Consider the following 57671-nt stretch of genomic DNA (forward strand, 5'->3'; position numbering starts at 1 on the left):
AGTTGAGAAAGCGTCATTGAAAAATGTAGGATGTATGATGTAGGGTATATGATGTATTTTTTTCGCAGCGCATATCCTATATCATACACCCTACATCATATATCCAAACAAATCTAAAACCCATCGAACCAAATGAAAGACTCCGTGTTCTATTTTTGTTAAGCTAATCCTCACTACTCATGAATAAACGTCGACTTTTCCTGCTCCTTCTTTTGCTTACTGGGCCGTTTTGTAACGCCCAATCAAAAAAAACACCGAATCCACCCGCACCAGGTTTCGACATAGTCGGTTCAGACCCACGGGCGGTACAAATCGCCGATGAGGTGATGGCAGCCATGGGCGGACGGGCAGCCTGGGACGAAACTCAACTCATCAGCTGGAATTTTGACGGGGTTCGAAAACTCATCTGGGATAAATGGTCGGGGGATGTTCGGGTCGATAATCTGCACGATGATCAGACGGTTTTACTGAATATCAATAATGATATGGGGCGGGTTTTCCGACGTGGCGAAGAATTAATGGTAGCCGATTCGGTAACGAAATATGTTAAACAAGGCAAACGAAACTGGATTAATGATTCCTATTGGCTGTTCATGCCCTTTAAACTTAAAGACGCAGGGGTAACACTTAAGTATCTTGGTTCAGAGCCTACCCAAACGGGAAAAGCTTCGGATGTGCTACAAGTAACCTTTAAACCTGGCAGCAACACGCCCGGTGCCCGGTATAAAGTGTGGGTAGACAAAAAAACGCATCTGGTATCGCAATGGGCTCATTTCAAAAAAACCACTGATAATCAACCCACATTCACACTTCCTTGGGAAGACTATCAGCAACATGGCGACATTCTGCTTGCCAGCGATCGAGGTGACTATGAATTAAGTGATATTATGATCTTTTCGGGCTTACCCGGCGAAGTGTTTAGTGACTTTACCCGTACAGACTTAAGTCGATATCCCGGAGCAAAGTAAGTTCAACGTTTCAGGCAGGTCGCCGATGCGATTCAGGTTTCGATGTCGTAAATTTGTAGCCTTGAGCCTGGGACTAAACCAACCCAGTTAAATCTCTATTTTCCTGTACATGGAAGTTTCTGTTTTACAACCCCGCGTTTCCGCTCCAAAGTCGGTAGGAAAAACGGGCGTATTGATCGTTAATCTAGGTACACCCGATAGCCCTTCGGTTCCGGATGTCCGTAAATATCTGCGCGAATTTCTGATGGATGGTCGGGTAATCGACATATCCTATGTGTCGCGTTTTTTTCTAGTCAATGGCATTATTGCTCCGTTTCGGGCACCCAAATCGGCTAAAATTTACAAGCAGCTCTGGACCGAAACGGGCTCACCTTTAAAGTATTATGGCCATATTGTGGAGAAGGAACTCCAGCAACAACTCGGCGATGAATACGTAGTGAAACTGGCTATGCGGTACCAGAGCCCTAGTATAGAAGCGGGGTTGAACGAGTTTCAAAAATTAGGCTTAACGGATATTGTGGTCGTTCCGTTTTTTCCGCAATACGCATCAGCCTCAACTGGCTCCGTTTACCAGAAGGTAATGGAACTCGTCAAAAGTTGGGAAGTAATCCCAGCTATTCGGTTCGTTAATCGCTTTCTGGAACACCCAAAATTCATTGAAGGCTTCGCGCAAATCGCCCGTAAGTACATGGCAACTTACGATTACGACCATTTCCTGTTTAGCTATCACGGCTTACCCGAAAGTCAGATTCGGAAGGGCGATGTCACAAAAACAGTTTGTCAGTTTGGCGAGTGCTGCAATACATTCCATGCGCTAAATCAGCATTGCTATCGGGCCCAGTGTTTCGAGACAACCCGTCTGCTCGTGCAGGCATTAGGTATTCCTGAAGGCAAATACACAACCTGTTTTCAGTCGCGACTAGGTAGCGATCCCTGGATTAAACCGTATACCGACGATATCATTAAGGAATTGCCCGCAAAAGGGATTAATAGTGTACTGGCCTTTTCGCCCGCTTTTGTCGCCGACTGTTTAGAAACGACCATTGAAGTTGGCGTCGAGTACAAAGAATTATTCGAACAGGCTGGCGGTAAGCATTGGCAATTGGTTGAAAGCCTGAACGATAGCCCAATCTGGATTGAAGCCCTGATCGACTTGGTGAAAACTGCTTAAGTAGTTAACCACAGAGGCACAGATAACACAAAGTTCTTATTGAACTTTCTAAATTTCATCACGACTGAATAGCTTTTTTTGTCATTTCGACGTTAGGAGAAATCTTAAAGATTCTCAATAGTCAAGCTTGAGATTTCTCCTAACGTCGAAATGGCCAAACGCGTCTCTGTGTTTAATCTAACACAAAAAAATAGCCCGCTCCTTGTTAAAGGAAGCGGGCTTTACATTACGGCAGATACAGTACTGAAGACTATAAGAGGCAATCTATTGCAACAGTTAGTACAGTAGCAACATACTATATTTCTTATATCTGGTACCAGACTATATATGCGTTACTACTCTTTAACGCATCTTCATCAGGTAATGTTTCCCAGACTCTCATTTTAATTGCTCTCCCCAAACAGAAGCCTGCATCACCTTACAGTAACGTAATAAAGCCTTTGATAACCGAAGCTAATCGGATAGCTTCAAAAACCCGAGCTTCGGTAGCGCCATGTTTCAGCACGCTTTCTTCGTGCGACCGAACGCAGAGCTCACAACCATTAACTGCCGATACAGCAAGGCTCATCAGTTCGAAAAACTCTTTTCCCAGCACTGGATTCATCATGATGCTCATGCGAATGCCGGGTTGAGTTTGCTGGTAATAATCCTTACCGACAAAGTGCCGGAACCGATAGAATATGTTATTGGTACTCAGCAATGAGGTGCAGGCAATCGTTTCGGCAACTTCAGCATCGGTTGCCCCCTCCTGCTGAGCAGCACTTGTCAACGAGTCAATCAGTGACTGAAGTTTTTCGTTAACAGCGACGGACAAAGCCAGTAGTAAAGCTTCTTTTTTTGTCAGTGTCTGGCTGCTGTTAAGCACATTGCCCACATTGATTTTCAGATCGCGCAGGTATCGATGATCGGCTTTTGCCAACGCATCTAACGCAGGATATTCAGCTTCGGTATCCAGTCCTACCAGTTTCAGAAGCGACAGAACGGTTTCGTTTTGTGTGGTCGTCATCTTTCAAAGAGTGAAAGAGCGAAAGAGTGAATGAGCGAGTGTAAACCGGATGGGTCACTCTTTCGCTCATTCGCCCTTTCGCTCTTTGATTAAATTAAGCCGTTAGCGTAGCTTCGCCTTTTACCCAGTTACATGGGCAAAGTTCGTCGGTTTGCAGGGCGTCTAACACACGAAGTACTTCATTCACGTTCCGGCCAACAGACAGGTCGTTAACAGCAACCCAACGAACAATACCTTGTGGATCAACGATGTAGGTTACACGGTAAGCCACTTTCTCGTTGGCTTCCAGGATACCTAGTTCTTCAGCAAGCGATTTCGAGGTATCAGCCAGCATTGGGAATTTCAGACCACGCAGATCATCGTGGTTTTTGCGCCATGCCAGGTGAACAAATTCGCTATCGGTCGAAGCACCGATCACCATTGTGTCGCGATCCTGGAAATCTTCAAACTTGTTGTTGAATTCAGCGATTTCAGTTGGGCAAACGAAGGTAAAATCTTTAGGCCACCAGAACATGACCAGCCACTGACCCGCATTTTTGTGATCTTCCGACGAGATTTCGTAGAACTCTTTGTCTTTATCTAGTGAAACAACGGCCAACTTTTTAAATTCCGGGAACTCTGAACCAACAGAAACGATATGATTTTTCATGGAATGAATTGAGGTTGTATATGAGAACCAATCTTGATTGAGTGCAAATTACGGAAGCAATACGCATAGAAGATATGATTTTTATCAATGAGCTTATAGATAAAAACTATCAATTTTCGGGAATTATAGTGATATTCAGCCCACTACGATCTTAGACCAATAAACCCTGGTTTATAGATTCTTTAAAGAATAATGCAATTGATTAAAATCATCCAAATTATAATTTTACCAATACGCATAAAAAAGCCCGATGTGTTATTACATCGGGCTTTCCAATTATCGATGACTATCTGCCTGTTAGGCCGCCATTCGTAAATAGGACTCCTGTTCTGATTGTGGCTCTTCCAGCATCGGAGCAATAACCGTGTTCATACGGTCGCGTACGAAACTCTCCTGCAAGTAAGATGGCAATTTGGTAACCAGTTGGCGGTACGCCTGCATACCAAGTGCCTTAGCGATGTAAGCTTCGTGTACAGAATTCACATGAGCAACAATATTCACTAAACTCTGGTGAAACAGTTTCACATCGATTTCAGAATCAACGAACCGCTCAATTTCCCGGTTGGTCGACGAAATCCGCAGGCGACTCAGCATATCGAAATAGGTTGTATAGCCAATTTGCTTAGCCAATTGTTTGTATTGTTCTACACTGAATTTTTGTAGAATCTCCCCCGTTTTGGGACTTCGCAATGCCGTTTTCGGATTCGTCTGAATCGCATTACGCAAAGCGCGCACACGTTGATCGCGGGTAGTTTTCAGAAACTGAGCCAATTCGACCTGCACCGAACCTTCGCGCGAGGGTAGCAATAAATCGGTCTTGGCTGCCACAGTAAACCGTTTCGCCATCGGTAACCGTTGAATGCGGTAGCTATTAATTGGACCAAGCGCGTAATAGCCAATAGAAGCGGGGTAATAGCCTCGTACAACCATATTGCCAATCCGTTTCCGAATCAGCTCCTCATTACTCACATTAATGCCCTGAACAGCCAGAAAAGCCCGTGCACTAAATAAAGCGCTGTAATACGCCTGCGGAAACGTCCAATGCAATGAACTCTGTAAATACTGTTCGTCATTGACAACAGGGGTAATTCGCAGGGCATATTCGGCACTCCAGCTATTCAGTAATAATTTCTCCAGTGCCTTCCGGTTTTCGTCGGTCGCACGCCCATAAAACTGCTGAAATATGGGAAACTTAGCGAGATCGAATAAGTCGTTTTGATGATGGATATGGTAATCCATCGCAAAGAAATGGTTCAGAAACACCTGCGCCGGAATAGATTTCCGCCAGTTATCATCGAGCGGCAAATTGCCCGCTGAAGCTTGCGCAAGAGGTGCCTGAGCGTTCGGGGAATGCATCGTTGCGTTGGTTTTCCGTGTCATACAATACTAACGAAAACAAGCATTTTTACGTTCATTTTTTAGTCATATTTTTTACCGTATAACTAATTGAAAATCAATATAATATAAGCCATTTTAGAGGACTAAAAAGTAAGCAAAAATGAAGTCACACCAGACAGGGCCGATAGGTAACTTTCGGGTATTTCGACGTACTTTTGATGCGCGTTTCAACGTTGCTTCTAAAGTATGAATTGGACAAAGTATATAGTAGTTTTTGGGGGCTTATGCCTGAGTCATGTAGCACCATCAATAAGTTGGGCGCAACCACAACATCAAGTTGCCCCAACCGGCAGAACGGCGCTTGTTAATGGAACAATACTGGATGGGCAGACCAAACAACCCATTGTGGGTGCTACTGTTTTGGCGAAAAGTCAGGAAGGCATTGTTCGAACTCAACAAGTCACCAATACAGCTGGAGTCTACCAACTCCTCCTCGACCCAAGGCAATCTTATATCGTCACAATAAAAGCAGAAGGTTATGCTGATGTTGATGAACAGCAGGTATTCTCAGATCCAAATGTTACTACGCTGCATAAGACAATACCAACTTTGTTGTATCGCAGTGGCATAAAACCACCCAGCGCAAAAACAGTCCCTTCTCCGGTTCATACGGCAGCAACAACGGTAGTTTCTCCTCCGATTACGCGCCCTGCCACAACGCCACCGGTATCTGAGCAGCCAGCGGCTAGTAACACATCGGTTGTTCAAACATCTCGCATAGCGCCACCCAAGACACTCGATGCAAAAGTGATCTATACACCACCGCCAATTGTGGCAGCGGCTGGCACAACAACCCAGTTACAAGCACTCCAGTTTGTTCAAAGCAAAGCGGAACTACTCCCCGATGCTCAACCCGCTTTAGAGCAACTCCTGGTCTTTATGCGCGATCACCCAACCGCTGTTATTGAGTTAGCAGGACATACCGATAACCAGGGCGACTTTGATGAGAACCTTAAGCTCTCGAAACAGCGCGTAGAGCTTGTGAAAGATTATTTGGTAAAAAATGGTGTTGCTGCCAATCGAGTCGCTACGCGTGGTTATGGGCCAACCCGCCCTATAGCGAGCAATAATTCAGAAAATACCCGGAGACTTAACCGACGGGTTGAAATGACGGTGTTGAAAGAATAAGCATGGTGCAAGGTGCACGGAGCAGGGTACAAGAAAGCTATACGAACTATCTCCCAAACCGTGCTCCATACCCCTGCTTACTTCCTACCCAACCAAAGCCCACAAATAACCAGCCCTGTTCCTGCAACCGTATACAAGGTGATGGGTTCGTTCATGAGCAGATACGAATACGCAAAGCCGAAGATCGGGCAAAGGAACAGCCACAGCGAAGCCCGGATGGCATCTTGCCGAACAAGATAGAACCACAGTTGCAGGGCTGCTACCGAAACGGGTAAAATCAGCCAGAGTACCGCTCCCCAAAAACGTAGATCATAATGGGAGTTGCTGAATGTCGTAGGATCAAGCACGCCCAGTAGTATGGTAAACGGAAGCAATTGAAAGCCGCCCAATAATACCTGCCAACCATTGATAACCAGATTAGGCAATCGCCATTGAATGCGGGCATAATAAACGGTTGCTGCCGATACGGAGATCATACCGAACAGCAGAATTAATAAGCCCTCAACCGTGGCATAACTATTTTGCAACAGTGGATACGTCGCAATGCCGACCCCTAAAATTCCCAGAAACAATCCTCCTAATTCATTCCATTGCGGTCGCCGACGCAACCAGATTGCCGATAACAAGGCAATAAATAACGGATTGGTGGCTGTTGATAAACTCCCAATACCTGCCGATACCTGTTTCAGCGCCAATACAAATGCACCAAGGTAAATTGTTGTATTGAGCAATGAAAAGATCGCTAACTGACGAAACTCTACACGCGTAGGCCAGGCATTTTTCGTTCGCTGGATGCCATATGCAAACAGGAGCATCCCGCCACCAGCGATGAAAAAACGTACGTTAGCCAGAATCAATGGATGTACCGATTGTACACCAAATTTGGTAGCAACCGAAGCCGAAGCCCAAAGGGCCGCAAAGAGAAGGCCGGGAATAAGTTGTTTCAAAATACTACTTCCCGTTAAAACCCAATCTTACCTTTCCGCCCACTTGGTTTCTGTTCGTTGGCCCAGTCGCGCATGTCGGCGAGTTCTTTTTCGAAGCCACCCGATAGAATTGGGAACCGGCACCACGAACGCGGATCGAGGTTGTGATCGTCGAGGTGGAATGAAGGTGCGTAACGCTCACGTTTCCACTGGTTGCGGCTCCAGAGTTTGAAAAAGCGTTCAACCCAAACCAGCAACTTCTCCCGATCATAACGGCCTGCGTAACGAACTTCAACCAGTTTCAATACCTCAACAGGTGGTTGCTTATCCCGAATAGCCGCTTCTTCAATGGAGTTGAGCACATCGTAGGCCATCAAGTCGTCCTCATCAGTTTGTTTTTTGTCTAATGGACGGAGTTCGGCAGTGGGTTGCAGGTTATTGACCGCGTGTAAACCCTTCACTTTGATTAAATCATCCGATGCGGTTGGCTCCATCACCGAGCCAGTACGGTCGGCGGGGGTTGATTCATTCTTTACGTTTAGGCCAACCGTTTCGAGCCAGCGGAGCCAACCCCGTAGAAAATGTTTGTCGATGCCGGTGATTGGCGAAATACTACCCGCTGTGTCGCCATCCATCGTCGCATAGCCAACGGCCGCTTCGGAGCGGTTCGAGGTTGTGAGCAGCAACGCATTATTCAGATTGGCCAGCATCCAGATGCTTGGAGCCCGAACCCGGGCCTGAATGTTTTGCAGCGCCAGATCATCGGTATCCCAGGAAAGTTTTCGGCCTAACTGTTCCTCAATCAGCCCCCGATAGGTATCGACCAGACCATTGATGTTGATATTCATGAAGGTCGCGCCGATATCATCAGCCAGTTCTTTAGCCGAATTGAACGTATCATCTGACGAGTTTTCGGTGCCCTGATACATAACCGTGAGCAACTTACCAACCATCGCTTCGGGCGATTCGCAATTCTGAATGGCTTTGATGTAGCCAAGCTTTTTCTTGACACCATCCAGACCAAGATTCTGTACCGCCATCCGAATCATCAGAGAAACAAGCGCAGCAATAGCCGACGAATCAGCTCCGCCACTCAACGATAACACATAGCCCTGCGAACGGCTTTTCCGCAGGTAATCGAACAGGCCCAAGGCAACGGCCCTTGCAAATTCTTCTTCTTTCAGATAACCACCCCGCTCCCAGGCTTCGAGTTCGGCTTTCTGGATAACAGGCGCAATGTCGGGCCAGTCGAACCGATCCGACACACGTAAGTTTGGGTACGCCAAAGCGATATTCCCACGGCTCTGCGTCTGGTTCAGGCGAGTAAGTTCAACATCGACCACTGCCGGAACGATCAGGAAATCTTCGTAACTCAGGCGCGGTCCCGACACCAGCAGCTCGCCATTGGAGGCTACCATAGCGTCACCATCGTAAATCATTCGACCGGCCTCATTGCCCAGCATATTCGCATACACATAACTCACTCCAAAGGCCCGCGACGCATCGACTACAAACCGTTCACGCACCTGCGATTTCAGGAAGGCAAAGTGACTGGCGGTGGGATTCAGGATAATATCAATCCCACGTTCGTACAACATCCGCCCTGGTCGATTAGCGACCCAGGCATCTTCGCAGATTTCAAAGCCAACCCGAATGCCCGACAGATCGAAGACCAGATCGCCAAATGGATAGGTAAAATCGCCAATCTTGATCTCATCCCGAACGTAGGGATTCCAGGGCTGGAACCAGCGAGTTTCGTAATGAACGCCATTATTTGCCATGTTTTGCTTCACCGCAAAGCCCAGAATGCGCTTATTGGCAATCAGACAGGCCGTATCATACGTCCGGTTGTTGTGGCGCAATGGCAGACCAACGGCCACCGCAATGTCATTGGTATACTGAACGATATCCAGCAGAGAAGCAATCGACTGATCGATGGTATTCTGGGCAAAAAACGCATCCTCACAACCATAACCCGAAATACACAATTCGGTCAGACACAGCAGACTAATATTCTGTTTCTGAGCCTCCTCAATGGCATTGATAATATTTTTTTTATTGTGCTCCCAGGCAAGTGGGATTTGATTCAGAACACCAGCGGCTACTTTAAGGAGTTTCATGTAGTACAATGAGTGATTGAGCGAATGAGCGATTGAGCGAACTGCTTAATGATAACGGTTTGCTCAACGCTCAGTTCTGCATGAACTATACGTGTCTGTATGAATAACAAAGATGGGGCGAAAATAGATTGGCTGAACTTAAACTAAAAATCCCCATAATTCACCTGCACGCAGGTTAGGCCAAGCTGACGTCGCCACATGTCCACGACTTGCTGGCGATCGTCGACTACTAGTTCGACGTAATAATGGCCAAGAATATGCTGCTCGAACAGTTCATATTTGATATCGACATCCTTCCGATTGTCCTGTTGCGGGCGCATAAACAACTGGTAGTCTTCTGCTTTCCAGCCAAAATAATGATTAAGCCAACCTGTAGTTTCGGGTCGGCAAACAGCGTCGCGGCCTGATAAGAAAATGATGGTATATCCCGATGCCTGTAACGATTTCACCAGATTAATAATCGGCCACTTGGGTGTATCGATGCCAACCCGACGCCAGTCAAACGGCGACCGATCTCCTCGTTTCGCTACTGTTCCATCAATGTCCACCAACACGCAATGGGGTAAGGTCTCGTCCTGGAGTCGCTGAAAAACAGGAGTTCGTGTTAGCGTTTCGGAGCGAAACTTGAAAATCTTCTTTAGGACAGTAAGCTTTTCCGCTTGTATCCGAATCACAGCCTCTCCTACCGAATCAGGGCGATTCTGGTCGCGACGAATGCATTCGTCAGTAGGGGTTTCAATCAGTTTGTATTGGATTTTAACCTCATCAAAATGGCTAGCGAGTAGATTCCGGTATTCGTTGATGTACTTCAGTTTTAGCGTTGTGTTATCAACTACGATATGCCAACCCCGTGTTAATCCATCCAGAATAGCTGTTTTCTGTATTTCACTAACCAGGCTTTCGAGACGATCTTTCTCCCGGTCAGTCCAGGTAGTCCAATATTCCTGAAGGGATACCGACAATAGACTGCGTCGAAGGTCATCGCGATTGACACGCAGCCAGTTGGGATTTTCGGCGCAGAATTGCCGGGCAAAGGTTGTTTTACCGCTTCCGCTCAGACCAGTTAAGATGAGGACTTGTTTCAAATAAAGTTTTTTATAAAACTAAAACTTTGGCAGTCAAACGATGCGCACCCTGATAGCCACTGACCAAGTATAAACCGGGAGCTAGCCATTGAGTTGGTGTCAGAACGGCACTTGTTTCCGACTCTCTGCTAATATGGCAAGGCACTGAAAATCCCAGACTTGTTTGTAAAGATAGCGTCTGGAATTCCATGTTTCGAAACCTAACCTGAATCTGATCACCCTTCAACGGGTTTTCCGAAATTTTTAGATCAGGGGTTATATCGTCAAGGGTAACTGAAATGATTTGAGAGTAGGTCACCCCCTGATCTGCCCCAAAATCAGCCTGTTTTAGTCGATAATAATTTATGCCGGTTAAGGGTTCCGTATCCAGCACTGAATATAATTGGTTGCGATCTGACTGTCCCATAGCCGGTACACGCGCCAGCGTCGAAAACTCCCGCGCATCCTTACTGCGCTGAACCTCGAAGTAATCACTATTCTGCTCCCAAGCGGTTTTCCAAGTCAATGTCACCTGATTACCAACCGTTTTTCCGTCAAACGAAATAAGATGAACGGGTAAAGAGCCACTCCAGGATAAGTCCTCAATAGTGATGGTCTGCGCACCAGGGTTAGCAATGGTCTGCGCTGCATTGTTGCAGTAATTAATCGTGATTTGAGTAACCGCCCCTGAAAAAACAACCAGATTTCCAGGATCGGATGAAGAGGCAGGTGCATCACCGGTTCCGGTAATCGTATTACCCGAAATACTGGAATACGTCCCGGCTGAACCAGAAGCACTAATCGTTGGGCTGACGTTTCCAGTCCCATTTATTCCGCTCACGGTAACCTGATCGATAAAATCATAGTTAGCGCCATTGGCTGCTCCCCGATCAATGTTCAACACTCTAAATCGTAGGTCTTGTACGCCGGGATTAAAGGTGACCGTTACAGTAACGCAAGCCGAGTTAGACGTATGGTTAACAGCCAGTTGGAGCCCTCGACTAAAGGCTTGAGGAGAATTAGTCTGTAAACCGCTAGTGGTTCCGCCTACTGATACTGTCACATTAGTAGCCGGTGTACCAACAGCAGTGTATGATTTCGATAAGGAACTAGTAGTCCACCCCCCTTGTGTGGTTTGAAAGTCTAAATCCGGTTGTGCTATAGCCGCTATTACAGTTAGCAAATTCAGCAATAAATATACGTATTTCATAAAATGTTAAATACAGGATATAGGATATGAATAAGACCAAAAGTATCATTTTTTATTTATATATATATTTATTTATAGTCTTTTATTTGAATATAGATTATAATTCTATTGCTCATACACTAGTTCTAAAACACATGTCCCCAGAAGGGGCTCGAAGGAGCGACGAATTCCAAAATCGCCTATGAGTCGGATATCCAGCACGCGAACCAGTGGTTAGCAGCAAGCGAGCTCGCACCGTTACCCATGAGTTCGGCTACGCTGGCCACGTATCTGTCAGGCCTGGCCACCGAACATAATTGGGCCACCGTATCCCGTAGGCTGCCAGCCTACGTAAATGGCACCGGCTGCACCAGCAACCTAGTCTAAGTTTCGACGAAGGGGTAAAAATTGTGTTGGAGGGCATCAAGCGAACCATCGGCACCGAACCCCAGCAGGCCCCGGCGTTTGATATCAACTATCTCAACCAGATCGTCTCGTGACGATCATGCGTGTGCCCTATCAAAGAAGACGGGGAATTGAATGACTTGTTTCCAATTCCTGAATTTGGTGAATTAGGGGTTTGACGTGTTGCCAAAGGACTCGATTGTCGCCTTGAAGTCGATTAAGCAGATCTGTGACCGCATCGTGACCAACTACCCCATCGGTTAATCGAGACAGCCCAGTAGCGGTGGTTTGCCCAAAGCTACTGAGTAGATAGTCAGTATAGAGATCAAGTGTAGAACGCATGCTCCAATTTAAACCAATCGCCTAAAAACTGGCGTAACAGCAGATCGGAATATACTAAGTGCTTAATCCTAGCATTTTGATGCCTTTAGAGATTCGAAGAATTGAATCAACTATTTTCCAGCACCAACACTTGACTTTTAATTGATTACACCAATTGAATGGGACATTTCATACGAATATTGGCTACCCCTAGCTACCCTATTCTTCATCTGTATTTTAGCGATAATAGGGCATTTCGGCCTGCTGAAAGAGCTTGCTACGGGTGCGTCGAGCCAGATCGACGGTGAACACAGTCCGTTCGCCCAGACCCGTATTGTCCACGTTGGTGAAAATTAAAAGCGCGCCATTAGGCGAAAAACGAGGGTCAATGTCATTGGTTCCTGCCTGTTTACTGTTTTGGCTCTGATTGTTAGTCGTAGCAATCGTCGACACGTCCGTCGTGTCGCCCGTTGCCAGATTCAGCAGAAACAGGCGGCTGTCGAGTTGACGACCTGCCATGTTCTGAAATCCACTCACGTCGTAGGTAAAGGCGATGCTGGTACCACTTACCGAAAAAACCGGGTTCCCCACCCGGCCCAGCTGGCTGCTGTAGATCAGGCTACTACCGCCATCGGTGGCCGAAAAAAGCATCAGGTTGCTGTCGTACAAACTGGTACCTGTGGTGCGGGCTACAATCAGGTTGCCCTGGGCCGTCCAGTCACAACCGGCGAAAACCCGGCCTGGGGGTGCCTGAGCCATCACTCGTAAGCCCGTTCCGTCCAGATTGACAATCATCAATCGGTTATTGTTCGGGTAAAGCAACTGGCTTCCATCGGGCGACCAGCTAAAGGAGAGATCCGTCGGGGAGAGTCCTGCCAGCGGAACGCTTGTCACCCGACGCAGATCACTCCCATTCGGATTCATCACATAGAGTTGAAGGTCGGTGTCTACATTGGATATAAACGCAATGAGCTGCCGATTCGGACTGGCAACAGGACGCCAGTTGCTACCTTCGCTGGTGAGTTGAGCGAAGCTTCCCGTTCCATCGGCGGCAAAAATCTGGTAGTAGCCATTGACCCGGCGGGCAAACAAATAGCTGTAATCGGGATAAGCGGCTGTGTGAAACGACCATACGGGACCATTGACAGTCGCGATGCCGTCGCTGGCAATCACCTGCCACAAATAGGAGGTGTTATACGCCAGGTCAGTCACCACTAAACTATCCACTGTCAAGCCTGTATACGAACGGGTAGGCGTAGTGCTTCCACCCGAAAATAACAATACCGAGTAGGTCAGCGTATCCCGGTTAGGGTCAGTCGCCTGCCAGCTCAGCGTTAGCGATGTCGGTTGATCGAGACTATTGATGGCCGGTGAAACCACCGTCGGAATCGTGGGTGGGCGATTCTGGGTCTTATCATCGGTGAGCAGGATCGTTACTGCTGGCGAGGTACTGGCGTTGGTCTCGATGGTGGCTACTTCTGTGCCGTAGCCTGTTTTGGAGGCCTGTAGTGTATACTTGCCCGCAATGACGCTATCGAAATGGAATATGCCCGCCGAATCGGTCGCCACAATCCGGCTGGAGGGTGTCAGTTTGACCGATGCATTACGAATCGGGCTTCGGTCCTGGCTGTACAGTACCTGGCCCCGCACCTGGGTCAGCACGACCGGATCTACGTAAGTGTCCTCGTTACAGCTCCACAATCCCGTTACCAGTAGAGCCAGCATCAACCCATAAAATAAGTAGTTCTTCACAATTCAATAAAATAAATGGGGTAAACCCAACTAAAACAACTCATCAAGGCTTGGGCGGAGTAGCTGAAGGGGCATCGGTTGGCGTAGGTACATTCCCCGCCGAGGGGATCGTCAGCGACCTTACCTTGGGTCGACGCAAGCGGCCCAGGTTCACAACCAACCCCAGGGTTCCGCGCAGGTAATAATCGTTCCGCTGACCCGCTACTTTTCCATCCAGTATATCAGTGAAGGGTTGGTAGTAACCAATGGTCGAACGAACTCCCAGCCGTTGGGTGGCCCGGTATTGCACGCCCACGCCCCCTTGCACCTGTAGGTAGCGGCCCTGCAACGCCCAGGGCATGGCACCCGTGTTTCCCACTACACCTGCCCCCAGAAAGAGCATAGGCCCCCACCGTTCGAATGGTCTGGGCATAACGACCAGATTCCCGGTCAATGCGCTGACTCGGGTGGCAAAGGCCCCTTCGCTGGCCAGCATACCGGTTGCTCCCGATACCTCAATACCCAATGTCGGCGTTAGCCAGCCCGTCACCGACAGACCATAGCCCATTTTTGGGGAGTGACGGGCGTAATCACCATAATACTGCCAGACGCTACCCGTGGGCTGGATCGACACGCGGGCAGCGTCATGCACCGGCCGGATGCCGTATACATCGGTTTCCCGCATAACTGTAGTTTCCTGTTCATACGCATCGACTACCGCTTTCATCTCCGCCACCGATTTGTCGGCCGGGAACCACAGCCCATCCCGTACGCCTTCCACAATGAGTCCCTGTACGGCCTTCTCGATGGCCTCGGTCACCACCAATTGACCCGGCTCGGTCGTTGTCAGTCCTGTCTCCGTTTCCAGCAGCCGTTTAAACGTTACGTAGCGGAACAGGCTGGCATTGACAGTCTGGGTCAGCAGTGTCTTGGAAGTATAGATGGTTTTCAGAATCTTTCCCGACTTAGTAGCTACCGCCCGGAGGTAGACCGTTACCCGATCCTGCCGGTATTGGGTGGAGCCCCCTGCCCCAAAATACTGAAGGCCACCCCCGCCAGTAATGATATTAGCATCATACGAAACGACTCCTCCCTCCAGAATAATGCCCGCAAAAAGCAAGGGCGGAAGGTTCTCGCCTTCCTTGAACTGGGCCACACTGGAACGAACGATCTTGCGTTCGTTGAGTAGATTGCTGACGTTTTCACGCTCGATGGTAACAAACCAGCTGCTTTCTTCAAGGGCTTTAAGCAGGATGTTGGTTGTGCCCTGGGTAACGGCTGTCGAGAAGCCTGAACCCGACTCGGTGAGTTTGTACTGGCCCGTCAGGTCGCGGAATTTATAGACAGCGGCTACAATTTTTTCCTTGGCGGGAGGCAGTCGGCGCAGGTCGGCGGTGAGGGGCGTTTCTTCTCCCTGCCTAGCACGCTGGCTGCGGGTGGGTTGATAAAAAAACGTTTGACAGCCTGCCAGGCAGAGAGTCAATACCGAAAAAGTAAAAAAACGAAAATGCAAGAGCATGGGTAAGTTAGGGCAGAATCAAAAACGTGACGCTTAATAATAAGGAACAGTGATGGTGGTTTCGCCCCCTTTGCCATCAACCAGACGCAGCACTACCCCGTCGGTCCCGTTTTTGATTTCGACCTGATAGTCTCCGAAGGTATAGGTACCTTCTTTGAGGCTACCTTCGCCGAACTGCTTGCTGATGAGGCTGCTGGCAATCCGGTTGAGTAGCTGATTTTGCAGGCTCTGTGCATATGCATCAAGCGTGCTGGTAGTGCTGGTTGCCTTTTTGGTGGTGTTTGGATCAACGTTGCGATCCTGGGCCTGGGCTGAACTCAGCATCCAGGAATAATTGAAGGTATTTCCCCCAAAGTTAGGGTTGGTGGGGTGATAGACGAATCCCTGACCCCTAGCGCAAAGCCCCGACAGACAGCCGATACAAACAAGAATAAGTACTTTCATGATGAATGATGAAAGGGATAGAGTTCCACAACTACATTAGTAAATTCCAGTACCCTGCTGATCATCGCTGCTGAGTTGCTGTTGTACATCTTTGTAGTTGAGGATGTACTGGCTGAGGGTTTCGGCAGCATTTCGGGCGTAGGTCTCAATGATCTCCTGCCGGAGCGGGACGTAGTTTTGCCAGATTAACTGATCGTTGAGTGTAATCGAGAGCAGGGCTGTACCAATACCCGCAGCCGGTAGCTCGTCGATGGTGACAACAAAGGCTGTAATCTCGCTCCCATCAACTCCCGGTCTGGCACGGGCCAGGGTATCGGTTTTGCTGGTGGCAGCCAGTGGTAGCAGGGACGGGATGGGGTTTTTGGGTTGCCCGGCGTATTCACGAAAAAAAATATCATAGAAATCACGGCCAATCTTGGAACGGGAGTTGTCCAGTAGCAGCGTTTCGGAGTCTTCATCGGCGGTGGCCGTTTCGAGTAATACGCCTTCGTCGGGATTCTCCTCGGTCTGAACTTCCTGCGCCTGAACACCGAATGCCGATACTAGCAGGAGCAACAACAGGATACGTGATATGGTTGACATACTTTTAACGACCGAATACTTTACCCTGTTGAATTACTGCCGAAGCCCCCCCTGACTGCTCGATGTACAGACCCGCAATGCCCTTGTTAAAGGAATCTGCGGTCGAATTATCCACCGTGAGCGTGTTGGCACCGGCTTTTTGGCTGATGCCAATCCGGGTGTTGCTCTGCTGCAAGCCAATCCAGGCGATCGTATCGCTCCCATCCTGACGAATCGAGATCTGATTATCGTTGCCCCCCAGTACCAGATGCAACTGATTGTCGTTCCCATGTTGTTGCAACAGCACGTTATTACTAGTACCCAACAGAGTCGCCGTGACCAGATTTTGGCTGTCGGTTTGGTTTAGCATGAGCCGATTCGTTTGTCCGCCGGGCAAGCTAAGGTCGGCTTGGTTATGACTACCTGTCTGAGCCAGACCGATCGTGTTGTCACTGCTGGTCTGGGCAGTACCTGCCCAGTAAGCATCCAGAGGGGTATTTGTTATGGTCGGTATCATGGTCGGCTGGGCCTGGCTGGTAACGACTAGCAGGCTCAGCACCACTGGCAGTAATCGCTGCTTTCGACGGGTAAGTTTGTTTAGCCAGCGAACCAGTCGGGTCACGGCATACGGAATTTTTATAGGCTTCATGGCGATAGATGGTTTTAGCCTTTCTCACAAAATAACCCTGACCGCGCTTTGGCTAAAACGCGGTCAGGGTACTCTGCCGAAAGGCCAGTTCTTAATGGACTGGACCGTTGATCTGGGTAACGGTCGCTAGGTTGTTCGTACCATTCTGACTGATGGTGGCGGTGTTGCCCCCCAAACCGGTGTTCTGGATCGTTTGGCTCAAGACCAGCGTATTGCCCACGCCCTCCTGACTTAGATAGCCCTGATTCACAAAGGAGGTACCCACCGGAGAGACCTGTGTGACCGTCATTTGGTTACCCGATCCGTTTTGCACCGCATAGCTGTCCACCGACAGGCCGTTTGAGACACTGGCAAAGCCAGGGCCGCCCACTACGTTATTATCCCCCGTCTGGGAAACCGTGGCCGTATTGCTGCCAGTACCTGTCTGACTCACCCCCGCCAGGTTGTTAGATCCTTCCTGAGAAATCACGGCCAGGTTTAGTGTACCCCCTATCTGGTCGATCTGGGCCAGGTTGTCACTGCCAGTCGCCGTTGTGTTCTGGTTGATAGTCGCCGAGCTGGAACTGGCTCCCGATACCTGATAGACGAAGGCCGCGTCATTGCTGGAAGTCGTAGTAGCGGCTCCCTGCTGGACAGAAGCGGTATTGGCTGTAGCCTCCTGTTGCACAATCCGGGCCTGATGATAGGCTCCGGCCGCATCCCCATATTGAAGGATACTGGCCTGGTTGGCGTCACTACTACCAAAGGTTGATCCCTGGTCAATCTGCGCCTGATTACCCAGACCCGATACCTGATGGATGTAAGCCACATTGTTGGTCGACGTATTAATCTGGTTGATGGTTGCCACTCCGCCCTGGCCGGTCTGGATGGCACTGGCTGAGTTGCCCGCGCTGGAGACACCTTCCTGGCTGATGAAGGCCGAATTACCCCCGCTGGTAGTCAGGTTAGTACCATCGCCCTGTAGGACGACGGCGGTATTGCTGGTACTGCTGACCTGCGATACGGTGGCCCCATTGTTATCACTCAACTGTTTGACTTGGGCCTGGTTGAAGCTGGCTGAAGTCTGGTCGATGGTGGCCGTGTTGCTGCTGACGTTAGTGGCCGTTACGCCTTCATCGCCAGTGCCGGCACGCGTGTCGTTACCCTGGAAAATTTCGGCTTTGCTCTGGCTGGCACCGTACTGCGTAATGGTACCGGTGTTGGTCGTACCCTGTTGCCAGATCTCCCCAAAATTCCCTTTGGTAGCAGCCCCATCCTGTGTAATCGTACCGGTGTTCTGAGAGCCGTTCTGCCAGGCATTGGCCCAGTTACCCACGTCGCCCCGATCCTGGAGTGTGCGGCTGTTGCCCCGCTGGGCGGCCCCGCCACTGCCATCCGACTGGCTGATAGTAGCCGAGTTGGAGCCAGGGCCGCTGCCGGTCTGGGTAACGGTCGCCTGGTTATAGTTCGACGTGCCGTTCTGGCTGATGGTGGCCGTGTGACCCGTACCCGACTGGCTAGTGACGCCCGTGTTGAAGGTCTGGTTAGGGGTGGCGATACCGGCCTGACTAATGGTGGAGGTTAGCCCGCTACCGGTTTGGCCAATTGTAGCTGTTTGGCTCAGTCCGCGCTGGTTGACGGTAGCCTGGTTGGGGGCATTGGTTTGGGCAAAGCTAGCCGTAGCAAACAACAGGGCCAAGCCCAGAAGAAGAAACTGTTTCATAATAGGTGCTTATTTGGGGCTGGTTTTGCCCGTTTTTTTAGGTAGTTCGGTGGTAGACGGACTGGTTTGCTGAACATAAATCGAATGGCCAGTCTGCGTGCGATGGATAACGGTTTGGCCTCCGTTCGTTTGGGTCGTTATCACTACGGGAGCCGATTGGGCTGTATCAGCAGGGCTACCCTGCCGGATGGTGGCGACATTGTCGGCCCCTGTCTGAGTGATGTGGGCCTGATGGCTGTTTGTACCTGACTGCTGAATGACGACTACGTTCTGTGCCGAGGCAACGGCCAGTGGGGCCAGCACCAGGGTCGAAGCAATGAATAGACGATGTAGCATCAGTTGTTGGGGTTAACCTGGTTGATGGTAGCCGTGTTGCTGTTACCGATCTGTAAGACGTTGGCGGTACTCGCTCCACCTACCCCTCCCTGGGTGACGGTCAGGATGTTTAAATCACCCAACTGGCGGGCCATATCATCGATAGTCGTGTCCGAATCGATGCCTTTCAGCACATTCCCTTTGCCAGTCTGGGTAGCGGTGGCTTTGTTGCCGACGCCCCCTTGCATCACCTTCGCCACGTGGGCATCGCCTTCCTGGCTAATGGTGGCCGTATTGTCGTCTGAAATAACCCCGGCATTGGTAATGGTCGAAACACCCGTTTCGAAGCCCTGCTGGATGACGGCCGTGTTACCAATGGTGCCCGAACTGCTCTGGTTCTGGGTAATGCTGGCCGTATTGCCGGTGCCCACACTAGTGGTACCCGTCCCCAGATCATAGGCATACGTCTGATAGATGGTAGCTGCATTATTGGTGCCCCCTGCTCCCTGCTGTATCGTAGCGGTGTTATTGCCCGACTCGGTGTCCTGAGCAATGAAGGCCGTTCCGGCCGAACCGGCCTGTTGGATAGTGGCCGTGTTGTAAAAGCTGGTGTTGGTCTGCCAAAGCGTAGCCAGGTTACCGGCCGATGTTTCGGTCTGATTGATGGTGGCGACATTGTTGTTTGCCTGATCTTTCTGGTACAGGGTGGCCTCGTTGTTGAGGCCTAGCTGCTGGATGGTGGCCCCGTTGTCGGTGCTGGCATTGGTCTGGCGTAGGTCGGCCACGTTACCCGAATTTTCCTGAACAATGCTGGCTGCGTTACGCTGGCTGTTGTCGCTTTGGAGGATGGTAGCGGTGTTGTTGGTGGCCGCGCCGTTGATTTCCCCCTGTCCGATGGTGGCCGTATTGCTGGTGGCCCCGTTGGATTGCTCAATAAGGGTGGTGCCAACGCCCGTAGTACCGGCCATCTGATTGCCGACCTGAACCACACTGGCCGAGTTGGCCTGACTCGTACCCAGAGGTCCTCCGTTCTGGCGAATGGTGACGTTGATGTTGTCCGAGCCTGTCTGACTGATGCTGGCCCGGTTACCGGCATCGGCGGCTGATGGCGAACTGCCCGTACCGTATAGACTGTTACCGCCCGATTCGCTAGCCTGTTCGATAGTGGCCTGGTTGCCCGATCCGCCTTTCTGAAGAATCGTAGCGGTGTTGTAGTAGGAACCGTCTATCTGCTGGATAAATGCCTGATTGGCGTTCGCATTGCTGGATACGCCTATCTGAGTGGTGGAGGCCACGTTACCGATATTGACCGAGGAGCCAGAGCCGGTGGTCTGATTGATGGTGGTCTGATTGGCATTTCCCTGCTGGAGGGCGGTTGCCGTCTGGCTGGTACCGGTCTGGCTGACAACGGCGGTATTGGTCTGGGCGATGCTACTGAAGCCGAGGAACAGTAGCAGTGCCGGAAGCAATAGATGTTTCATGGGTACAGAATGGAAGGAGAAAACATACAGAAAAGAAAGATCGGGCACGTGGGTTTGAACAAGGCCCGGCGTGCCCGGAAGTTTATTGGTGAATGAGCTTGACAGTTGTCTGTTGAGTATCGGTCTCCGCCCGCAGGAGGTATGATCCCATGGGTTGCTGGCTCATATCCCAGTCGATGGGTTGCTGCTCCCCGGCCTGGCCGAAAGTCTGTTGATGGATCAGCAAGCCCTGTAGGGAGTAAGCCGATACGCTCAGCCGTTGCCCGGCTGCGCCCGATACGGTTGCCTGTAGTCTGCTGCCCACGATGGGGTTGGGCGCGACTACGACCGAAAGCGGTGTTTCGGGTTCCTGCTCCTGAGCGGCCAGACGGGCCGTACAGCCAGAATTGACTACCACCTCATAGGGACCATACGTGGTTTTTACGCTTCCCACGGTGATAATGCAATAGTACTTGGCGGTTGTCTGAACATTAGTCAACTTTAGAATATTGGTCGGTGAGGGTACCTTTATGAAGTTGACCAAACTAGTTCCGCCCTTATACCAGTCATAGATAGGGTTGCCGCTCACAACAGGCATGGTTAGGCTCAGGTTGGCTCCTTTGCAGACGGTCTGGCTGGCGGGTGGGTATACTACCGGCTGCACTACGGTCAGGCTAAACACGGTGGCCGCACTTACACAGCCTTCGGTGCTGGTCTGAGTAACCGAGAAGCTCTGTACGCCAGCGGTGGCCAGACTGGCGATTGTCTGGGTGCCCGTGGTGTTGACGAAGCGTAAGGTACCAGTACCGGTGGCAAAATCACTGAGGTTCACCGAGGTGTTGCTTACCGTCAGGCTGCGGCTGGCGCTGGTTAAGCCAGGGGCCTCGGGCAGAGCAATGGCCGTTACGCTAATCGTACCAGTGTATTTCACACCCGCTACATTGACGGTGACGGTGAAGGACTTGACACCTGCCGTGGAGAAAGTTACGGTTGGGCTGGCCGTGGTGTTTCCGGTATAGGAGACACCCGCCGGGCCTTCCCACAGATAGGTTTTGGTGGCGGCTCCCAGCGAACTGACATCGACCGACAGGCTGGTCGTACCACTCACGCAGACCTGAGTTTTGCTGGCCGAAGCCGACACCGTTTTGGGGACTTCTATGATGGTCAGACTCAAGGGTATAGTAGGGCTGACACAGCCACTAGCGTTGATTTGGCTGACCAGAAAGTTCTGGATACCAGCCTGGGCAATGCTGGCCACCGGCGGGTTGATGAGCGTGCCACCAGACGTCGTAAACTTAAGCGTGTTGCCATCATCGGCGGTGGCAAAGCTGGCCAATGATACGGGCGTGGCGCTGGTAGTCAGCGAACGGCTGGCGGTGGTCAAAGCAGGGGCAGCGAGCGTAGTGGACGTGACTGTCGTAGTGGCACTAGCTGAACAGCCATTGGCGTTGGTTACCGTAACGGTGTAGCTACCCGCTGGAGCTGTGATGGTGGGTGTGGTGGCTCCCGTACTCCACCGATAACTGCTCCCGCCTGACGCCGTGAGTTGGGTACTCTGTTCCGCACACACCGTCGCATTGCTGACAATGGTGGCCGTAGGCAGCGGTACGGAGCTAACCGTTTGGGTGGCCTGAGCTGAGCAGCCTGCAGCATTTATCGCCGTGACCGTGTAGGTCCCTGCTGATACCGATATGCTTGAGGTAGTCTCTCCCGTGCTCCACAGGTAAGTTTCTCCTCCCGAAGCGCTCAACGTTGTGGGTTGGGTGCCACAGGCCGTTAACTGACCCGCCAGCACCGGAATCGGCAGGTTGCTCAGCATACCGCAACCTTGCGTAATAGTGGGAATGATACTTTTGACCACGTTGCCGTTACCCCAGCCTGAACAGGGTAAATTGGTACTGGTTCCAGACACCTTGCTATACACCGTTGTGCCATTTGCCAACTCCCACTGGCTGCCATTCCAGCGAATCCGTACTTGAATTTTTCCATCAACGGGCCCTAACCAGGCAGGAGCACCGTTGGTGGTGCCATCAGGCACATAGGTACCATTGTAGGTACTTACTGGAGTCGACACCACCAAGTTACGTGGCACATAAGCCACACAGGAAGCCCCCTGTTGCAAACTCACTGTTGTGGAGGCTACACTGGAACAGCTACCGCTTGTGCCTGTTACCGAATACGTACCAGCGCTAACCACCAGGCTGGTAGTACTTGCTCCGGTTGACCAAAGGTAAGTATCAGCTCCACTGGCTGTCAGCGTTGTACGCTGACCCGACGTAATAGTCAGGGATGGATTGGCCGTGATGCTCGCTATCGGTAGGGCCATCGCCGTGACAATGGCGGTGGCCATCGCCTTGATGGGACAGCCATTGGTGGTTACCGTAACGGTGTAGCTACCCGCCGGGGCTGTAATGGCGGACGTGGTGGCCCCTGTGCTCCAGAGATAATTATCTCCTCCTGAAGCAGTCATCGTCGTACTTTGTCCTGGGCACACCGTCGCATTGCTGACAATGGTGGCAGTGGGCAGTGGCACGGAGGTAACGGTTTTGGTGGCTTGGGCTGAGCAGCCTGCAGCATTTATCGCCGTAACCGTGTAGGTTCCTGCTGACACCGAGATGCTTGAGCTAGTCTCCCCCGTACTCCACAGGTAAGTCTCTCCTCCCGAAGCACTCAGCGTTGTGGGTTGGGTACCACAGGCTGTTAGCTGACCCGTTAGCACCGGAATCGGCAGGTTACTCAGCATACCACAACCTTGGGTAATCGTCGGAATCTTGGTTCTGGAGGAAACCACGTTACCGGTGGCGGTCCAGCCTGTACAGGGTAGATTGTTGCCTTTACCAGGCACGCTACTATGCACAGTTGAGCCGTCTACCAGTTCCCACTGGGTACCATTCCAGCGAATCCGTACTTGAAATTTTCCACCAACGGGACCTGTCCAGGCAGGAGCACCGTTGTAGCTACCGTCGGGCACGTAGGTGCCGCTATAGCCACCACTGCTACCTCCTTCTAATACGGTGACCGCCAGATTACGTGGCACATAAGCCACACAGGAAGCCCCCTGTTGCAAACTCACTGTTGTGGAGGCTACACTGGAACAGCTACCGCTTGTGCCTGTTACCGAATACGTACCAGCGCTAACCACCAGGCTGGTAGTACTTGCTCCGGTTGACCAAAGGTAAGTATCGGCCCCACTGGCCGTCAGGGTTGTACTCTGGCCCGGCGTAATAGTCAGGGATGGATTGGCCGTGATGCTCACCACCGGTAAGGCCATCGCCGTGACAACGGTGGTGGCCACTGCCTTGATAGAACATTCATTGGTGGTTACCGTAACGGTGTAGCTACCCGCCGGGGCTGTAATGGTGGGTGTGGTGGCTCCCGTATTCCAGAGATAATTGTCTCCTCCAGAAGCAGTCATCGTCGCGCTCTGTCCCACACATACGGTTGGATTGCTGACAATGGTGGCCGTGGGCGATGGAACCAAGGTGACCGTTTTGGTGGCCTGAGCTGAACAGCCCGCAGCATTTATCGCCGTGACCGTGTAAGTTCCTGCTGATACCGATATGCTCGAGGTAGTCTCTCCCGTACTCCACAGGTAAGTCTCTCCTCCCGAAGCACTCAGCGTTGTGGGCTGGGTGCCACAGGCTGTTAGCTGACCGGCTATAGCCGGAACCGGAATGTTGCTCAGTACACCACAACCCTGAGTGATCGTGGGAATTATACTTCTGGAGGAGACCACGTTACCGCTGGCGTTCCAGCCTGAACAGGGTAAATTGTTGCCGCTACCGGACACGGTACTATGCACAGTTGAGCCGTCTACCAGTTCCCACTGGCTGCCATTCCAGCGAATCCGTACTTGAAATTTTCCCCCAACGGGCCCTAACCAAGCAGGAGCACCGTTGTAGCTACCGTCGGGCGCGTAGGTGCCGCTGTAGGTACTTACGGAAGTCGACACCACCAGGTTACGGGGCACATAAGCCACACAGGAGGCTCCCTGTTGCAGACTCACCGTTGTGGAGGCTACACTGGAACAGCTACCGCTTGTGCCTGTAACCGAATACGTACCAGTACTAACCACCAGGCTGGCAGTACTTGCTCCGGTCGACCAAAGGTAAGTATCAGCCCCACTGGCTGTCAATGTGGCACTCTGACCTGACGCAATTGTCAGGGATGGATTGGCCGTGATGCTCACCACCGGTAGGGCCGTCTCCGTAACAATGGCGGTGGCCGTAGCTGAACAGTTTTCCGATCTAACCAGTACTGAATAGGTACCTGCTGGGGCAGTGATGCTGGCTGTAGTGGCACCTGTATTCCAAAGATAACTGGTGCCACCCGATGCAGTCAACTGCGTGCTTTGTCCAGCGCAAACGGTCAACGTACCGGCAATACTGGTGGCTGGGGTATTGACCGTTATACTCAACCCGCTGCTAATGGCGATAGTAGAAGTAACACAGGAGGCATTGCTGGTCAGGACACAGCTAATCACATCGCTGTTGACAAGACCCGCATCGGTATAGGTTGTACTGTTGCCGCCTACAGTGACCCCATTTTTCTGCCACGCATAGGACGGGCTTGTGCCGCCGTTGGTAGGCGTGGCGGTAAAAGTCACCGATGTTCCGGCACAAATCGGCTGGGTTCCCACGGTACTGGTGATCGAAACCGAGGGCGTCACCGAGGGCGTAATCACCAGCGTAGCGTTACCGCTCATGGTGGCTACGCAATTATCATTGGTAGCTTCTACAATATACGTACCCGGTTCCGTCTGCAAACCGAAGCTCAATGCTGAACCCGTGCCTGCAACCGGACTGCCCACATTGGTGCTGCCTAGTTTGAGTTGGTAGGTAACGCCCGTCTGGGAGTTAGCCAGCCCAATAGGCAAGCCCGAAGAACCGCTGCAAAGGGTTCCCCCACCCGTAACGGCATAAACTATCGGAGTTACACAGCTGACACTGGTAACGGCCACCACCACACTGGTCGTAGCCGAACAACTGCCAGTTGTGGCCGTTACAGAATACGTTCCGGCTGCACTAGTTGAAATGGTGGCTGTTGTCGCTCCTGTTGACCAGCGATAACTATTTGCCCCCAACGCTGTCAGCGTTGTGCTCTGTCCTGATTGAATCATCAGGGATGGATTGGCGGCTATGTTCACCGTAGGTAGTGGTGAAGCCGTCACGGTTGCTGTGGTCGTAGCCGAACAGCCAGTTGATGTAGCCGTTACCGAGTAAGTCCCAGCCGAAGCGGTAATGCCAGCGGTGGTTTCTCCCGTACTCCAGAGATAGCTGGTACCACCCGAAGCCGTTAGTACGGTTGACTGCCCGGCACAGATGGTTAAGTTGCCGCTTATACTGGCAATAGGTAGGGCATTGACTGTAAAAGCTACGGTGCTGCTGACAGGTGTCGTATTCGTACCCGTCACCGTTACGGTGAACGTCTTTACGCCTGAGGTAGTACCAGTTGCGGTGACTGAACTGGTGTTGGTGGCCGACAGCGTCACTCCAGCCGGAGCCGACCAGCTATAGGTATACGGGGCCACCCCACCCGATGGCGTAACAGACAGCGTGGATGAGCCACCCATACAAATCGAACTAGCCGTAGCAGCCGTTGTTAGGGTTACGGGCGTTACGGTCAGGGTGGTACTGGCCGTGGCCGTACAGTTGTAGCTGCCCGTGCCCGTCACCGAATACGTGCCTGATGTGACCGGATTGATACTAGCCGTAGTGCCCCCCGTGTTCCAGACATAAGTGCTCGCACCAGATGCCGTTAGGGTAGTGCTCTGGCCCGAAGCAACTGTCAAACTCGGCGTGGCAGTGATACTCACACTGGTGGTGCAGGGCACCGAACAAAACGATACGCCACCATTGCTATTACCTGCATAAATGACATTATTTAGTACAAACAGCCCCCCAGTGTAGTTGCCCCCTAATCCATTGCTGGTTGTGTAGTTAGTGAAACTGCTGCCCCCATTGGTGGAAATGCTAAGCCCTCCCTCCGTGGCGGCATACACCGTGTTGCCAATGGCAAATACGCGCCGGACGCCGTTGCTACCTAGGCCATTGCTCGTGGTTTTGGTCGTAAAGCTGACACCGCCATTAGTCGAGATACTTAAGCCCCCGCCGTCGGTACCGGCATAAATCGTACTTCCATCCACATACACCCCCAGCATAATAGCTCCCCCCAGTCCGTTGGCGGTGGTTTTATTGACAAATGTGTTGCCTCCATCGGTCGAGATGCTAAGCCCATTGGTAGTACCTGCATACACGGTGCTCCCCACGACATACACGGTACGAATAGTGTTGCTGCCTAAGCCATTGGCGGTCGTTTTATTGACAAATGTGTTGCCCCCATCGGTCGAGATGCTTAATCCGCCGGTGGTGCCTACATAAACGGTGTTGCCCACCACGTACAACCCAATAGTGGTGTTGCTGCCTAGTCCATTGGCGGTCGTTTTGTTGGTATAGCTGAGGCCACCGTTGGTCGATACGGCCAGCCCGCCGTTGGTGGCCGCATAGACCTTACTGCCCACAGCCATCACATTCTCCACTGTGGTTTCGGCCATGCCGCTATTATAGTTGGTAAAGCTGGCCCCACCGTTGGTGGAAATACTGACGCCCCCGCCACTGGGCGAGTTGTACTGAGCAGCATAAATGGTGGTGCTGGTAGGCCCGGCTACAGCGTAAATGCCTGATGTAGAGCCAGACCCTAAACCATTGGCTGTCGTTTTGGTCGTATAGCTGTTACAGACAGGGCCGTTCTGAGCATAGAGCAGCGAATGCGAACCAATGCCGGGCACTAGCAATAGCCCAAGCAGGATAAGTAACAGCCTGGCCGCTTGCCGGCCCCTTGCCGGAGTGCGGTATAAGCCATTGAGGCCACCATCGTATAGCGGCCAGCACGTAGACGAGTTTTGAGTAAGTAAGCGAATGGTAGGTAGTATTTCGGGCATGTTTTATGGAAATTGATTAAGTAGTGAAATTCAGGCATATAGCGGGTACAAAGACCGAAAAAAGCATTTTCGTGAACCGGCGATTTTCGTTACTGAACCGGTGATTTCCGGCCGTTAAATCTGAACGAATGATGCGAAAAGAGTCTGCCAGACAAGAGAATGATTTCACTTATGCCACAGACTCAGCCATCCCATCAGGCTTAACCGGGTGCAAGGTTAATTCCTGCTTTACCTGGCTCAACCGACGCCGGGCAATGGGTAGCTCTGCCCAATTGGTCATGATCAACTGGCTGTTATCACGCAGCCGGAGAGCCAGCTTAACCTGCTGAGCATGCTGGGGATTAATCAGGGCCTGTTTATGAATCCGAATGAAGGAAGGCCAGCGTGCTTCATACCATTTCAGGGTATGCGACATGAGAACCACCTGGCCATTGGTCGGGTGGATACGGGTATAGTTGATGTCACCAGTCAGATACAGGATTTGAGCGAGCTGGGCTCGGAAATGAGCCCCTTTGCGGGGTTGGTAAGATTTACGTTTTCGCTTCATCGGCCATAAAGTGGTTACGGTGGAGAGGCTCATAGGCAAGGAGGAGGTGGCTACGAGCCTTATGTCTAAAGCCCGCTTATAATCCTTGCATAGACATTATTAGCCGGGTTTAGATCGTAGGTCTTGCTGGCATCGTTGCTGACATTGACGGTGATGTTCGAAGTCGAACCCGAACTCGCACTGGTCCGCACGATCCGCACCCCCACCACCGATTGGGCGTGAGCCCCAATGCTGTGGCCTGCCTTGATGGTTAAGCTCAACTGACGCCCCTCCTGCCCCAGACTACTCTGCCAGTCTCCATTATTGACCGGGGTCTGACTGCCCCCCGACACACTCAGGGAAGTAGCTCCCGTATCGAAAGCCAGCGTGTAGCCCACCGGAGCAGTGAGGGTCAGGACGATGTTGCCTGCTGAGGTGGGCATTCCCCCCACTTCGAAGACACTCATGATGAAGTCTTTGTAGGCCCCGCTCGTGTTTGGGAACTGGGCATCGGGTAGCGTCACGGTAGCCGTCAGATCGGGTCCTGTGGGACTACTCGTCACACTGATGGAGGCTGAGGCTGTGGCTGAGCAGCCACCCGTAACCCCCGTTACGGAGTAGGAACCCGTTACCGATGCCGAAATGCTGGCGGTGGTTTCGCCCGTGCTCCACAGGAAGGCGTCGGCTCCGCTGGCGGTGAGCGTTGCCGACTGCCCTGTGGCTATGGTGAGGCTGGGAGTTGGGGTAATTGTAAGGCTGGGTGGGGTGCAAACCGTGAAGCTATTGGTGTAGTAGGTATCGAGTACGCCACAGGCGGGGTATAAGCTGGCCTGGATAACATCGCCTGGCGCAAGACCGGTGGTCGAGTAAGTTGCCGAGGCCGCTGTTCCAGAAGAGGTAGCGCTTGTAATCGTATTCTTGTTTAGGTACCAGTTGTAGGTATTGAGGTCGTTATTTCGACTTGTTGGCAGGTTTTGTGAGGTAGCCGTAAAACTGACGGGGGTAGCGGGCTGGATGAGATTGCCCATACTGGATGTAAGATTCAGAGAAAATGGAGTGGGTGGCGTACCATTTATAATGGTTAGTTCTACAACCGTGCCGTTGCTGTTGGCAAACGAAATGGAATAGCTGCCAGGCATACTAATGGAAAAAGCCTGGTTTTGGGCAAAAACGTATTGGATTGGCCCAACTTTCTGACAGGTTTTAGACACATCGACAGTGTCTCCACTTGAATTTATGCTGGCAGTATAGTATCGTTGGCTTACATTGCTTGCCAAAACCGTGGCAACTCCGGGCAAATTGGGGGTTGTAAAGGTAGCGCTGGATGGGCTTTTACACTGTAGGCTTGGCGCGGTTCCTACACTATAAATAACTTCCCCCGTAACAAAGGTGGTCGAATGGGTGCCGTTTACATGGTAAAAACGATAAGGTGGTACTCCGTTGCCCACCCAGTCAGCCTTGCAGGGGCGTATTTCGGTACTAATGGTCTGGGCCTTGCCTGGCTGTGCGGCCAACCCCAGCAGGCTTGCCGCAATGGCTCCTATAAGTAACCCCAGTATAAAGTGCTTTGGCGAAAGAAAAATAATAGTTTGCATAGTTGTATCAATCGTTCAGTAAGATTTTAAGAACGTCTGTTTTGAGGAGGTCTGTTGAGGTGTTTACGTCTGTATGGTTAAACAAGCCAGATGGTCTGGTGCCGAAGCTCCAGAAGGTTAAGCCACAGACTCAGCCACCCCCTCAGGCTTAAACTGGTGCAGGCTGAATTCCTGCTTTACCAGGCTCAACCGACGCCGGGCAATGGGTAGCTCTGCCCCATTGGTCATGATCAACTGGCTAGTATCGCGCGGCTGAGGAGCCAGCTTAATGTGCTGAGCATATTGGGAATTGATTAGAACCCGTTTGTGAATCCGAATGAACGAGGGCCAGCGTGATTCGTACCACTTCAGGGTACGCGACATGAGGATAATCTCGCCGTTAACCAGGTGGATACGGCTATAGTTGATGTCGCCGATCAGATACAGGATTTGAGCGAGCTGGGTTCGGATATGAGCGCCTTTCCGGATGTGGAAGGATTTACGTTTTCGCTTCATCGGTCATAAAGTGGTTACGGTGGTGGGCTTACAGGCCCGATATAATGCGGGCATAGACCTTGTTGTTTACAGAAAGAAGTTGACAAACAACTAGTAGGGAGTATTACCCAAAGCGACTAGAATAGACACAGATAGCTGGCTAGAAACAGGAAGTTTAGCTCAACAAAGGACGGTATTCTGGCACATCCGATCCTGCCAATCGATAGTCTGATCCTGCCAATCGATAGTCCGATTCTGCCATCGATAGCCCAATGCTGACGTTTTTGCCAGTGTTTGATTGATTTGTCGGTTTAGGCTACATAATTTGCGTCTGGTCAGCAATACTGACCAGACGCAAATACCTCTTGTTACCGTAACTGATGAAATCTATCCACCCTGTTCATGCCGGTTTACTGCTGTGGCTTTTGCTTGTCTGTTATAACCTGTATGGGCAGACTCACTCAACAGAGCTTCCTTACCTTGTGAGTGCCCAGCATCTGACGTTTGGAAAGGCGACTACAGCCCTGGGGCAGGATCAGCAGGGGTTCATCTGGCTGGGTACACTGGAGAACGCGTATCGATTCGATGGACGCCAGTTCGACGCTTTGCCAGAACCAGACAAGTCGGCCAGTAACCAGGCGTTCAATCCCCTTACCAATTACATTTATCCCGATTGGGCTGGTAATCTTTGGCTCACGGGAGGCATGGGCGAGGAGCAACGTAAAATATGGATTGTGCGCCCGGGCGAAACGCGTGCGCTGACGTTCAGCCAGGCCTTTAATCGGCCCGACCCTTTTCAGAACGACCCGATTCTGAGGTTTGCCCAAACCGATAATCAACCCTTTCGTTATCTGCTCACAGCAGGTGGCAGGCTTGTTCGGCACCTGGGGGAGGGCCGCTTTCGTACCATCGGTCGATGGCACTCCTCTAAGGTTCCGACCGCTTTGTTGGGCACGTTGGAAACCACAGAGGGTACACTCCTGCTGTCGGTTCAAACGGGCAAAACGCCCTTTAGCAGTACGCTGCTCGAAATAGACTCGCTTGGACATATAGTGAATCGGCAGGAATTTCCGCACCCACTGGCTCCCATTGCGCGCAATGCCCAGGGCACTTTGTACCTGCAAAAAGTAACCCGTTACACCAATTTTAAAGACCTGCCTCACCTAGCTACGCACCAGCTTGAGGGGTTCCTTTTTCAACTTTCGCCAACGGGTGTGCTGGCCCCCTTGTCGGTTCAGTTTGCCCGCAATCCACTTGCCGATCAGAGCGAAAACGCGCTTATGCATCTGGTAGCTCGTTATGATGCCCAACGGAACCTATTCTGGATTAGTGGTATTCGGACCTGTTTCGCCTGGCACCCTCGCCTGGGCGTTATCTTCGACCTGCTGGCAACCAACGTACCTACGGCTAGTATGCAGCAGTATAGACGGTCACTGATTGATCGAACAGGGGCTGTCTGGTTCGCTACTGACGATGGGGTAGTACTGCTTACCCTCGAACCCAATCAGTTCAAACGTTACCTCTATCAACCTGATCAGAAGCCAACCGTTACCCGCAATTCGATTCGGGGCATGGTGCAACTGGGCAATCGGTTGTGGGTAAACACTACTGAAAGTTACTGGCTCGATCTGGCTACTGGAAAGGGGGTTCCTGTATTGTCGGATACTGATCCGGCCTATAAAGCCTTACACTACCTGTATCCGGCCATTGCCGATCAACGGGGAACGATCTGGTCCATCCTCTATAACCTGATAAACATTACGCCATCGACGAATCAGGTGGTTTCGTATCGGCTTCAGCCCGACCTGTCGTACAACCAGGGAATGGCCCTCTGGCACGACGGGCGGCAGCATATCTGGATTGGCTACGATCGGGGTCTGTCGATTTTCGATGTGGTCAAAAAGCAGAATCGCCCCTTTACGGACTACAATGGATTTACGGAACTGGCTCAGAATCGGGTTAATGGGTTTTTCCCCGATGCCCGGGTTGGCGGAATCTGGGTAGCGGCTACATCCGGGTTGTATCTGCTGGATACACTACGGGGCATTACGGCCCGCTATAGCACCCGCGACAAGGCCCCATCCAATGACGGTTCGGCTTCCGAAACCGCTCCTGCACTGCCATTCGACCATATCACATACATCCATCCTGATTCAGACAATCAGTCGGTTTATTGGCTGGCAACTCGTGGCGGTGGATTGATTCGCTGGAACCGGGCTACTGGGCAGTACCAGCAGTTTACGGAGAAGCAGGGGCTCTCCAATAATACGATCTACTGTATTTATGAAGATCGTCACCAGCGGCTGTGGCTACCCAGCGACTACGGGTTAATGGCGTTTCACCGCAAAACTCACCAGATTCAGATTTTTCACACCATCAATGGGATCGCTGATAAAGAGTTTAACCTGACTGCCCATTACCGTGCCCCAGACGGATGCCTGTTTCTGGGAGGCTTGAACGGCATTACGGCCTTCTATCCCGATCAGATAGGAGTAAACAAGCCCAATCTGGTTCCTCTACTATTGACTCAGTACCGTAAACTGGAGCCGGACACCGGAGAAATGGTTGACTGGCTGACCGACTACCAGCGCCAGCAACGGGTACATTTGACAACCGATGACAAATGGATGTCCTTGTCGTTTGCCTTACTGGACTACCGCTACCTGGGTAAAACCCGCTTGTGGTATCGAATTACGGGCTGGCAGGACCGATGGGTGATGCAAAACGAACTGGAGTTACGGCTAAACCACTTGCCTCCTGGTGATTATGGACTGGAATTACGGGCACAAACAACCAATGGTGACTGGATTTCGCCAGTGCTCACGATTCCCATCCACGTTGATAGGCCCATTTATCTGCATACCTGGTTTTTGCTGCTTTGTGCACTGCTGCTAGTCGGCGTTATCGGGACTGTTTTTCGCTGGCGGAACCGGCAGCTGGTGCGTGATAAACTCCTGCTGGAGGCCGAAGTGGCTCGTCGGACCGCTCAGATCGAGGAAGATAAAGCGACCATTGAACGAGATAAAACCATTATTGAACAGCAGGCCGCCGACCTGCAAGCCAATGTCACGCTTAAATCCCGGTTCTTTGCCAATGTCTCGCATGAACTACGTACCCCATTGACATTGATGCTGGGCCCTCTTCAATACCTGACCCATCGTGTTGTTGATGAGTCAGCTCAGTCGTTGCTAGGAGTTATGGAACGCAATACCAAACAGTTGCTCACGCTGGTTAATGATCTGCTTGACCTGACCCGCCTGGATAACCAGCAGGCCCAATTGAGAGAGCAACCCGCTGATCTGACCCAGCTTATTCACAAAAAAGCTGATAACTTCAGTACCCAGGCTCGGTACCTGGGCATCTATCTGTATGTAGTCGGGGCGGATGATCCTGTCTGGATGATGCTGGATACCCAAAAAATGGAAACAGTGTTGCGAAATCTGCTGGCTAACGCTCTACGTTATACGTCGACCGGAGGGTCTATTCAGGTTCAGTTGGCCCAGACTGAGACGCTGGTCGAGATTAAGGTGACGGACACAGGCGCGGGCATTCATCCGGATGACATCCCCCACATTTTTGAACGATACTTCCAGTCTAAACAAACCGATAAGCCCCTTCATGGTGGCACCGGTATTGGTCTGGCCCTGTGTCAGGAGTACTGCCAGTTGTGGGGAGGCAGCATTCAAGTCAACAGCGAGCTGGGTAAGGGCAGTACCTTTACAATTACGTATCCCATACGGCCCATCACTCTGCCTGTCTCTCTGAACAAGCCCGTCGCCAAGCAGGCGATTCCTCCAGTAACAAGCTTGCCTGCCTTGTTTCGGTCCGATGAGACCGACGAAGTGAGTCACTCTTCGAGGGGTAAATCCATACTCATTGTGGAGGATCATGTCGATATGCTGCTATACATCCAGATGCTGCTGTCGCCCCATTACGAATTATTGATTGCCCGTAATGGCCGACAGGCCCTCGATCTGCTGCATCAACTGAGTACCGACCATCTTCCCGATCTGATTGTTTCGGATATTATGATGCCCGAAATCGATGGTATGGCACTGGTGAATGCACTGCGTGAACATGCGACGTTCGCTCATGTGCCAATCATACTGCTGACGGCTCGTGTAGATCTGGAAACCCGATTACAGGCACTCCGGCTGGGCATTGCCGATTATTTGACCAAGCCGTTCAACGAAATGGAACTGCTGGTACGGATTCAGCAATTGCTGCAAAGGGCCGATGAACAGGCTCGTTTTCGGCAACAACTATCCGAAGAGACTGGCTTTGTGAAAGAACCTGCTCTATCTCAGGATGCAGAATGGATTGACGCGCTCCAGCAGCTTATTCGGCAGCATCTGACAAACCCTAATTTAACCATTCATTTTTTAGCCGAAGCCAACTCGATGAGCGAACGTCAGTTGTATCGTCGGATGGGTGTGCTGACAGGTCTTTCACCTAATCAGTTCATTCAGGAAGTTCGGCTTCAGGTAGCGCATGAACTTCTAGAAAAACAGCCCGAAACCCTGATCAAATCAGTAGGGTATCAGGTCGGCTATCAGAACACATCGTACTTTATTCGCATCTATCGGGAACGTTTTGGTGTCAGTCCGGGAGAACGTTCGCGAGCAGCAGCCAACGTGACCGTAAAGTAGTGCTAGCAGGTGTAGATAGCGAATGGTAGCGGGATCGTACTGGTGACGCCCCCGCCTAAACCGAGCCGTTTTTTGTCATTTCTCTTGGGTCGAAAAAAACGGCTCAATTCGGAGGTTTGCGAGAGCCATACGCATTAAGCTGCTCGCTCAAATCTGCCAACGAATGTTGACGGATCAATGCGCTGGGGCATCGGCGTCCTGGAGGACTGATGAAGTTCTTTCCCAAAATGAAGACAGGCCAACTTTTTCCGTATCAATGATAATCGACGACGAGCGATCAACAGCTTGGCACTATCCGCCATCACCACATAAATAGCCTCCCTAAGTGTACTTGACAAAATAAATGAGCGGGCATAGTTGGGGTTGATCAGGGTCTGCTTGTGAATCCGAATGAAGGAGGGCCAGCGCCCCTCATACCATTTCAGCGTACGCGACATGAGGATAACCTCACCGTTAACCAGGTGGATACGGCTATAGTTGATGTCGCCGATCAGATACAGGATTTGAGCGAGCTGGGTTCGGATATGAGCGCCTTTCCGGATGTGGAAGGATTTACGTTTTCGCTTCATCGGTCATAAAGTGGTTACGGTGGTGAGCTTACAGGCCCGATATAATGCGGGCATAGACGTTGTTGTTTACAGAAAAAAGTTGACAAACAACTAGTAGGGAGTATTACCCAAAGCGACTAGAATAGACGCAGATAGCTGGCTAGAAACAGGAGGTTTAGCTGAACAAAGGACGGTATTCTGGCACATCCGATCCTGCCAAACGATAGTCTGATCCTGCCAATCGATAGTCCGATTCTGCCATCGAGAGCCCAATGCTGACGTTTTTGCCAGTGTTTGATTGATTTGTCGGTTTAGGCTACATAATTTGCGTCTGGTCAGTATTGCTGACCAGACGCAAATACCTCTTGTTACCGTAACTGATGAAATCTATCCACCCTGTTCATGCCGGTTTGCTGCTGTGGCTTCTGGGGTTTATGCTTGAGTGTTATAGCCTGTATAGGCAGATCCGCTCAACAGAGCTTCGAACCCTTTTGTGGGCCGCTAACCCTGATTTCTATCCAAGTCTAGGCAAGTAAAACAGAGTGGTACTGACCGCGACGGCGGATCGTTCGGCCCATAGGGCGTGAACCTGGCCGGAGCGGTTCTGGTTTTTCCAACGGTAAATTAGATTTTCTGAAACGCCTAACGCCTTTGAAACATAGGCGGCTGTCTGGCCGCTGGCCAACATTTTGACGACTGCTCCGGCAGCCCGGTTCACTTTTGAAATCAGCGTCATATTTACGCCGAGTTTTGGGTTTGCCCGGTTGCAGCCTGAACTTGCTAAGTTAAGCAAGTTCAGGCTGCCGATTAATTAGACCATCTCAGTCGACTATTTTAAAAAGCTTTAGCGCAATATTGAGTGGATATTCACTTCTTAATTCGGCAAATAGCTCACTTCCTGCGTTGTTTTCTCTGCCGTCTGAAATCGTCGTTTGAAATAGGTATAAGAAGCAACTACCAGCATGCTGTACAGACCTGCCATGATGTAGGCACCGTATATAAAAAACTCGCGGTAGCTGATGTTGGCATGCCCGAAGTTCTTATACAAAAGTACCGAAACGCTGCCTAGATAACCGTACCAATCGGCCAGCGTTACAATGAAACCAACCGTGCTGACGTACCGGAAGGAAGCAATCAATCGCTCGAAATACAGGCCATTGCAGGGTACATAGGCCATGTATAAGCCTAAGCCCGTCAGCAAAAACCAGTTTCCTGCCGAGAGCGTATCTGTCGAGTAGGCATACGTACTTAAGCCAACCATGGCCCCACCCGCCAGCATCAGCCCATTGAGCAGGGTAAACGCGCGAAAATTATCAGTTATTCGCTGGAGGAGTGCCATGACAATCAGGATACCTACGGCTACCATCGTTTCGGTCTTGGCGAAAATAGCGGGGTTTTCAACACCTGCGTCTTTCAGGATTTCAGGACCGAAATTGTCCCGAAAATCACGGAAGGCGGATAGCAATACGTAAGACAAAATCAGCAGAATCAGACCGGGTCGGAAGCTCTTTACAAACGCATGGCGTTCGTCGGCATCCATTGGTTTACGTTCAGTACGCAGGGCGCGGTCCTCGCTGCTTGGTGGTGGTAGCAGGGTCATGGCGTAGATCGACACCAGCATGGGCAGTATAAATAAACTTCCCGTTACAAACGGTAACCAGAACTCCGATACACCCCATTCGCTCTTGATTGTCAGGGCAACCGTTTTTACAAAACCCGATGCGAAAATGAACGACGCCGTTAGCCCAGCCACGAGTGCATCGGTCTGACGACGCCCTTCCAGAAAACCCAGCATGGTTCCGTAAATGAGGCCGAGGGGTAAACCATTCAGAAAGAGAAAAACGATGTTATACGGAGCCGGAACCAACGCAAAACCTAGTAAGGCTGAGAGGGCTACGGCTACATAGAAGAGAATATTGATGGCCCGACGTCCTGGCGACATCTCCGAAACAACCTTCACACCAATCCCTTTCGACACGGCATACCCAAATACCTGTGCTGTAACTAGCCAGATTTTATAGCTGATTCCCGCAAAGAACATACCCTCGAAGGTTGTGGCCGTAATGCCTCTTCGGAAAGCGTACATGCAGGCATACGTGCAAAAGGCGGCTGTGGCCCCGAAAATAACAAAGGCGGTTGGATTGCGCAGAAAAGCGGGAGAACGCATACGTTTTAGAGTGCTGAAGAAGTCGATTTTACAAGAGAAAATATGCCAATATACGGAATCGACAAAGCTATTCGAAACTATTTCTCCTGTTGCTGCCGATAATGTTCGGCTCGCTGGTCGGCACGGTCGTCCATTTCGGGGCCTTTCTCGATTTTCCGCCAGTCGAACGGTTTCTTGTAGGGCTTCATTGCGGTTTGCGGATCGAATACGCGGCCATCGGGCAATACGGCGTTGTACGGCCGAAAATCGGGCTTGTCTGTAAAAAAGTCCTGCAATAGTGAAGCGGTCTGATCGTACTGATTTACATACGGAACCCCCAGAATATTGTACATCACTTTCAGGATCGACCCAAAGTTGGCGTGCGTGTGCGATACATAGCCCCGCTTCACATAAGGCCCGGCCATCATCAGTAGGGAACGGTGCGCGTCAATATGATCGACGCCCCCTTGTGGATCGTCCTCGGTAATAATGACGAGCATATTTTTCCAGTATTTTGTACGCGACAAAAAGTGGAGAACCCGACCAACGGCCAGGTCATTATCGGCCATATAGGAATGTAAAAATGGATAGCCGAAATCAGGACGCGGCCCGGCCCCATGATCGTTCGGAATCTGCATCGTTACAAATTGGGGCATTTTCTCCTTGCCCTTAATCCATTTGGCCGTAAACTCCTGCTCAAATTGGTCCATCCGGTATTGATCGGGCACGTTGGTATTATAGCCTGCAAAATCGCGCGAGGTGTGTGGGTACACAGCTTTGGGCATCGGAAACACCACTGACTGGGCTGCGCCAAACTTCGTAGTCGTCCACTCTTCTACGTTTCCGGCAAATTCGTTGACCTGACCGAAGTTGTATAACGAGACCTTGTTGCGTTCAAAGGCTTCCCAAAGCCCGCCGATTTCATTGTAATCTTCAGGGTCGATAGCGCCCGATGCTTTCGGGAACCGCCGACCAGGTGCCTTGGAGTCGGGGTCAAAGCGTCCTTCCGAAGCGGCATTGGCTTCTACCCATTCGTTGGGAATGGTGCCTAACATCCAGTGGTGCCCATGAATACTAGCATCTGAATCGCAGTAGAAATTGTCAGAGAAGGCAAACTGCTGGGCCACACGTACATGGTTAGGCATAATGTCGGCGGCCGTTATCCGGATGGTATCACTCACCTGATCCGTTGTCCGTCCGCTAGTTCCCCGACTGGTTGAGATTCGGCTCTTGATGGTAACCCCTACGCCAAAACGAGCCAGTGTTGAATCGCCATTTCCGGTCTTTAACTGCCCAAGCACTTCGTCGTATGTCCGATTTTCTTTGGTGATATAAACGACATACTTGATTGGCGACTGACGCGTTTTGGGTAACACAGGCAACGGATTTTTTCCAGTATCAGTTAGTGTAACCGTCTGGTAGGTATTTGCCAGTACCTGCATGGTATAGGTGGCTAGTTGTGTAGGATCGGGCACAGAAACCGCCTGAAATGTACCCAACTGAATATCGCCAATATACGTGCCCTGCGGTGGTTTTACGAAGGTGGCTCCGCCGTTTGGTCCGGCCCCATAGCCTCGAGCAGAGACTACATACAACGTTTTCTGATCGGGCGATAAGGCAACACGGGTTGGCCCCCAGCCGGTAGGAATCAAGCCCCGAACTTTTCGGGCTGCTACGTCGACAACGGCCACGGCGTTAAACGCGAGTAGAGCAACGTATAACGTCTTTTCGTCTTTAGTCAATGCCAGTCCAAAAGGCATTAACCCCCGATAGCGATCTAGTTTCGGATCGACTTTCAGCGAAATAGTCCCAGCAAGTTTTCGGTTTCGGTAGTCGATGAGGGAAATATTATCGTTCGTAGCGTTTGATACATACGCATACCGGCTTCCTACGACAACGGAGTTTGGTGATGCCCCTCCTACCACTTCCGCTTCTTCAATCATTTCGCCAATCTGAACCCCTGTTTTAAAGCGTTTTACAACTTTATTAGTGGCCAGATCGATTGTCCAGACGCTCATCGCTTCGTCAGCTAACGGGCTTCCCAAACCCGGAATCCGTCGTCCTTCTGCCTCTACGCCCTCTTCCGATTCTTTGGTATGAGCGGCATAGGGCGGAAACTTCAGGGCCATCGTGTCTTTGTTGGTTTTCGTTACACCCGGCACTTTTGGGTAAGTGTAGAGCCCAACATTGGCCACAAAAGCCAGTTTTTTATCGGGGCTTATAGCTAAGCCAAACGGTTGGCGTCCGGTTGGAATGGAGGCCATGATGCGCTTGGTCGCTAGATCGATACGCACCATCCGAAAATTAGCCCGGTCAAGTACGAAAAGTTCGTTGCCATTCAGAAGCAGATCGGAGGTGAAGCTGTCTGTATAGCCATTACCGTCGAGGCTAATGCTGTCGGTCGTTTTCAGTTGTTCGGTATCGAAAACCAAAACCCGCCCTTTATCGCCATTGCTCAAATAAGCCGTTCGGTTGTCGGGGGCAAAGGCCACGCCCAGAAAAGAGCCGCCTTTCAGAGCAGACGGAATTTTACCAGCATAATCAGGGATGCGCGTTGCCTGCCAATCCGTCAGATTCAACACCGTTAAGACACCATCGTGCAACGACACTGCCCGCTGCCCATTGGGAGAGATCGCTAGCCCAAACGGATCATTGGTAATTCGAATAGTTCGACCCGCCGGAGTCACGTACCGACCGCTAGGCAAAACCGATTTGCCATCCGGCATTATTTTACAGTATTCCGCCCGCCCTGGCGCCTGTAAGGTTGTGTAGCTCCGCTGGGCAAAAGCCTGTTGGCAAAAACAGAAAAGAGAAACAACGAAAAGATGCTTCATAGATGGGTGAAGTACGGAAACAGGGTTAACAAACGGTTTAGTCATCTACACCCTCTAGCACTCTATGCGCCATGGTCAGATAATAGGTCATACCGGGCGTCGATAAACCGGGAATTTTGGCCTGTTCATCCCAACCCCGGACTTGCAGAATTTCCCGGAAGTATGGGTTCGTTTCAAACGCCATAGCCTCCCCTACTTTCATGGGGCCACCCTGAAATTCAAGCGTTTTCACACTCGCTTCCGAAAGTCGGGCAAAGTATTCCGGTTTTTTATAAACCAGATACCGTTTGGCATTCACGTGATGCTCAATCAGTTGGGCAACTTTCTCCGAGAAACCCATCTCGCGCAGGTAATCGGCTCCGAGTTTCTCGTGGTCGATGGTGCCATAGCCATCCATATAGCCACCGGCTAGTTCAGGCGGCAGCAGATGACCAATGTCATGCAGGAAAGCCGCTACAACTGTTTCCTCATCGGCACCTGCTTTTTCGGCTAACTGAGCGCATTGCAGGGCATGTTCAAGCTGGGTTACAGGCTCACCGTAGTAAGCATCGTCGCCACTCTGGACGAATAAATCAGCGATAACTTGCATTGTATTATTGGTAGTGTAAATAAGTTCGTTCAAGTGTCCCGTCATCGTACAGATCAATAAGGGCATACCCGGCTTTAGTTTGCTGGTAGGTATCATTGCGCCACCAATCGCCACTCACGGCTCCGTTGCATAGGTATGTAACGCCATTATAATCGACCCGGTCGAGCAGGTGCATGTGGCCACTCAGGGCGGTTTTTACGTTCGGGTATTGATAAAACAGCTTCAGTAACTCAGGCGTATTCGACAATACTAAACCCGCCGAAATAGACCAGGTTCCATTGCTGATATTCTTATCGCTAAAGAAGCTGGTAGGGCTAAAAATCGGGATATGTGATAGAATTAAAACGGGGGTTTTGGTGCCCGTTTTGGCTAAATCCTGCTTCAACCAATCCAGTTGTTCCTGATCGATGTGGCCGGTGTACCACTTTCCATCGGGCTTGGGCTGCACGCTGTCGAGAATGATGAAATGCCAGCCATTTCGATCAAAGGAACGATACCGATTGCCAATTTTCATCTGATCGACAGCCCATTTTTTGCCGTAGTCAGGGTCTGATTTCGCATTCTCAAAGCCCCAGATGTCGTGATTACCGATGCAGTATTCGATGGGCAGCGAGTTGTTTGACTTCACGACCGAATTCCAGGCATCCCACTGCTTTTGCACATCGGTCCGGTCTTTCGCCAGTGCGTCCATAATCACATCGCCACCGTGCAGAATGAAAGCCGGTTTATCAGCATGATTCTGCACATGTTGAAAACACTTTGCCACCGACTCCATCGGCTTATTGTCGGGCGTAATGTGGGTATCGCCGAGGTAGGCAAAACGAACAGAGCGTTTGCGGGCGGAAGGTGCCGATGTGAGCAGGTCGCCAGGAGCCGACGCCAGCGGCAACAGGGTTGCTGATTTCAGGAGGGTTCTACGATTCATCATAGCCAGGTTATTCTGTCTGAGTGCAAATCTATCACCGATTTACGCTCTTGTGCATGGTTCTAAAAGGACACGGGACTGTTTTTCTGCTCGTTAATGGTCGAAATTCATTCTATTCGAAAAAGACCGATAAGGCTTTAAAAGCCTTATCGGTCTGGGAATTATCATTATGTCTAAAAAACTGTCTGAATATTAATTTCTAACTAGCTTAAAAACCCCTAAATCCCCTGAAGGGGACTTTATCTAAGCACGAGCGAAGTCCCCTTCAGGGGATTTAGGGGTTTTAGACCGTTTCAAACAACTACTGTAAAATCCACATGGTCGCGTTGATATCGTCGTTACCGCCATACTGGTTGGTCAGAGCCGTTTTCAGATTGTCGGCGTTGGTTGTCCGCTCGTTGGTCGGATACTGCCAGCGTTTCGGAATCCGGGCGCTATTGCCGGTACCTACGCCCGTCAGGAAGGTCGGCACGCCGGTCCGGCGCTGGTTATAGAACGCTTCCAGGCCTGAATTCTGGAAGAAGGCTATGTATTTCTGAGTCAGAATCTGCGTCAGACCCGTCGCATTGTTACCGGCATATTTTACCGACGGTTGGGCGAGGTAGTCACTCATGCTCACGTTCACCGTGTAAGTATCAAAGTTGGCATTACCACCGTCCCGTGAGAATGTTACCGTATTATCGCCGTCTTTCAAGCCATAGAAGCCCATCGAGGCCGCAATTCCTTTCTGGTAATAATCGTCGGCATTGCCCGAAGCCCATCCTCGGTTGATTCCTTCAGCAATGTTGAACATCAGTTCAGGATAGCCAACGATGAAAACGGGTTCGCCTACGTAAGATGAATAATAATGTTTCCGGTTCTGGAATGAATAGTCTCCTTTCAGTACTTTGGTGGCCATATCCTGCTGATCTTCACCCGACGAAGCACCAACAAACGCAGCATAATCGGTTGGTTTCAAACCAGCGGCAATCTTTGCTGAAGCGGGTTCGGCCACTACAAAAATGCGAGGATCTTTACGCTCAACCAGCAAATCGACATACGTTTTCGCCATGTTTTCACGCGTAGCGTTCTGGCCAAAATTATCCTGATTCCGAGGGTATTTATTCTGAACACCGTTATGAATGTATTGTAGGTTATCGCCCATACCAGTCAGAATCGGGTACTTCGTTGGATTCCCGATCATATCAGCAAACTTTTGCTTGATCCCCAGATCAGCGTCATTTTCTTTCTTGCTCAGGCTAATGAGTACTCGCAGCCGATAGGTATTCACGACTTTCTGCCACTGCCGCAGGTTGTTTGCTAAGTAAAAATCGCCACCCAAGGTGTTATCGCCTTTTGCAATGATCGCCGTCATATCGGTATTGGCATCGTCGAGCCATTTCAGAATCTGGATGTAAACCGCTTTCTGCGTATCGTATTTCGGGGTCAGGTTGGCCTGATCTTTCAAGGCGTCGGTCAAGGGAATATCGCCCACCCGCCGGGTCATGTTCTCATAGAAATACGCCCGAAAGAATTTCCCTAAGGCTGAATAAGGGTTCACATCAGCAGCACCAGCCCGCTTGGCTTCAGCCTCCATTTTCAGCACGTCTTTCAGCGTGTAGAAATTCAGGCTGGTCGTCGTCCAGGTGTATTCGTTCGTCGCGTAGTAGTTGTAGTTACTGGCGAAGAACTGGTTGTACCGTTGCTCCGCTCCCCAGGGCGCGTAGGTTACGCCCGCAAAGCCCGAAGGACTATTTTCGCTGTCGTATATATCGTTCAGAATACCTTTCAGCACCAACGAAGCGGGTGCATTGACGGCCCGGTTTGGGTCTTTCTCGAGTTCATCGAAGGGCTTCTCGCAACTGGTTACGACTAGCAGGAGAGCTAGTATGGGGAAAATGTAGTTATGAAGTTTCATGAGTTTTAGTATTTCCATCATCCCCCTCACCCCCGGCCCCTCTCCCAAAACGGGAGAGGGGAGCAGGACTACCCACTTTTCACCCCTCTCCTGTTTTAGGAGAGGGGCCGGGGGTGAGGTGAAACGAGGGCAGTTTTTTAAAATGTCAGATTTAAATTGACCCCGTACCGGCGGGTGGTTGGCGTTTGCAGATCCGAACGGCCATTGCCCGTAAACTGGTCGATGTCGATGTCTTTCTTTTCGGCGAAGTAGAGCAGGTTCCGACCAACGAACGAGATAGATGCCTGCTTGATACCCAACCGGCTGGTGAAGCTTTGGGGTAGGTTGTAGCCAATGACCACTTCGCGAAGTTTGGTAAAGGTGCGGCTAATGATATTACCACCATCGAACCCATACCGCTTGGCAATGTAATCCTGTAAATACGCCTTCGTGGTATTGGGCGCAAACTTCAATTCGCTGTAGTTGGTCACGTTGCCATCGGCGTCGTAGTTGATGCTGGCGCCATTGCTCACCTGAACGCCCTCACCCAGGTACGATTTGATGCCTTTCGTATCATTCAACCGGGCAACACCCATATCGCCCAGAACGGTGTTGATATGACGGCCACCCGCATAGGTTTTCTGTTGTACATAGTCGGAAATAACTCCGCCTACGCGACCATCGAACTGGAAGCTAAAGGTGAAACTCTTGTAGCTGAAGCGGTTGTTAATACCCCATACCCAGTCCGGATTGATGTTGCCTACGTACTGCGCAACCGTCGTTTGAAGTGGACGTCCACCGGCGTCGTTGATGATCTGACCATCGGGCGTACGTACAAACGTTTTGGTGTAGTATTTATCGGTACGATCGCCAATTTTGAAGAAGGTATTCAGAGCCGTTACACCAGGATAAAAATCCTTGTAAATCTCCTTGTACGTCGACCAGTTGGCCAGCACATCCCAGTTCAGGCCATTTGGATTTGTGAGTACCTTACCCGTCAATGATAGCTCAACGCCTTTCTTCTGCGTTTTGATACCATTCACCAAAGCCGCCGAATAGCCAGTTGTTTCAGAAATAGGCAGGCTGAAAATACGCGGGCCATCGTCGCTGATGTAATAAGCGGCATCGAACGCCAGTCGGTTATTCAGGAAACGGGCATCTAGTCCAACTTCGGTCTGGGAGGTACTATTTGGCTTGATGTTGGGATTATTCAGGGTGTTGGTAAAATAAGCCGTCGAGGTATTGTTAACCGTTAAAGGCGTACTATATACAGCCGAGTTCTGATAGGTTGGCCCGTCATAGGATGAAAAATACTGCTGACCATAGCTTAATGGGAACGAGGGTACCCCAATCGTCGACTGTGTAAGGCCATCTTTTACGTTGGCATACGACGCCCGAACTTTCAGGAACGAAATGGCTTGGGGCAAGTGCAGGTAATCCGACAATACCGTACTCAACGCCACCGATGGATAGAAGAACGTATTATTCCCTTTGGGCAAGGTAGACAGTTTATCCACGCGGCCCGTTGTCGACAGCGTTACGAAATCTTTCAGCGTAAAGTCAGCCGAATAGTAAGCCGATAACACACGCATATCGGCCATGAAGTTCGAAGCAATACCTGCATTGAGCGAGTTCGAGAAGTTATACACGCCCGGTACGTTCAGGTAGTTGGTGGTCGTGTAGTTTGAGTTGTAATTGTAAATACGCATGTTACCCCCGGCAATGGCATTTACATTCAGAAGGGGGTTGATCCGCTTGTTGTATTTAATCAGCAGGTCGGTGTTGTTGTCCAGCAGATTCCGACGGTCTTCGCGGTAATCGCCTTTGGCTTCTTCCCGACCATACACGGTTGCTGAATACGGGAACTTCTCGGTACGCAGTAGGTTCCACATCGATACCTGCGTACGCAGTTGCAAATCCAATCCGTCGGCAATGTTATATTTGAGCGATGTCTGCCCAACGATATCTGTTTTATAGTGGCTCCGTAACCATTCTTTCGTGATAAACCAGGGGTTATTATACCGTTGATATTCAGCGTAAATCTGTTGAATACCTTCTTTACCAGGTTGCCAGTAGTTCTTCATATCGTCGATATTCCAGTCGGCACCACCCCAGATATCGATGTTGTAGATCATGGAGTTTGGCCCATAATCAACGTCGGGAATATTCGGCGTATACTGGCGATTTACCTGTAGATCACCCTCAAACCGAAGCCGGTTGGTGAAATTATAGCCGGTGTTGATTTTAAAAGTTGTGCTGTTCAGTTTGGTATTGGGGACTAGACCACGCTGATAGTTGTGCGAAACCGAGAACCGCAGGTCATACTTCTCACCCGATGCCGATACGGCAATGTTGTTGGTTGATAGAATACCCGCCTGCAAGAACCGTTTCAGGTTGTCTTTACCCCGAGCAACCCAGGGAGTTCCCGTGCGTTTGCCAGTAGCCGGATCGACCGGGCTATCGTATTGGGGAATCAACTGCCCTTCGAAACGTGGGCCCCAGATGTCGTAGTCACCATCGTTTTTACCACCGCCTTTACCGTCAACGAATTCATAAACTCCGTGATCACCAGGGCCATACTCGTCCTGCACTTTCGGAATCGCCAGAAAACCATTGTCGATCATTTGGCTCGTGTTCACATCCACGGCAAACCCGCGCTTGTCTTTCGTTCCGCGTTTGGTCGTGATCAGGATGGCGCCGTTTTTACCCCGGAATCCGTACAAGGCCGACGCGGATGCCCCTTTCAGAACAGAGTAGGTTTCGATGTCGTCGGCACTGATGTTCCAGGTATCGGAGTTGATGGGAACGCCATCGACCACAAACAGCACGTCGGTATTACCCCGCAAGATCACATTGGGCCGACGCAGCAGTTCGGCAGAAGCGCCGATGGTAAGGCCCGCTACTTTACCAACTAAAGAGTTTACGGCATTGGGTTCACGAGCCTTAATGAGTTGCGCTCCCTCGACGGTCTGAATAGCTACCCCCGTTTGCCGGATGTCTTTTTTAATACCCAGCGCCGTTACAACAACTTCATTCAGGGTGCGGTCGCCCGCCTGCATCGTTACGTCCAGCGTAGTATGATTACCGACGGCAACCTCCTGAGTTGTGTAGCCGATGAACGAAAATGTGAGTGTGCTTTTTGAGGACGTGTTAATTGAATACGTCCCATCGGCACGAGAGGTGGTACCGGCATTGGTTCCTTTCACAACAATGGATACGCCCGGCAGCGGTTGGTTATCATCGCTGGAAACAATCCGTCCGCTGATGGTTTGTGCCAGGGCCGACAGACCCGGCAACAAGCACAACAAAAGCGTTGCGGCAATGGTCCACCGAATACCTTGGTGTAGCGCAGGCATTATAGTCTTTTGTCGAGACCAATATTCCAGCATGAACTTGGGTAAAGTAAGTTGCATATAGTATCAGGTTAGTATTACTTAAGTAATTACTCACAAAAGTATACGCCTATCCTAACCCTTATACACACTGACTATCAAGCTTTTATTAAACAGGAAAGCAGATATTTCACATAAATTTAATAGTTTTTTAATGATTGTTTTAGTATGGCTCTATTGGCCTTTCAGATGTCAGGTAACCTACCAAACCAGATTTTTCAGGGACTTATCAACTTATCTGTACCGAGCCTTTTTAAGCTGAATATGGTATAATCTGTGGCGTACTTTTTGATACAATTTTTCAGTTGATTTTACTTATTTACGGTAACTACAATTAACCTCTTTTAAATAATAGCTACACCCTCCCTCCCTTTATGCAGAAATCCATCTACTTAATTCTAATTTATTTACTTTTCAGAACTTTCCTTTGCCCAATCGCAAGAGCACAAACAACAACTCCCTTATCCACAACGCTGTTTTGTGGTGTAGCAGATATTACCCCAGAGCAAGCTCAGGCTTTAGTGAAGGAGGCTGAACAGGCTCGGCAGAAAAAACTGGCCTCCGGCAATGCTTTCCAGGTAGTTACCTATGTTCCTATACGCCCGCATATTATACGGCAAAGCAATGGCACTGGTGGCTATACGCTGGCCAGCATGAATCAGGTAATGGCTATAACCAATAGTTATTATTTGCTGAATGGGCTAGGCATTCAATTTTATTTTGTCGGTACATCGCCTGATTATCTGGACAACGATCAGTTGTATAACGGCTTTCCGTATGGAGGAACAGCGGAGGAAACAGCCGTAAATGGTCGTGATGCCACCAATGCCATGAATCAATATTACGTCAATCAGTTCTCAACGTCAGGGCTGGGCGGGTATGCCTATTATCCAGGCAATAGTATTGTTACAACTCGCTCGTTTATTTTGAATGAATCCTTTAATTTAGATGATATGGGAAACCGGCTCGTACCGCACGAATTGGGACATAACTTCAACCTGATTCATACATTTGGGCAGAATGCCGGAAATGGGTCACTCGGCTCCGGTACAACCACCGAGTTAGTGACGCGCGGAGCAGGTGCCAACTGTGCGATAGATGGCGATCTGATTTGTGATACCCCTGCCGATCCTTACAATATGAATGGGGCTTACCTCACTTATGTCAATGGTTGCCCTCAGTATGACCCCAGCAGCACCGCCCGTGATGCGAACGGCCTTCCCTACTCGCCATCAGTAACCAACATCATGTCATACTATTTCCCTTGTACACATGATTTTACGCCTGGTCAATACGATCGAATGCAGGCCGGTCTGGCTCTTCGGCAAAGCCATACAGCTTATACGCTCGATGCTCCGCCTACCAACGTAATCACTCCCAGCAATTTGGTAGCCAGTGTAAATGGAAACTCTATTGTCCTGACATGGCAGGATAATGCCAATAACGAAATGGGTTATTTCATCGAAAGATCTACGTCATCCAATTCGGGTTTTGTACCCGTTGGTGGTGTGGCACCCGATGTAACGACCTTTACCGACAGTAAAGCCGTGCCGTACACCCAGTACTATTATCGCATTCGTCCTTCTAATACCACCCTAGGGAGCCTTAGCCCTACTATAATGGCGCAGAACTCTCCCCCTATCACAGGTTTATTCACCTCAAACATTAGCGGCAATACAGCCCAGGTTAACTGGAACAGTGCTGGTACAGGTATCACGTATATGGTGCAATACCGACCAATTGGCAGTACAGACTGGTATACAATTACATGGGTGCCGAATAACTATTATTCATTATACAATTTACAGGTGAATACAACCTACGAATGGCAAGTGAAAGCAACTGGCGCTAGTATATATAGTGGCCCGGCAACTTTTACGGTCCCATGCCCTGTTCCATTCCTTTATACGGAGTACCCTTCTCGAACCTCCGCGTCACTTAGTTGGGCATACGCCTATCCTGAAGCATACACGTTACAATGGCGTATGCAGAATGCACCAACCTGGAACACGGTAGATGCCTCTACCAGTAACTATTATTCGTTAACGGGCCTGACTGCATCAACGGCTTATGAATGGCGGGTACAGGGTACTTGTCCAGGCTCAACAACCGTTATTACTGACTATACTAGTCCAAAATCCTTTACAACATTAGCCTGCCCAATACCCACATTAGGACTAAATTACACCAATTCAACCTCAGTTTCGCTCTACTGGTACACCAGTTTCAATGAAGTGGACCGTACTTTTTCTTTACGCTATAGGCCTGTGGGGGCGCCCGACTGGATAATCCTGGACGGGCTGGCGGTACAGCCTAACACTTATTACTTACTGACTGGCCTGACCCCCAACATCCCTTACGAAGCGCAAATAGAAAGTGTTTGTTCGCCAACTGAGCATTCGGGATTTTCTTACCCGCTTACGTTTACGCCAAGTTGCAAAGGGGTTACGTATACGTACAGTTCAACCAACTATTCTACGGCCAATTTGCAGTGGTACACACAACCTCAGTCCGAACCAGGCACTATCTTCGATCTACAGTATCGCCCACTAGGCACTACTAATTGGAACACCATAAGCGATATCCCCATTGTGTCTGGCTACTGGACAACCCCATATTCACTCACTGGCCTGAGCAGCAACACCACCTACGAGTGGCGCGTTAAAACGTTTTGCCCTACTAATACCCAGGCAGATTATGTATCTGGCAACAACTTCACGACTAGCTGTTTACCCCCTAACTATCCATACTGGGGGGCGTTATCGAGTACATCCGTGAGCCTTTACTGGACTGCGTCTGTTGAGCCAACCGCTCGCTTCGACATACGTTACCGACCAGTAGGATCAGTTAATTGGGTAACCCTCAGTAATCTGATCATTTCAGGTAGCTCAACTAATTTTACGTACAATTTGACAGGGTTAACCAATAACACCCCCTATGAGTGGCAGGTTAGAACCGCCTGCTCCACAATAGACAATTCAGAATTTGTAACCGGCCAGAGTTTTACCACTTCCTGCCGAACTCCTGATAGTCGCTATGCAAACCCAAAAGCCACCAGTGCTTATCTGGGCTGGGCCTCAACAGGTTTTAATGTTAACTATGATGTACTCTACCGACGTGTGGGAACAGCCAATTGGACAGCCATTACAGGACTAACAAGCAACAGTGTTACGATAATGGACTTACAACCCAATATGGGTTATGAATGGCAGGTTAGAAGTCGATGCAGTGATGGAGCCCTGTCTGACTATTCTTCTACGAATTCATTTTCTACTTACTCTTGCATTACACCCTATAATTTAGCCACTAGCAATTATACGCCCACCTCAACAAAATTGAGCTGGTATAACTACTATGCAGACGCTAGCTCATCCTATGAAGTTCGATACCGTATTGTTGGAACAACTAACTGGGTCGTAGTCAGCAATCTTACCTCTATCAGCCTTACAATTACGAATTTAACTCCTGATATGCAGTATGAATGGCAGGTTAGGATGTTGTGCTCGTCTACATCAAGCTCTGACTTTTCGTACTCTTTCTTATTCCAGACCTGTAGTGCTTTTTACACCATTCGGGCAGGCAATTGGTATGATAATACAATCTGGTCATGTAACCGCGTACCAACTTCAACTGATATCATTCAGATTAAACACGCGGTAACTGTTCCAGCTTACAACACGGCCAATGCGCTTAGGGTAGGGTTCGATCCGGGACAACAACTCACTTTTGGACAGTACGCCAAATTACAACTGGGGCAGTAATTTGTACTGTACTCTTTATCGGAATAAGCTGGCTATGCTCTGTTCGGCATAGCCAGCTCCCGAACTCATACCTTTTCCACCTATTCCGGTTACGATTCGGATTGTTTTATCGACATCATACTCAAAAATCTCATCGGGTGTCTGGCTATAAAAACCAGCCCATGTTTTGCGAATCGTTAGTGGAAAGGTAACAATTCGTTGCGCTTCGGTTATCATCAGATTATTAATGAAATCCTGCGTATGATAGCCTAAATCTTCGGCCTGGGTAGCTTCAGCATATTCGTGCGAATCGCCCACAATAATGGAGCCATCTATCGCCTGCTTGAATAGAATATGAATGCCCCACTTTTTCAGCTCGACCAAGTGTTCTGGAAGTTGGTTAGACAGTGTAGCATACGATGGGCATTCCTGAAAGGCTTCATACCGACGTATGGTCAATCCCGTCAGGATATTGCCGGGAAGGTTTAGACCCGCGACGGGCTCTGCCAGAAGCATTTGCAGCTTGCTAACCACCAGTCCCGCCTTGGCAAGCACCTCAGGAAATAGCAATCGTACTTCGTGACCACCGCAAACAAGCACTCGCCCGGCCTGAAATTGCTCCTGATTACTCAGCGTAACCGTAGCTCCAGAACTCGTTGACTGACAGTCGATCACAACCGAACCAGGCCGATAATCGACAGTGTATTTTTGCTGACTATAGGCAATCAGCCGGTGAATCATCTGCTCCGGTTCTACGCTCATTTCCTGTGGAAAGAAAATACCGCCCAGTACATAGTTGGGCTGAAGCGACGGGTATTTGGCCAGACATTGCGCTTTGGTCAATAATTCACACGGATAGCCAATCTGTTGATAACGATCGTAGAGTTCGTTGGCCAGGGTCCACTCATCGGCATCCGACGCAATATAAATCGTGCCGTTTTCCCGAACCGTCAGATCTGTTTCCTGCTGAATAGCCCGATAGATCTCCAGACTTCGTCGTCCATAATCGAACCACCGACCAGCTAGTCCAGAAGGTACTACCTGACCGAAATTACGCACCGTGGCCCCAACTGGATACCGATCTTTTTCGAGCAATAAAACACGTTGTCCGGCTTTCGCAGCATGATAGGCATGAAACGTACCAAGGGCACCCGCCCCGACAACAATTAAATCGTAAGAAAGCATAACTAAAAAAGGAGCAAGGGTGGTCAGACTGGGTCAAGAATAGTCAGGTATTGAAACAATTTTTGACTACCCTTGACCATTCTTGACATTTTTTATACGACAGAAACTTCGCGCGCATCCAGCAACGCGGGTAAATCGCGGAGCGAGTTAATTAATAAATCGTGAGGATACGCTTCTAGCTGTTCGCGGGAGTGTGTTCCGTTGGTAACGCCCAGATTAAGCGCCACTCCGGCAGCCCGCCCTGATAATAAATCGGAGGGAGTATCGCCTATATTTACGACCGCTTTTGGATTGCTTACACCAAGCAAGTCCATTGCTTTCTCAATCATGTGCGGATAAGGCCGCCCGCGCTCAACCTCATCGCTGGCAATCGACACTTGAATCAGACTTTCGGCGGTACCTACCCGTCGACCGTCAAGGCCATTGAGCCAGCCGAGTTTTTCCAGAATAATATCCGTAACAACCCGATAAAATCCGGTTGTCAGCGCAATGGCGATCCCGCGTTCATGTAAGTAAGCAAAGGTTTCCAGACAGCCATCGGTAGGTGTTGCACCTTGCGTCAGGTAGTGGTTTTCGAGAATTCGACGGAAACTAGCATACGATACATCCACCTGCTGCTGTATCGTCGGATCGTCTTCACCCAGTTGCTCTTTCCAGAGCGTTTCGAAGACATAGCGCTTGGCAAGACCCTGCATCGCCAGAATGCGCTCATCGGTAACAAATAGGCCCGTTTCGGCGGCTGCTTCCGCAAAACACCGTTCTACCTCGTGGTGGTCGGTCACGGTAGTGCCCGCCATGTCAAAAACCACTAATTCAATCGGTTGCATATATCGAGTTGTCTTGAGAAAGAGGTCCGCCGGAGCGGGGTGGTAAAACAACAGAAAAAAGTTAAACCCTTAGCCAGTTTTGTGTTAAGAAAAAAAGAAAGTTTATCGGCCCAGTCTAGCAATACGTTGATGCACGGAAACTTCTCTCGCCACTAGTGAGAGGCACTTTCTCGCAGCTTAAGGATAAGCTCTGTTTTCAACTCGTGCAGACTTTGTTCCAATCCAACCGGATACGTATGTGGGTTAACGAACCGCTTCACGCCTGGGTGCAGGCCAGCCAATTGCGTTTGTACGCGCGCCCGTACGGCATGGATATCGGGCAGTTCATAAACCCGCTTCCCTTCCTGAAAAACGGGCACCAATAAATCCTCATATTGCTGATTTACAGTAAACCGTCGTCGCTTCGTAAAATCCATCGGGTCAATCATGGTAGCCGGTTGCTTCTCGTCGCTCATTTCCTCCGTATTAAAGATCATATCGGCCAGAAAACCGCGCTCATCCCGAAACCGACGCACCTGTTGAATACCCGGTGTCGACACTTTAATGGCTTGCTCTGATAGCTTCATCTTGTAGGACCATCGGCTGGCGGAATCCCCTGCGGTTTCGTTCTGAAGCGCAGCCAGTTTGTAAACGCCACCCAGAGCAGGTTGGTCGAAGGCGGTAACGAGTTTAGTACCTACGCCCCAGATATCTATTTTGGCCCCCTGCTGTTTCAGGCTGGTGATGATTGTTTCGTCGAGATCGTTACTGGCCACAATCGATGTTTTCTCAAAGCCAGCTTCGTCCAGCAACTTGCGGGCTTCGATACTCAAATAGGCTAAATCGCCCGAATCGAGTCGTATTGCCGCTAATTTGTGGCCCTGTTGTTCGAGTTTTCGCCCGGTTTCGATCGCATGCCGTACACCCTGCAACGTGTCGTAGGTATCGACCAGTAGCGTCACATTATTCGGCAATACCTCCGCATACGTATCAAACGCCTGTTGCTCATCATCGAACGACATAACCCAACTATGCGCGTGGGTTCCCTTCACGGGAATATCGTAGAGTTTCCCGGCCAGCACGTTCGATGTAGCATCGCAGCCCCCAATGTAAGCGGCCCGGCTCGCCGTCATACCGCCGTCGACGCCCTGTGCCCGACGTAGTCCAAACTCCAGCAACGTATCGGTATCGGCAACCAACCGCAATCGGGCTGCTTTGGTAGCAATCAGTGACTCAAAATTAATGAGGTTCAGCAGCGGAGTTTCAAGTAGCTGACACTGTAAAATAGGCCCACGCACCCGTATCAAAGGCTCATTCGGGAACACAACGGTGCCTTCGGGGATGGCTTCGATACTACAGGTAAGCGTCAAATTGGCCAGATAATCCAGAAAAGCCTCCTCAAACATCGGCTTATTGTCATTCCCTTTTAGGGTTCGGAGGTAACGTAAATCTTTTTTTGAGAAGCCGAAATGATCGATGTAACCGATCACATTGGCCAGTCCACAAGCAATCGTAAAGCCGCCATTAAAGGGGTTCTTTCGGAAGTACAGATTAAAAACAGCCTCTTTCTCAGCGGTTTTCGATTTCCAGTATCCATAAGCCATTGTTACCTGATACAGGTCCGTCAGTAGGCTCAGCGACGTGTCATAAAGCTTATTCGTCATGAACGCGAAGGTAGTATGTCAGAACTTCACAGAAAATTTATCGCCACAAAAACAAAAAACTGGTTAATTTGGTCTGATAATTGTGAGGGGCAGTTTTACATCCAACTTAGACGCTCAACATAACGGATACATTTTACCGCCTATAGGACAACCATGCAGAAGCTAAGCCTATCGCAATCCCTTCAGCAGAAGTTATCTCCGCAGCAGATCCAATTTATTAAACTGCTGCAGATTCCTACTGCTGAATTAGACACACGAATTGAAGAAGAGCTGGAAATTAATCCAGCTTTAGAAGAAGGCATGGATGAAGAGTATGATCAAAAAGATGACGACTCATACGATGATGCTGATGACTATAAAGAACGGGACGATGATCTGGATATAGATAGTTACATTAAGGACGAAGATTATGCCGGGTATAAAATGCAGGGCGATGGCAATTATGCCGAAGATGACCGCGACATGCCGCTGGCCACCAGCTCGAGCCTGACCGACTCACTCCTTCAACAGTTTGGCTATTTAAACCTGACCGAACAACAGCGCATTGTTGGCTTACAACTCATTGGCAGTATCGAAGCCGATGGGTATATCCGGCGCTCGTTGCAGGCTATTGTCAATGACCTCGCCTTTGCCCAAAATGTGTTTACGGACATTGATGAAATTGAACGTATCCTGCACAAAATCCAATCGTTCGATCCGCCGGGCATTGGGGCCCGTACGCTTCAGGAGTGCCTGATTCTGCAACTTCAGCGTAAAGATCAGAGCGATCCCTGCATTGGCTTAGCGATCCGGATTATCGACGAATTCTTCGATGAATTCTCCAAGAAACATTACGACAAGATTCAGCGCCGATTGAATATTAGTGACGATTCCCTCAAGCGGGTCATCGACATTATTATCAAATTGAACCCCAAGCCGGGCTCTGTTGAAGGCGAATCGGGCACAGCCCAATACCTGGTTCCCGATTTCATTCTGACTAACAACGGGGGCAAACTTGAATTAACGCTGAATTCAAAAAATGCCCCAGAGCTGCGTATCAGCCGCTCCTTTGCCGACATGCTCGACACCTACGACAAGAGCAAAAAGCAGAATAAGAATCTGAAAGAAACCGTGTCGTTTGTCAAGCAGAAGCTGGACGCGGCCAAGTGGTTCATCGACGCCATCAAGCAACGCCAGCAAACCTTGCTTCGCACCATGAACGCTATTGTTCGTTTCCAGTACGATTTCTTCCTTACGGGCGACGAGTCGCGGCTCCGTCCTATGATTTTGAAGGACATCGCAACGTTGATCGACATGGACGTCTCGACCGTATCGCGGGTAGCGAACAGCAAAGCCGTTCAGACTGAATTTGGTATTTATCCACTTAAATATTTTTTCTCGGAAGGAATCTCGACCGATACGGGCGAAGATGTCAGTAGCCGTGAAGTGAAGAATATACTGAAAGATTTGATCGATGCCGAACCGAAGCTTCACCCCCTATCGGACGATAAACTCGAAAAGATTCTGAACGATCGGGGCTACAATATTGCCCGCCGAACAGTGGCCAAATACCGGGAACAGCTTAATATCCCCGTAGCTCGGTTGAGGAAACAATTATAAAAATTATGAATTATGAATGAAAAATGATGAATGCCAGTAGTATGTAAGTTTAACTTTGCACTATAGTCTGCTGTTAAGTTGGCAAGGCATTTATAATCGCTCCGGCGACCCGGTCATCATTCATAATTCATCATTCATCATTGACAACGTCTTTCGCCCGCTTCCTTTCGGTCGTTCTCCATCCGCTGCTCATGCCGACATTACTATTCGGCGTGTTGCTGTTTCAGGCACCTGGTGTTTTGGGGATGGATGCCTTCTCCATCTCTTTACGACTTAGTCTGCTAGTGCTCATTTCTGTCGGCACATTTGCCGTGCCTGCGCTGCTGATTTATTACCTCTTCCGCAGTGGCTATGTACAGAGCTTACAGTTGGACACGTTAGCTGATCGTCGTTTACCGTATTTCTTAACGGCCTGTGTCTATCTATTTCTTGCCTATCTATTCATGTTTCGGATGCAGCTCGTGTCAACGATTGCTCCCGAAATTGGGATTTTAGTAGGAAGTATTGCGGTCTCTATTCTCCTCGTTGGCCTAATTAGCCTATCCTGGCAAATTAGTGCCCACAGCGTTGGTATCGGTGGTGCTATAGGAGCTATTGCTAGCCTGATGCTCAAATTCAGTATAACCGATCTGTTTTTTCCACTACTTATTCTGGTAATCCTAACGGGTTTTGTTGCCAGCGCCCGGCTCAAACTCAATGCCCATACACCAGCCCAAATTGGCGCCGGTCTGGCTTTGGGTGTAGTTGTTAGCTGGCTAACGGTTCTCTGGCTTCTATAAAAAATCGGTTAACCTAGTAAATCCTAAAACCATGTACGAAAACCTTCTTTACGAGTTGTCCGATTCGATTTGCCGAATTACGCTCAATCGTCCACACGTCTACAATGCTCTTAGTCCGGGGTTGATTCGTGATATCACGGCAGCCATTGAAGCTGCCGGGGCTGACGAACAGGTGCGGGTTGTCGTGCTTACTGGCGCGGGCGATAAAGCATTTTCATCGGGTGCCGATCTTAAAGAAGGCATTACTCAGGCTGCATCATCGGGTGGTCAGCTTGCCCTTGGCGACTCTCTACGGAGTACTTATCACCCTATGATTCGCGCCATCCGAAACCTACCGAAACCTGTAATCGCCCGTGTCAATGGTGTAGCAGCCGGAGCAGGCTGTTCGCTAGCTCTGGCTTGCGACGTGATCATCTGTGCCGACGACGCCTATTTTAGCCAGATATTTGTCAACATAGGTTTGATGCCAGATGCGGGATCAACATTTTTCCTCCCTCGTCTCATTGGCCCACAACGAGCGTTCGAGCTTTGTAGCACTGGTCGGCGGGTGTATGGCCCGGAAGCGGCCCGATTAGGGCTGGTTGGTCGTTCAGTTCCGGCTGCGGGTTTGGATACCGCTGTCGACGAAATCGTGGCTTATTATGCGGTTGCCCCTACCCTCGCCATTGGTGCTATGAA

The 57671-nt window shown here is 50.3% G+C and carries 40 protein-coding genes and 1 pseudogene (2 of these 41 cut by a window edge); 10 read left to right on the forward strand and 31 right to left on the reverse strand.

What is annotated here, in order from left to right:
* On the reverse strand, positions 1-17 hold the 5' end (the start) of the coding sequence (locus ACYVGR_RS16415; RefSeq protein WP_460958547.1) for a LysR substrate-binding domain-containing protein. The gene continues 925 nt to the left of window position 1, outside the view; only the first 17 of its 942 coding nucleotides appear in the window; the start codon lies at positions 15-17; the stop codon falls past the left edge of the window.
* 162 nt (positions 18-179) lie between these two features.
* Between ACYVGR_RS16415 and ACYVGR_RS16420 the strand changes: the two genes are divergently transcribed.
* Together ACYVGR_RS16420 and hemH are read left to right on the forward strand one after the other, a co-directional pair.
* Positions 180-968, forward strand: coding sequence for a hypothetical protein (locus ACYVGR_RS16420; RefSeq protein ID WP_460958549.1), 789 nt, complete (start codon positions 180-182; stop codon positions 966-968).
* 109 nt (positions 969-1077) lie between these two features.
* Positions 1078-2139 (forward strand): ferrochelatase, encoded by a 1062-nt coding sequence (hemH, locus tag ACYVGR_RS16425; protein ID WP_460958551.1) that lies wholly within the window; start codon positions 1078-1080, stop codon positions 2137-2139.
* 418 nt (positions 2140-2557) lie between these two features.
* Here the strand turns inward: hemH and ACYVGR_RS16430 are convergent, their stop codons facing one another.
* The 3 genes from ACYVGR_RS16430 to ACYVGR_RS16440 form a co-directional block, all read right to left on the reverse strand.
* Positions 2558-3145 (reverse strand): carboxymuconolactone decarboxylase family protein, encoded by a 588-nt coding sequence (locus tag ACYVGR_RS16430; RefSeq protein ID WP_460958553.1) that lies wholly within the window; start codon positions 3143-3145, stop codon positions 2558-2560.
* Between the two features lie 94 nt (positions 3146-3239).
* Entirely contained in the window at positions 3240-3794 is a 555-nt protein-coding gene (locus tag ACYVGR_RS16435; protein ID WP_460958555.1) for a peroxiredoxin, read from the reverse strand.
* Between the two features lie 297 nt (positions 3795-4091).
* A complete protein-coding gene (locus ACYVGR_RS16440; RefSeq protein ID WP_460958557.1) occupies positions 4092-5150 on the reverse strand; it encodes a hypothetical protein in 1059 nt (352 codons plus the stop codon).
* Between the two features lie 228 nt (positions 5151-5378).
* Here ACYVGR_RS16440 and ACYVGR_RS16445 point away from each other — a divergent pair, with 228 nt between their 5' ends.
* On the forward strand, positions 5379-6320 hold the full coding sequence (locus ACYVGR_RS16445) for an OmpA family protein (RefSeq protein ID WP_460958559.1): 942 nt from the start codon (positions 5379-5381) through the stop codon (positions 6318-6320).
* A 77-nt stretch (positions 6321-6397) separates the two neighbouring features.
* Here ACYVGR_RS16445 and ACYVGR_RS16450 read toward each other — a convergent pair whose 3' ends face one another.
* The 4 genes from ACYVGR_RS16450 to ACYVGR_RS16465 all read right to left on the reverse strand — a co-directional run bounded on the left by ACYVGR_RS16450 (position 6398) and on the right by ACYVGR_RS16465 (position 11640).
* Positions 6398-7267: a DMT family transporter gene (locus ACYVGR_RS16450; RefSeq protein WP_460958561.1), complete on the reverse strand. Its 870-nt coding sequence runs from the start codon at positions 7265-7267 to the stop codon at positions 6398-6400.
* Positions 7268-7281: 14 nt separating this feature from the next.
* Positions 7282-9366 carry a nitrilase-related carbon-nitrogen hydrolase gene (locus ACYVGR_RS16455; protein WP_460958563.1) on the reverse strand — a complete coding sequence of 695 codons (2085 nt, stop codon included), beginning with the start codon at positions 9364-9366 and terminating at the stop codon, positions 7282-7284.
* Between the two features lie 143 nt (positions 9367-9509).
* Positions 9510-10451, reverse strand: a complete 942-nt coding sequence (locus tag ACYVGR_RS16460; RefSeq protein ID WP_460958565.1) for a phosphatase domain-containing protein — start codon at positions 10449-10451, stop codon at positions 9510-9512.
* 10 nt (positions 10452-10461) lie between these two features.
* Positions 10462-11640 (reverse strand): hypothetical protein, encoded by a 1179-nt coding sequence (locus ACYVGR_RS16465; RefSeq protein WP_460958567.1) that lies wholly within the window; start codon positions 11638-11640, stop codon positions 10462-10464.
* A gap of 243 nt (positions 11641-11883) precedes the next feature.
* Between ACYVGR_RS16465 and ACYVGR_RS16470 the strand changes: the two genes are divergently transcribed.
* The gene (locus ACYVGR_RS16470; RefSeq protein WP_460958569.1) at positions 11884-12006 is read left to right on the forward strand and encodes a hypothetical protein; all 123 of its coding nucleotides are present in this window, start codon (positions 11884-11886) and stop codon (positions 12004-12006) included.
* A 168-nt stretch (positions 12007-12174) separates the two neighbouring features.
* Here ACYVGR_RS16470 and ACYVGR_RS16475 read toward each other — a convergent pair.
* The 13 genes and pseudogenes from ACYVGR_RS16475 to ACYVGR_RS16535 all read right to left on the reverse strand — a co-directional run.
* Positions 12175-12366 (reverse strand): annotated as a pseudogene (locus ACYVGR_RS16475) (IS701 family transposase); the annotation flags it as partial.
* Between the two features lie 216 nt (positions 12367-12582).
* Entirely contained in the window at positions 12583-14097 is a 1515-nt protein-coding gene (locus ACYVGR_RS16480; RefSeq protein WP_460958571.1) for a carboxypeptidase regulatory-like domain-containing protein, read from the reverse strand.
* A 43-nt stretch (positions 14098-14140) separates the two neighbouring features.
* Positions 14141-15595: a CsgG/HfaB family protein gene (locus ACYVGR_RS16485; protein WP_460958573.1), complete on the reverse strand. Its 1455-nt coding sequence runs from the start codon at positions 15593-15595 to the stop codon at positions 14141-14143.
* Between the two features lie 33 nt (positions 15596-15628).
* Complete coding sequence (locus ACYVGR_RS16490) at positions 15629-16039, reverse strand: curli production assembly/transport component CsgF (RefSeq protein WP_460958575.1); 411 nt, start codon at positions 16037-16039, stop codon at positions 15629-15631.
* 36 nt (positions 16040-16075) lie between these two features.
* Positions 16076-16621 (reverse strand): CsgE family curli-type amyloid fiber assembly protein, encoded by a 546-nt coding sequence (locus tag ACYVGR_RS16495; RefSeq protein ID WP_460958577.1) that lies wholly within the window; start codon positions 16619-16621, stop codon positions 16076-16078.
* Between the two features lie 4 nt (positions 16622-16625).
* A complete protein-coding gene (locus ACYVGR_RS16500) occupies positions 16626-17249 on the reverse strand; it encodes a hypothetical protein (RefSeq protein ID WP_460958579.1) in 624 nt (207 codons plus the stop codon).
* Positions 17250-17340: 91 nt separating this feature from the next.
* The gene (locus ACYVGR_RS16505) at positions 17341-18951 is read right to left on the reverse strand and encodes a beta strand repeat-containing protein (protein ID WP_460958581.1); all 1611 of its coding nucleotides are present in this window, start codon (positions 18949-18951) and stop codon (positions 17341-17343) included.
* Between the two features lie 9 nt (positions 18952-18960).
* The gene (locus tag ACYVGR_RS16510; RefSeq protein WP_460958583.1) at positions 18961-19287 is read right to left on the reverse strand and encodes a hypothetical protein; all 327 of its coding nucleotides are present in this window, start codon (positions 19285-19287) and stop codon (positions 18961-18963) included.
* Complete coding sequence (locus tag ACYVGR_RS16515) at positions 19287-20747, reverse strand: beta strand repeat-containing protein (RefSeq protein WP_460958585.1); 1461 nt, start codon at positions 20745-20747, stop codon at positions 19287-19289. Before ACYVGR_RS16515 ends, ACYVGR_RS16510 begins: the two co-directional genes overlap by 1 nt.
* A gap of 82 nt (positions 20748-20829) precedes the next feature.
* On the reverse strand, positions 20830-27666 hold the full coding sequence (locus ACYVGR_RS16520; protein ID WP_460958587.1) for a hypothetical protein: 6837 nt from the start codon (positions 27664-27666) through the stop codon (positions 20830-20832).
* Positions 27667-27835: 169 nt separating this feature from the next.
* The gene (locus ACYVGR_RS16525; protein ID WP_460958589.1) at positions 27836-28246 is read right to left on the reverse strand and encodes a LytR/AlgR family response regulator transcription factor; all 411 of its coding nucleotides are present in this window, start codon (positions 28244-28246) and stop codon (positions 27836-27838) included.
* A gap of 32 nt (positions 28247-28278) precedes the next feature.
* Positions 28279-29787, reverse strand: coding sequence for a hypothetical protein (locus tag ACYVGR_RS16530; protein ID WP_460958591.1), 1509 nt, complete (start codon positions 29785-29787; stop codon positions 28279-28281).
* Between the two features lie 117 nt (positions 29788-29904).
* Positions 29905-30282: a LytR/AlgR family response regulator transcription factor gene (locus ACYVGR_RS16535; RefSeq protein WP_460958593.1), complete on the reverse strand. Its 378-nt coding sequence runs from the start codon at positions 30280-30282 to the stop codon at positions 29905-29907.
* 359 nt (positions 30283-30641) lie between these two features.
* On the opposite strand from ACYVGR_RS16535, the gene ACYVGR_RS16540 reads away from it, so the two are divergent.
* Positions 30642-34910 carry an ATP-binding protein gene (locus ACYVGR_RS16540; RefSeq protein WP_460958595.1) on the forward strand — a complete coding sequence of 1423 codons (4269 nt, stop codon included), beginning with the start codon at positions 30642-30644 and terminating at the stop codon, positions 34908-34910.
* 134 nt (positions 34911-35044) lie between these two features.
* Here the strand turns inward: ACYVGR_RS16540 and ACYVGR_RS16545 are convergent, their stop codons facing one another.
* Positions 35045-35479: a LytTR family transcriptional regulator DNA-binding domain-containing protein gene (locus ACYVGR_RS16545; RefSeq protein ID WP_460958597.1), complete on the reverse strand. Its 435-nt coding sequence runs from the start codon at positions 35477-35479 to the stop codon at positions 35045-35047.
* A 359-nt stretch (positions 35480-35838) separates the two neighbouring features.
* On the opposite strand from ACYVGR_RS16545, the gene ACYVGR_RS16550 reads away from it, so the two are divergent.
* Complete coding sequence (locus ACYVGR_RS16550; protein ID WP_460958599.1) at positions 35839-35994, forward strand: hypothetical protein; 156 nt, start codon at positions 35839-35841, stop codon at positions 35992-35994.
* A 338-nt stretch (positions 35995-36332) separates the two neighbouring features.
* Here ACYVGR_RS16550 and ACYVGR_RS16555 read toward each other — a convergent pair whose 3' ends face one another.
* The 6 genes from ACYVGR_RS16555 to ACYVGR_RS16580 form a co-directional block, all read right to left on the reverse strand.
* Positions 36333-37625, reverse strand: a complete 1293-nt coding sequence (locus ACYVGR_RS16555) for a DUF5690 family protein (RefSeq protein ID WP_460958601.1) — start codon at positions 37623-37625, stop codon at positions 36333-36335.
* Positions 37626-37702: 77 nt separating this feature from the next.
* Positions 37703-40438 (reverse strand): bifunctional YncE family protein/alkaline phosphatase family protein, encoded by a 2736-nt coding sequence (locus ACYVGR_RS16560; protein ID WP_460958603.1) that lies wholly within the window; start codon positions 40436-40438, stop codon positions 37703-37705.
* Positions 40439-40475: 37 nt separating this feature from the next.
* Positions 40476-41027 (reverse strand): HD domain-containing protein, encoded by a 552-nt coding sequence (locus ACYVGR_RS16565; RefSeq protein ID WP_460958605.1) that lies wholly within the window; start codon positions 41025-41027, stop codon positions 40476-40478.
* A gap of 4 nt (positions 41028-41031) precedes the next feature.
* On the reverse strand, positions 41032-41955 hold the full coding sequence (locus ACYVGR_RS16570) for a metallophosphoesterase family protein (RefSeq protein WP_460958607.1): 924 nt from the start codon (positions 41953-41955) through the stop codon (positions 41032-41034).
* A 298-nt stretch (positions 41956-42253) separates the two neighbouring features.
* Entirely contained in the window at positions 42254-43849 is a 1596-nt protein-coding gene (locus tag ACYVGR_RS16575; RefSeq protein WP_460958609.1) for a SusD/RagB family nutrient-binding outer membrane lipoprotein, read from the reverse strand.
* 137 nt (positions 43850-43986) lie between these two features.
* Entirely contained in the window at positions 43987-47184 is a 3198-nt protein-coding gene (locus ACYVGR_RS16580; protein ID WP_460958631.1) for a SusC/RagA family TonB-linked outer membrane protein, read from the reverse strand.
* A 410-nt stretch (positions 47185-47594) separates the two neighbouring features.
* Between ACYVGR_RS16580 and ACYVGR_RS16585 the strand changes: the two genes are divergently transcribed.
* On the forward strand, positions 47595-50981 hold the full coding sequence (locus tag ACYVGR_RS16585; protein ID WP_460958611.1) for a fibronectin type III domain-containing protein: 3387 nt from the start codon (positions 47595-47597) through the stop codon (positions 50979-50981).
* Between the two features lie 15 nt (positions 50982-50996).
* Here the strand turns inward: ACYVGR_RS16585 and ACYVGR_RS16590 are convergent, their stop codons facing one another.
* The 3 genes from ACYVGR_RS16590 to ACYVGR_RS16600 form a co-directional block, all read right to left on the reverse strand.
* Positions 50997-52145 carry a TIGR03364 family FAD-dependent oxidoreductase gene (locus ACYVGR_RS16590; protein WP_460958613.1) on the reverse strand — a complete coding sequence of 383 codons (1149 nt, stop codon included), beginning with the start codon at positions 52143-52145 and terminating at the stop codon, positions 50997-50999.
* Positions 52146-52237: 92 nt separating this feature from the next.
* Positions 52238-52972 (reverse strand): HAD family hydrolase, encoded by a 735-nt coding sequence (locus tag ACYVGR_RS16595; RefSeq protein WP_460958615.1) that lies wholly within the window; start codon positions 52970-52972, stop codon positions 52238-52240.
* 152 nt (positions 52973-53124) lie between these two features.
* Positions 53125-54615, reverse strand: a complete 1491-nt coding sequence (locus ACYVGR_RS16600; protein ID WP_460958617.1) for a nicotinate phosphoribosyltransferase — start codon at positions 54613-54615, stop codon at positions 53125-53127.
* 153 nt (positions 54616-54768) lie between these two features.
* Between ACYVGR_RS16600 and rpoN the strand changes: the two genes are divergently transcribed.
* The 3 genes from rpoN to ACYVGR_RS16615 form a co-directional block, all read left to right on the forward strand.
* Positions 54769-56214, forward strand: coding sequence for an RNA polymerase factor sigma-54 (gene rpoN, locus ACYVGR_RS16605; RefSeq protein WP_460958619.1), 1446 nt, complete (start codon positions 54769-54771; stop codon positions 56212-56214).
* Positions 56215-56405: 191 nt separating this feature from the next.
* Positions 56406-56993, forward strand: coding sequence for a hypothetical protein (locus tag ACYVGR_RS16610; RefSeq protein ID WP_460958633.1), 588 nt, complete (start codon positions 56406-56408; stop codon positions 56991-56993).
* 31 nt (positions 56994-57024) lie between these two features.
* Positions 57025-57671 carry the 5' portion of an enoyl-CoA hydratase/isomerase family protein gene (locus ACYVGR_RS16615; protein WP_460958621.1) on the forward strand. Its footprint extends 151 nt past the window's final position, so the window shows 647 of its 798 coding nt (coding positions 1-647); the start codon lies at positions 57025-57027; the stop codon falls past the right edge of the window.

It is taken from the genome of Spirosoma litoris (genome assembly GCF_054776755.1).

Excerpts from the sequence above, each read along its gene's own strand:
- ACYVGR_RS16420 (WP_460958549.1), top strand. The coding sequence starts at position 180 with ATGAATAAACGTCGACTTTTCCTGCTCCTTCTTTTGCTTACTGGGCCG.
- hemH (WP_460958551.1), top strand. The coding sequence starts at position 1,078 with ATGGAAGTTTCTGTTTTACAACCCCGCGTTTCCGCTCCAAAGTCGGTA.
- ACYVGR_RS16430 (WP_460958553.1), bottom strand. The coding sequence starts at position 3,145 with ATGACGACCACACAAAACGAAACCGTTCTGTCGCTTCTGAAACTGGTA.
- ACYVGR_RS16435 (WP_460958555.1), bottom strand. The coding sequence starts at position 3,794 with ATGAAAAATCATATCGTTTCTGTTGGTTCAGAGTTCCCGGAATTTAAA.
- ACYVGR_RS16440 (WP_460958557.1), bottom strand. The coding sequence starts at position 5,150 with ATGCATTCCCCGAACGCTCAGGCACCTCTTGCGCAAGCTTCAGCGGGC.
- ACYVGR_RS16445 (WP_460958559.1), top strand. The coding sequence starts at position 5,379 with ATGAATTGGACAAAGTATATAGTAGTTTTTGGGGGCTTATGCCTGAGT.
- ACYVGR_RS16455 (WP_460958563.1), bottom strand. The coding sequence starts at position 9,366 with ATGAAACTCCTTAAAGTAGCCGCTGGTGTTCTGAATCAAATCCCACTT.
- ACYVGR_RS16465 (WP_460958567.1), bottom strand. The coding sequence starts at position 11,640 with ATGAAATACGTATATTTATTGCTGAATTTGCTAACTGTAATAGCGGCT.
- ACYVGR_RS16470 (WP_460958569.1), top strand. The coding sequence starts at position 11,884 with ATGAGTTCGGCTACGCTGGCCACGTATCTGTCAGGCCTGGCCACCGAA.
- ACYVGR_RS16485 (WP_460958573.1), bottom strand. The coding sequence starts at position 15,595 with ATGCTCTTGCATTTTCGTTTTTTTACTTTTTCGGTATTGACTCTCTGC.
- ACYVGR_RS16490 (WP_460958575.1), bottom strand. The coding sequence starts at position 16,039 with ATGAAAGTACTTATTCTTGTTTGTATCGGCTGTCTGTCGGGGCTTTGC.
- ACYVGR_RS16495 (WP_460958577.1), bottom strand. The coding sequence starts at position 16,621 with ATGTCAACCATATCACGTATCCTGTTGTTGCTCCTGCTAGTATCGGCA.
- ACYVGR_RS16500 (WP_460958579.1), bottom strand. The coding sequence starts at position 17,249 with ATGAAGCCTATAAAAATTCCGTATGCCGTGACCCGACTGGTTCGCTGG.
- ACYVGR_RS16505 (WP_460958581.1), bottom strand. The coding sequence starts at position 18,951 with ATGAAACAGTTTCTTCTTCTGGGCTTGGCCCTGTTGTTTGCTACGGCT.
- ACYVGR_RS16510 (WP_460958583.1), bottom strand. The coding sequence starts at position 19,287 with ATGCTACATCGTCTATTCATTGCTTCGACCCTGGTGCTGGCCCCACTG.
- ACYVGR_RS16515 (WP_460958585.1), bottom strand. The coding sequence starts at position 20,747 with ATGAAACATCTATTGCTTCCGGCACTGCTACTGTTCCTCGGCTTCAGT.
- ACYVGR_RS16520 (WP_460958587.1), bottom strand. The coding sequence starts at position 27,666 with ATGCCCGAAATACTACCTACCATTCGCTTACTTACTCAAAACTCGTCT.
- ACYVGR_RS16525 (WP_460958589.1), bottom strand. The coding sequence starts at position 28,246 with ATGAGCCTCTCCACCGTAACCACTTTATGGCCGATGAAGCGAAAACGT.
- ACYVGR_RS16530 (WP_460958591.1), bottom strand. The coding sequence starts at position 29,787 with ATGCAAACTATTATTTTTCTTTCGCCAAAGCACTTTATACTGGGGTTA.
- ACYVGR_RS16535 (WP_460958593.1), bottom strand. The coding sequence starts at position 30,282 with ATGAAGCGAAAACGTAAATCCTTCCACATCCGGAAAGGCGCTCATATC.
- ACYVGR_RS16540 (WP_460958595.1), top strand. The coding sequence starts at position 30,642 with ATGAAATCTATCCACCCTGTTCATGCCGGTTTACTGCTGTGGCTTTTG.
- ACYVGR_RS16545 (WP_460958597.1), bottom strand. The coding sequence starts at position 35,479 with ATGAAGCGAAAACGTAAATCCTTCCACATCCGGAAAGGCGCTCATATC.
- ACYVGR_RS16550 (WP_460958599.1), top strand. The coding sequence starts at position 35,839 with ATGAAATCTATCCACCCTGTTCATGCCGGTTTGCTGCTGTGGCTTCTG.
- ACYVGR_RS16555 (WP_460958601.1), bottom strand. The coding sequence starts at position 37,625 with ATGCGTTCTCCCGCTTTTCTGCGCAATCCAACCGCCTTTGTTATTTTC.
- ACYVGR_RS16560 (WP_460958603.1), bottom strand. The coding sequence starts at position 40,438 with ATGAAGCATCTTTTCGTTGTTTCTCTTTTCTGTTTTTGCCAACAGGCT.
- ACYVGR_RS16565 (WP_460958605.1), bottom strand. The coding sequence starts at position 41,027 with ATGCAAGTTATCGCTGATTTATTCGTCCAGAGTGGCGACGATGCTTAC.
- ACYVGR_RS16570 (WP_460958607.1), bottom strand. The coding sequence starts at position 41,955 with ATGATGAATCGTAGAACCCTCCTGAAATCAGCAACCCTGTTGCCGCTG.
- ACYVGR_RS16575 (WP_460958609.1), bottom strand. The coding sequence starts at position 43,849 with ATGAAACTTCATAACTACATTTTCCCCATACTAGCTCTCCTGCTAGTC.
- ACYVGR_RS16580 (WP_460958631.1), bottom strand. The coding sequence starts at position 47,184 with ATGCCTGCGCTACACCAAGGTATTCGGTGGACCATTGCCGCAACGCTT.
- ACYVGR_RS16585 (WP_460958611.1), top strand. The coding sequence starts at position 47,595 with ATGCAGAAATCCATCTACTTAATTCTAATTTATTTACTTTTCAGAACT.
- ACYVGR_RS16590 (WP_460958613.1), bottom strand. The coding sequence starts at position 52,145 with ATGCTTTCTTACGATTTAATTGTTGTCGGGGCGGGTGCCCTTGGTACG.
- ACYVGR_RS16595 (WP_460958615.1), bottom strand. The coding sequence starts at position 52,972 with ATGCAACCGATTGAATTAGTGGTTTTTGACATGGCGGGCACTACCGTG.
- ACYVGR_RS16600 (WP_460958617.1), bottom strand. The coding sequence starts at position 54,615 with ATGACGAATAAGCTTTATGACACGTCGCTGAGCCTACTGACGGACCTG.
- rpoN (WP_460958619.1), top strand. The coding sequence starts at position 54,769 with ATGCAGAAGCTAAGCCTATCGCAATCCCTTCAGCAGAAGTTATCTCCG.
- ACYVGR_RS16610 (WP_460958633.1), top strand. The coding sequence starts at position 56,406 with ATGCCGACATTACTATTCGGCGTGTTGCTGTTTCAGGCACCTGGTGTT.